At 45.6% G+C, this 57,671-nt stretch carries 43 protein-coding genes, 1 tRNA gene and 1 pseudogene (1 of these 45 running past the window's edge); 21 read left to right on the top strand and 24 right to left on the bottom strand.

All coding sequences use genetic code 11. The features are described from left to right. Positions 1-400, top strand: the final stretch of a protein-coding gene (locus QT994_RS15290) for an acetolactate synthase large subunit (protein ID WP_333175879.1). Its footprint begins 1,238 nt before the window's first position; the window shows 400 of its 1,638 coding nt (coding positions 1,239-1,638); its start codon lies off the left edge, out of view; its stop codon occupies positions 398-400. A 787-nt stretch (positions 401-1,187) separates the two neighbouring features. On the opposite strand, the gene QT994_RS15285 is transcribed toward QT994_RS15290, so the two are convergent. The 4 genes from QT994_RS15285 to murA form a co-directional block, all read right to left on the bottom strand. Continuing rightward, positions 1,188-2,063 (bottom strand): DMT family transporter, encoded by an 876-nt coding sequence (locus QT994_RS15285; RefSeq protein WP_333175876.1) that lies wholly within the window; start codon positions 2,061-2,063, stop codon positions 1,188-1,190. 163 nt (positions 2,064-2,226) lie between these two features. Next, a tRNA-Leu gene (locus QT994_RS15280) sits at positions 2,227-2,308 on the bottom strand. After that, complete coding sequence (locus QT994_RS15275; protein WP_333044488.1) at positions 2,287-3,156, bottom strand: M48 family metallopeptidase; 870 nt, start codon at positions 3,154-3,156, stop codon at positions 2,287-2,289. The genes QT994_RS15280 and QT994_RS15275 overlap by 22 nt, the downstream gene beginning before the upstream one ends. Positions 3,157-3,292: 136 nt before the next feature. Then, positions 3,293-4,711, bottom strand: a complete 1,419-nt coding sequence (gene murA / locus QT994_RS15270) for a UDP-N-acetylglucosamine 1-carboxyvinyltransferase (protein WP_333175874.1) — start codon at positions 4,709-4,711, stop codon at positions 3,293-3,295. Positions 4,712-5,076: 365 nt separating this feature from the next. On the opposite strand from murA, the gene smc reads away from it, so the two are divergent. The 5 genes from smc (at position 5,077) to QT994_RS15245 (ending at position 15,477) form a co-directional block, all read left to right on the top strand. Continuing rightward, entirely contained in the window at positions 5,077-8,961 is a 3,885-nt protein-coding gene (gene smc / locus QT994_RS15265) for a chromosome segregation protein SMC (RefSeq protein WP_333175872.1), read from the top strand. A gap of 68 nt (positions 8,962-9,029) precedes the next feature. Then, positions 9,030-10,049 carry a PRC-barrel domain-containing protein gene (locus tag QT994_RS15260; RefSeq protein WP_333175870.1) on the top strand — a complete coding sequence of 340 codons (1,020 nt, stop codon included), beginning with the start codon at positions 9,030-9,032 and terminating at the stop codon, positions 10,047-10,049. A gap of 380 nt (positions 10,050-10,429) precedes the next feature. Continuing rightward, on the top strand, positions 10,430-11,395 hold the full coding sequence (locus tag QT994_RS15255) for an SGNH/GDSL hydrolase family protein (protein WP_333175868.1): 966 nt from the start codon (positions 10,430-10,432) through the stop codon (positions 11,393-11,395). 143 nt (positions 11,396-11,538) lie between these two features. After that, complete coding sequence (locus tag QT994_RS15250) at positions 11,539-13,632, top strand: hypothetical protein (protein ID WP_333175866.1); 2,094 nt, start codon at positions 11,539-11,541, stop codon at positions 13,630-13,632. 12 nt (positions 13,633-13,644) lie between these two features. Then, the gene (locus QT994_RS15245; protein ID WP_333175864.1) at positions 13,645-15,477 is read left to right on the top strand and encodes a DUF6798 domain-containing protein; all 1,833 of its coding nucleotides are present in this window, start codon (positions 13,645-13,647) and stop codon (positions 15,475-15,477) included. Positions 15,478-15,603: 126 nt separating this feature from the next. On the opposite strand, the gene QT994_RS15240 is transcribed toward QT994_RS15245, so the two are convergent. The 4 genes from QT994_RS15240 to rfbC all read right to left on the bottom strand — a co-directional run bounded on the left by QT994_RS15240 (position 15,604) and on the right by rfbC (position 20,018). Then, positions 15,604-16,578, bottom strand: coding sequence for a glycosyltransferase family 2 protein (locus QT994_RS15240; RefSeq protein WP_333044501.1), 975 nt, complete (start codon positions 16,576-16,578; stop codon positions 15,604-15,606). An 83-nt stretch (positions 16,579-16,661) separates the two neighbouring features. Continuing rightward, positions 16,662-18,440 carry a hypothetical protein gene (locus QT994_RS15235; RefSeq protein WP_333175863.1) on the bottom strand — a complete coding sequence of 593 codons (1,779 nt, stop codon included), beginning with the start codon at positions 18,438-18,440 and terminating at the stop codon, positions 16,662-16,664. Between the two features lie 157 nt (positions 18,441-18,597). Beyond that, complete coding sequence (rfbD, locus tag QT994_RS15230) at positions 18,598-19,470, bottom strand: dTDP-4-dehydrorhamnose reductase (protein ID WP_333175861.1); 873 nt, start codon at positions 19,468-19,470, stop codon at positions 18,598-18,600. 2 nt (positions 19,471-19,472) lie between these two features. Then, positions 19,473-20,018 (bottom strand): dTDP-4-dehydrorhamnose 3,5-epimerase, encoded by a 546-nt coding sequence (rfbC, locus tag QT994_RS15225; RefSeq protein WP_333175858.1) that lies wholly within the window; start codon positions 20,016-20,018, stop codon positions 19,473-19,475. A 50-nt stretch (positions 20,019-20,068) separates the two neighbouring features. On the opposite strand from rfbC, the gene QT994_RS15220 reads away from it, so the two are divergent. Continuing rightward, positions 20,069-20,758 carry a methyltransferase domain-containing protein gene (locus QT994_RS15220; RefSeq protein WP_333175857.1) on the top strand — a complete coding sequence of 230 codons (690 nt, stop codon included), beginning with the start codon at positions 20,069-20,071 and terminating at the stop codon, positions 20,756-20,758. Positions 20,759-20,842: 84 nt separating this feature from the next. Here the strand turns inward: QT994_RS15220 and QT994_RS15215 are convergent, their stop codons facing one another. The 7 genes from QT994_RS15215 to QT994_RS15185 form a co-directional block, all read right to left on the bottom strand. Further along, positions 20,843-21,907 carry an NAD-dependent epimerase/dehydratase family protein gene (locus QT994_RS15215; protein ID WP_333175855.1) on the bottom strand — a complete coding sequence of 355 codons (1,065 nt, stop codon included), beginning with the start codon at positions 21,905-21,907 and terminating at the stop codon, positions 20,843-20,845. Next, entirely contained in the window at positions 21,900-22,661 is a 762-nt protein-coding gene (locus QT994_RS15210; RefSeq protein WP_242724549.1) for a glycosyltransferase family 2 protein, read from the bottom strand. Before QT994_RS15210 ends, QT994_RS15215 begins: the two co-directional genes overlap by 8 nt. 3 nt (positions 22,662-22,664) lie before the next feature. Beyond that, positions 22,665-24,560 carry a hypothetical protein gene (locus QT994_RS15205; RefSeq protein ID WP_333175853.1) on the bottom strand — a complete coding sequence of 632 codons (1,896 nt, stop codon included), beginning with the start codon at positions 24,558-24,560 and terminating at the stop codon, positions 22,665-22,667. Positions 24,561-24,786: 226 nt separating this feature from the next. Continuing rightward, on the bottom strand, positions 24,787-26,793 hold the full coding sequence (locus tag QT994_RS15200) for a chromosome partitioning protein ParA (RefSeq protein WP_333175851.1): 2,007 nt from the start codon (positions 26,791-26,793) through the stop codon (positions 24,787-24,789). A gap of 52 nt (positions 26,794-26,845) precedes the next feature. Beyond that, positions 26,846-29,854 carry a peptidase domain-containing ABC transporter gene (locus QT994_RS15195; RefSeq protein ID WP_333175849.1) on the bottom strand — a complete coding sequence of 1,003 codons (3,009 nt, stop codon included), beginning with the start codon at positions 29,852-29,854 and terminating at the stop codon, positions 26,846-26,848. Further along, a complete protein-coding gene (locus QT994_RS15190; protein WP_333044518.1) occupies positions 29,851-30,600 on the bottom strand; it encodes a peptidylprolyl isomerase in 750 nt (249 codons plus the stop codon). Before QT994_RS15190 ends, QT994_RS15195 begins: the two co-directional genes overlap by 4 nt. Positions 30,601-30,895: 295 nt before the next feature. Continuing rightward, positions 30,896-34,747, bottom strand: coding sequence for a glycosyltransferase (locus QT994_RS15185; protein ID WP_333175847.1), 3,852 nt, complete (start codon positions 34,745-34,747; stop codon positions 30,896-30,898). Positions 34,748-35,204: 457 nt separating this feature from the next. On the opposite strand from QT994_RS15185, the gene QT994_RS15180 reads away from it, so the two are divergent. Next, positions 35,205-36,878, top strand: coding sequence for a methyltransferase domain-containing protein (locus QT994_RS15180; RefSeq protein WP_333175845.1), 1,674 nt, complete (start codon positions 35,205-35,207; stop codon positions 36,876-36,878). A gap of 74 nt (positions 36,879-36,952) precedes the next feature. Further along, positions 36,953-37,822, top strand: a complete 870-nt coding sequence (locus tag QT994_RS15175) for a calcium-binding protein (RefSeq protein WP_333044522.1) — start codon at positions 36,953-36,955, stop codon at positions 37,820-37,822. Positions 37,823-37,935: 113 nt separating this feature from the next. Here QT994_RS15175 and QT994_RS15170 read toward each other — a convergent pair whose 3' ends face one another. The 3 genes from QT994_RS15170 to QT994_RS15160 form a co-directional block, all read right to left on the bottom strand. Continuing rightward, positions 37,936-38,739, bottom strand: a complete 804-nt coding sequence (locus tag QT994_RS15170; RefSeq protein WP_333175844.1) for an MOSC domain-containing protein — start codon at positions 38,737-38,739, stop codon at positions 37,936-37,938. A 133-nt stretch (positions 38,740-38,872) separates the two neighbouring features. Then, positions 38,873-39,172: a putative quinol monooxygenase gene (locus QT994_RS15165; protein WP_333175841.1), complete on the bottom strand. Its 300-nt coding sequence runs from the start codon at positions 39,170-39,172 to the stop codon at positions 38,873-38,875. Between the two features lie 237 nt (positions 39,173-39,409). Beyond that, positions 39,410-40,087, bottom strand: coding sequence for a hypothetical protein (locus tag QT994_RS15160; protein WP_333044527.1), 678 nt, complete (start codon positions 40,085-40,087; stop codon positions 39,410-39,412). Positions 40,088-40,375: 288 nt separating this feature from the next. Here QT994_RS15160 and QT994_RS15155 point away from each other — a divergent pair, with 288 nt between their 5' ends. Further along, positions 40,376-40,855 (top strand): hypothetical protein, encoded by a 480-nt coding sequence (locus tag QT994_RS15155; RefSeq protein WP_333175839.1) that lies wholly within the window; start codon positions 40,376-40,378, stop codon positions 40,853-40,855. A gap of 118 nt (positions 40,856-40,973) precedes the next feature. Here the strand turns inward: QT994_RS15155 and QT994_RS15150 are convergent, their stop codons facing one another. After that, on the bottom strand, positions 40,974-41,477 hold the full coding sequence (locus QT994_RS15150; protein WP_333044531.1) for a hypothetical protein: 504 nt from the start codon (positions 41,475-41,477) through the stop codon (positions 40,974-40,976). Positions 41,478-41,922: 445 nt separating this feature from the next. Here QT994_RS15150 and aroA point away from each other — a divergent pair, with 445 nt between their 5' ends. Beyond that, on the top strand, positions 41,923-43,278 hold the full coding sequence (aroA, locus tag QT994_RS15145; RefSeq protein WP_333044532.1) for a 3-phosphoshikimate 1-carboxyvinyltransferase: 1,356 nt from the start codon (positions 41,923-41,925) through the stop codon (positions 43,276-43,278). A gap of 275 nt (positions 43,279-43,553) precedes the next feature. Here aroA and QT994_RS15140 read toward each other — a convergent pair whose 3' ends face one another. From QT994_RS15140 to QT994_RS15120, 5 genes are all read right to left on the bottom strand, one after another. Next, positions 43,554-43,991 carry a CAAD domain-containing protein gene (locus QT994_RS15140; RefSeq protein ID WP_333044535.1) on the bottom strand — a complete coding sequence of 146 codons (438 nt, stop codon included), beginning with the start codon at positions 43,989-43,991 and terminating at the stop codon, positions 43,554-43,556. 196 nt (positions 43,992-44,187) lie between these two features. After that, a complete protein-coding gene (locus QT994_RS15135; protein ID WP_333175837.1) occupies positions 44,188-45,195 on the bottom strand; it encodes a 2-hydroxyacid dehydrogenase in 1,008 nt (335 codons plus the stop codon). Positions 45,196-45,591: 396 nt separating this feature from the next. Next, positions 45,592-46,326 (bottom strand): ABC transporter ATP-binding protein, encoded by a 735-nt coding sequence (locus QT994_RS15130; protein WP_333175835.1) that lies wholly within the window; start codon positions 46,324-46,326, stop codon positions 45,592-45,594. A gap of 163 nt (positions 46,327-46,489) precedes the next feature. Then, complete coding sequence (locus QT994_RS15125) at positions 46,490-47,164, bottom strand: energy-coupling factor transporter transmembrane protein EcfT (RefSeq protein WP_333044539.1); 675 nt, start codon at positions 47,162-47,164, stop codon at positions 46,490-46,492. Further along, positions 47,157-48,086 (bottom strand): energy-coupling factor ABC transporter permease, encoded by a 930-nt coding sequence (locus tag QT994_RS15120; protein ID WP_333175833.1) that lies wholly within the window; start codon positions 48,084-48,086, stop codon positions 47,157-47,159. Before QT994_RS15120 ends, QT994_RS15125 begins: the two co-directional genes overlap by 8 nt. A 631-nt stretch (positions 48,087-48,717) precedes the next feature. Between QT994_RS15120 and QT994_RS15115 the strand changes: the two genes are divergently transcribed. The 10 genes and pseudogenes from QT994_RS15115 to QT994_RS15070 form a co-directional block, all read left to right on the top strand. Beyond that, entirely contained in the window at positions 48,718-49,350 is a 633-nt protein-coding gene (locus QT994_RS15115) for a hypothetical protein (protein WP_333175831.1), read from the top strand. A 139-nt stretch (positions 49,351-49,489) separates the two neighbouring features. Further along, positions 49,490-49,963 (top strand): hypothetical protein, encoded by a 474-nt coding sequence (locus tag QT994_RS15110; protein WP_333175829.1) that lies wholly within the window; start codon positions 49,490-49,492, stop codon positions 49,961-49,963. Positions 49,964-49,978: 15 nt separating this feature from the next. After that, positions 49,979-50,713 carry a hypothetical protein gene (locus QT994_RS15105; RefSeq protein WP_333175827.1) on the top strand — a complete coding sequence of 245 codons (735 nt, stop codon included), beginning with the start codon at positions 49,979-49,981 and terminating at the stop codon, positions 50,711-50,713. Between the two features lie 116 nt (positions 50,714-50,829). Then, positions 50,830-51,264, top strand: coding sequence for a ferritin-like domain-containing protein (locus QT994_RS15100; RefSeq protein ID WP_333175825.1), 435 nt, complete (start codon positions 50,830-50,832; stop codon positions 51,262-51,264). 96 nt (positions 51,265-51,360) lie between these two features. Next, positions 51,361-52,323 carry an FTR1 family protein gene (locus QT994_RS15095; protein ID WP_333175823.1) on the top strand — a complete coding sequence of 321 codons (963 nt, stop codon included), beginning with the start codon at positions 51,361-51,363 and terminating at the stop codon, positions 52,321-52,323. Positions 52,324-52,608: 285 nt separating this feature from the next. Continuing rightward, on the top strand, positions 52,609-53,346 hold the full coding sequence (locus QT994_RS15090) for a response regulator transcription factor (RefSeq protein ID WP_333044642.1): 738 nt from the start codon (positions 52,609-52,611) through the stop codon (positions 53,344-53,346). A 423-nt stretch (positions 53,347-53,769) separates the two neighbouring features. Beyond that, positions 53,770-54,075, top strand: a complete 306-nt coding sequence (locus QT994_RS15085) for a hypothetical protein (RefSeq protein WP_333044549.1) — start codon at positions 53,770-53,772, stop codon at positions 54,073-54,075. Positions 54,076-54,482: 407 nt separating this feature from the next. Next, on the top strand, positions 54,483-55,118 hold the full coding sequence (locus QT994_RS15080; RefSeq protein WP_333044551.1) for a TetR/AcrR family transcriptional regulator: 636 nt from the start codon (positions 54,483-54,485) through the stop codon (positions 55,116-55,118). Between the two features lie 111 nt (positions 55,119-55,229). After that, entirely contained in the window at positions 55,230-56,942 is a 1,713-nt protein-coding gene (locus QT994_RS15075) for a DHA2 family efflux MFS transporter permease subunit (RefSeq protein WP_333175820.1), read from the top strand. Positions 56,943-57,530: 588 nt separating this feature from the next. Next, positions 57,531-57,671 (top strand): annotated as a pseudogene (locus tag QT994_RS15070) (IS630 family transposase); the annotation flags it as partial.

The following is a 57,671-nucleotide window of genomic DNA, read 5'->3' as shown; positions in this document are numbered from 1 at the left end:
TGCGGTAGCTGCAAAACTCGTTTATCCCGATCGCAAAGTAGTAGCAGCAACCGGCGACGGCGGTTTTATGATGAATTGTCAAGAGTTAGAAACTGCTTTGCGAGTCGGTACTAATTTTGTGACGCTGATCTTTAATGACGGCGGTTACGGGTTAATTGAATGGAAGCAGCAAGATTATTTTGGTCATTCAGATTTCGTCAAATTTGGCAATCCCGATTTTGTGAAATTTGCGGAAAGTATGGGTTTAAAAGGCTATCGAGTGGAAGCTGCAACTGATTTAATTCCGATTCTGAAAGAAGCCCTTGCTCAAGATGTCCCTTGCGTGATTGACTGTCCGGTAGACTATCGGGAAAATGCGCGTTTCAGTCAATTATCTGGGGATATGAGTTGCAATTTGTAAGAGTAGCCCGCAATCAGGAAACGGCACTGCCGTTTCCTCTATCGCCGTGTTGTTGATGGTTATATCCGATCGCACGATCGTGCTTTTTGACAAGTTGGGACGTAAGGGCGATCTCACTTTTTCAGCTTCAAGTATTCGGATTAGCTGTTACCTGCGTGATGTACTGGAGAATTACGTCAAAATCCTTACGGATTTCTGTCAATTGTTTGACCCAAGTATGAGAAGCATAAATCACTTCTTCTTACTTCTGGCGATCGGTTGCAATTTGCTTCTCTATTTCTTCGGAGGTTTTTATTTTAACTTGTCGGAGTTGTTATTCTATCTGAGTTTCGAGGTCTTTGGCAATAGCAATAAACTGGCTCATTCTCTCGCCACGAGCTTCATCTAGTTTCTGATCTAATTTCTCGTTCCTTTTTGACTGCATGGATATCCATTGCAACTGCCACAACTCCTGTAATTTGCCCTACAGCCATCGCCACGTTAGTTATATTTTTGGCACTGTTGACTACCTGCCAGCGTCTGCTGTACTTAGTGTGCTAATTTTAATCAAAAAATGCCCCAAATCCTTGCGGGGCAATATTTTTTAGCAATACTTAACTTAAATTGATGCGTTCTTTCAGTCTATTCAGACGTAGTTTAGTTTTTTGCTAGTTAAACTAATATTTGAGCATACTAAGTATGGAAGACCCGTTTTGGGCTAGTTAAACTAATATTTAAGGGCACTAACTAAGAAAGAGCCTATGTTTTGACTTTTTAGCAACACGCAACAATTCTGTCTCAAATCTAATCACTTCAAACCCAATAATAAGGCGATCCCGCCGATCGCACCAACTACCCCCAAAACAGCCCGAATGCTCACTTTTTCGCCCGCCAACACCGCTAAAGGCAGTATAAATAGGGGACTGATAGAACTGAGTGTTTGAGCGATTGCTGCGGGTGCATATTTCAGGGAAGTCTGTTGCAGGAAAATACCGAGATAGGTTCCTAAAAAAGCTGCTAGTATTATTGCACCTAATAGTTTTGGTGCTTTTAATTGTTGGAAAGTGTCAAGGTTTGTTGGCTTCAAAAAGCATAGCATAACTGCCATACCACCGCTCAAACGCAAGGCGGCTGTCCACAGGGGATCAATATCTATTTGAGTGAAGGCGGCGCGGGATAAAATTGCTCCAGCGGCGTGGGTTGTTTGTCCTAATAAACTAATACCTAATCCTTGCCAAAGATGTTTTGATGATAAGGTTGTTTCGGCTGTTCGTTCTGCAATTACCCAAGCTACGCCGCAGATTGTTAAAAGAATGCCAGTACAAGCAATGGGCGATAACTTTTCTTGCAAAAATATTAAGCCCAATAAAGCTGTTAAAGGGGGAGATAGGGTTTCTAAAAGCAGCGTTCGCCTCGCGCCTAAATATTTTAATACGATAAAGAAAGCGGTGTCTCCGATGCCAATTCCTAGGCCGCCGCTGATGAGCAGCATTGCTAAAATATTAGGGTTGATTGCGGGTAAGGGTTTGCCTAATATTAGTACAGTTGCAAGGAGCATGAAAAGGGCGATCGCGCCTTTGAGCAAGTTTAGCACCACTGCGGGGATTTGCTGTCCTACTCGCTGCCAGATTGTGGAAGATAGAGCCCAGACAAATGCAGCGCCTAAAGCGGCTAATTCACCCATAAAATGTGTTGGCTGTTGACTGTTGACTGTTGACTGTTGTCATTAGTTACCAATTCGCAATTCGCGATGCCCGATGCCCGATGCCCGATGCCCGATGCCCCATATAAATTAGGGTTCCAGACTTATCATCTGGAACCCTAGATTTATTAAGATTTTCTAGCAGTGGGCGGGGAGAGAATCGAACTCTCATACCTTTCGGTGTCAGATTTTGAGTCTGATGCGTCTACCAATTTCGCCACCCGCCCTTTTTCGTTTCACCATCATAACACAGCGATCGATTTTTTGCAAGCAAAGATTCATAATCTTTTGAACTTGCCCAGCGATCGATCTCTCTGGCGCGCAATACTGGTACAGGATGGGACAACTGAGCCGTCTGAGCTTGTTTGAGCATATCTCCGAGTTGAGTGCTGCTGAGGTCGTCGTAGGCCCGGGCCTGCGCCAAAAACGCATCGACATTCAGTTTCGGAGCTAAAGTCGGCGAACCTCCGGCCAGCTTCATCAACACCGATGCTACCACTCTTGGGTCTTGGGTGGCGAGCAACGCGGCGCGATCGCACGTAAATTCCGCACACCGCAACCATTCCAACATTTGCGCCTGCAAACCCTGCGCGAGCACGGTTCCCACAGGCGAAATTTGACCTGCGGCCAACACAATTAAATTAGCCAGAGTCAGGTAAACTCCGTGCTCGCACTTCAAATGCCCCAACTCGTGAGCGATTACTGCCTTGACTTCCTCGTCTGTGAGCAAATCAATCAGAGAAGTGTGCATCACCACAAAAGGCTGTTTTCCCCGCATCGCAAAGGTGTAAGCATTTGGCATCGGATGCTGGCGGACATAAAGCTGCGGCGGTTCCAAATCCAGAGTTTTGCAGGCATCCAACAGCAATTGATGCAGGTGGGGCAATTGATTTTCGCCGACTTGGACGCTGGAAGCCAGATTTTCGAGCATGAAAAACTGTTCGCCAAGTTGTCCCAGCAACTGCCGCACAATCAAATCCAGGCCTGGCAGTTGTTTGAGACTGTTGGTGGCTTCCAAGTCTAGCGGGTGGCGAAACTGGTCTGCTTTTAAACCGATGAGCGGTATGTTCGACATTTTAGTCAGTTGGGAATGGGGAATGGGGAATTGGGAATTGGGCATGGGGCATGGGGAATTGGGCATGGGGAATTCTTTTGCTTCTTCCTTTTTTCCTCTTCCTTCTTCCTTCTTCCTTCTTCCTTCTTCCTTCTGACTACTTTAAACCCGATCGCACGGGATTGACAGGAGCCTCAGCAGTCGCCGGGTCTGTACCCTCTTTGACCCGTCGCAACTTAGCTCCCAATTTTTGCAGTTTCACCTCTAACTGCTCGTAGCCGCGGTCTAAGTGCTGCAAGCTGCTGATGGTGGTGACACCCTCGGCTGCAAGTCCCGCTAACACTAACGCCGCCGAAGCCCGCAAATCTGTTGCCACTACTGGCGCACCAGACAGCCGCGACACTCCGCGCACAATCGCTACATTGCCTTTAAGGCGAATGTCCGCGCCCATGCGGTTGAGCTCTGCTACGTGGCGCAAGCGATTCTCAAACACGGTTTCTTTGATCAAGCTGTCGCCTTCGCTCAGCGTCAGCAAAGCCATAAACTGAGCTTGCATATCTGTGGGGAAACCGGGATAAGGCAGAGTTTCGATGTCTGTGGCCGAGTGAGTTTGGCCGGGAACTATCCGCAAAATGTCGGGGGATTCTGCAATAATTTTCGCCCCAATAGTCTTCAATTTGGCAATGACTGCGGTCAGGTGGTCGGGAATTACCGGCGACAAACTGATTTCGGAGTGAGTGATGGCTCCGGCTACTAAAAATGTCCCGGCTTCAATGCGATCGGGAATAATTGAATAGTCTACCGCGTGCAGCTTGGGAACTCCCGAAATGACGATCGTATTCGTGCCGGCGCCTTGAATTTTTGCTCCCATGGCGCGGCAGAAATTCGCCAAATCTGCGACTTCCGGCTCTTGAGCGGCATTTTCAATTATGGTTTCTCCTTCCGCCAGAGTCGCCGCCATCATCAAAGTTTCAGTTGCGCCGACGCTGGGGTAGTCCAAATAAATTTTGGCTCCTTTCAGGCGGCGGTTCGGCCCTTTGACGTAAGCGTGAACCGTGCCGTGGTCGATGTGGACTTCGGCACCGAGGGCTTGCAGACCGCGAACGTGGAGTTCAACGGGTCGGGCACCGATGGCGCACCCACCGGGCAAGGGCACTTTGGCAAATCCCAAACGCGCTAGCAGTGGGCCGATGATGAAGAAGCTCGCCCGCAGTTGGCTGACTAATTCGTAGGGGGCTTGAGCGTCTATGAGGTTGCTGGCGTTGATGTCTAAAACGTCCCCGTTCTGCTGTAATTTGACTCCTACAGCCGAGAGAATTTGCCCCATGCGGGCGACATCGACTAGACCGGGAACGTTGCGGAGACGGCAATCCTCTGGGCATAGCAGGGCTCCTGCCATGACTACTAAGGCCGAGTTTTTGGCGCCGCTGATTTTGACGTGTCCTTTAAGGGGTTCGCGACCCCAAATTTGTAATACTTGTTGTTCGTCGCTTTCAGGGGAAGCTGGCAGGTTAGATGAGTTCTGAGCTGGTGTAATGGGTTTGCCCTCCATAATGCGCTTCGTTACTTTATACATTATTAATTTTGGTTCGATTTTACCGGAAAGTTTTTATATGTCTAGGGGTAACATTAGGAATTTCCGGAATTATATTTGCTGGCAGTCAATCTGGGCAAGGCTTTCAGGTTTACTCGCACCAATATTGTCCATCTAGTCTCATGAAGTTATCTGTATCAAACTTTACGTTCATTTGTAGCGTTCGCTCCGCTCACAGATGTTGTACCTTTGTCAACGAACTTTTTAAGTAAAACCCGGCTGGGTTGTTGACAAAGGTGTAATATATCTGTTCGATCGACAATGCCAGAAAGTTAACACATTGTCGATCGCCCCATTGCCTGTGCTACCCTGTGACAACAACCTAGAGCCAAAGCTACTCCTAGCATATGGTTCACATTAAACGGATCGAACTGACTAACTTTAAATCTTTTGGCGGCACGACGGCCATTCCCGTGCTGCCCGGTTTTACTGTGGTTTCCGGACCCAACGGTTCTGGGAAGTCCAACATCCTCGACGCTTTGCTGTTTTGTCTCGGACTTTCGAGTTCTAAGGGAATGCGGGCTGAACGTTTGCCGGATTTGGTCAACAGCGCCCAAAACAAACGCGGTACGATCGAAGCTAGCGTGACTGCGACTTTTGCGCTGGAAGATGTGGGAGAGGAATGGTTCGCCCGGGATGAAGATGAGGAGGAAAATGCAGCAGATGAGTTATCTGTTGAAGCTGAGGAAGTCGAAGCGATAGAAATTGCCGAAACTCAAGACAATAACGGCCAATCATCTGCTAATCGAGAATCGCCTCTATCTGTTGAAGAAGCCGAAGGGATAGAAACTACCGAAACTCAAGACAACAACGGCCAATCATCTGCCAATCGAAAATCCAAAATCCCAAATCCAAAATCGGACGAGTTATCTGTTGAAGACGTAGAAGAGATAGAAATCGCAGCAACTCAAGACAACAACGGACAACTACTCGCTACTAATAAAAAATCCAAAATCCAAAATCCAAAATCGGATGAGTGGAGTGTGACGCGCAAACTTCGGGTAACTCGCCAAGGTACTTACACTTCAACTTATTACATTAACAGTCAACCTTGCACGCTGACTCAACTTCACGAACAACTCAACCGTTTGCGAATTTATCCCGAAGGCTATAACGTCGTCCTGCAAGGAGACGTTACGAGCATTATTTCGATGAATTCTAAGGAACGCAGAGAAATCATTGACGAATTGGCTGGAGTGGCTCAGTTCGATCGCAAAATCTCCTTAGCTAGGCAGAAGTTGGATGAAGTTAAGGAGGTGGAAGAACGCAGCAGTATTGTAGAAAAAGAGCTGATTTCTCAGCGCGATAGACTTGCTTCCGATCGCACAAAAGCGGAAAAATATCAAAAATTGCGGGCGGAATTTCAAGAAAAGTCGCAGTGGGAAATTGTGCTGAAATTCCGTCAATTGCAGCAGCAAGAATGGAAACTGCGAGAACAAATCGAAACGGGCGATCGCACTTCTGCATCTCTCACCGAACAACTGCAAACAATTAGCACCCAAATTCAAGAAGCAACCGCCGAACTTGACGCGCTGAATGCCCGCGTTAAAGCTTTGGGAGAGTCGGAATTGTTGGCTTTGCAAGCGACGATTGCCACTCAGGAAGCGGAAAGGCGGCAACTGCAAAACCGCAAACAGGATTTGGAAAAAACTGCTGGGCAAATGGCGGCTAATATAGCACAAACCGAGGAAGAAGTTCGGCAATTCCGGCAAAGTTTGGAGCAAATTGAGATTGAAATATCTTATGTTAAGTCTCAAATAGGAAGTTTGCAGGAACAGCGGGATGCAGCCCAGGAAAGTTTAGATGAAAGTCGGGAAGTTGCAAATGCGATCGCCTCGACGGCCGAAGTTTGGGTGCAGCAGCAAACGGAACTGCACCGCCAAATCGAAACAATTCAACAAACTTTGGAACCGCAGCGTACAGAACAAGCTACCATTGGCGAAAGAGCCGATCGCCTGCAAAGTCAAATTCAAGAACAAAACCAATCGCTGCAAGTATTGGAACAGGAAATTACAGCGAAAAAAGAGCAGCAATCTCGCCTTCTCGAAACTAAAGGCGTTGCCTCTTTGCAAGTAGAATCGCTGACTCAGATTTTAGTCGAAGCCGAACAAGAATTGCAACTGCAACAGGAAACTCAAACTCGTTTGTTGGAAGAACAGCGGGAAAGACAGCGCAAATTAGACAAACTAGAAGTGCAGTTTCAAGCACTGCAAGAAGCGACCGGAACGTTTACTGCAAAAATTGTCGCGCAAAGCGGAATTGGCGGAGTTTGCGGCTTGGTGGCTCAACTCGGCAGGGTAGAACCGCGCTATCAGTTGGCGCTGGAAATTGCGGCGGGCGGGCGCATGGGAAATATGGTGGTGGAAGATGACAGCGTTGCTGCTGCTGCGATCGAATTGTTGAAACAAAAACGGGCGGGAAGGATGACGTTTTTGCCTTTGAATAAGATTAGGGGCGGCAGGTATTCGGTGAATGAAAATTTGCGGCGCGCGGCTGGGTTTGTGGATGCGGCTGTTAATTTGATTGATTGCGATTCGCGGTATCAGGAAATTTTTGCTTACGTTTTTGGCAGTACGGTTGTGTTTAGCAACCTCAGCGACGCCCGCCGCTATTTGGGACAGTACCGAATTGTCACTTTGGACGGGGAAATTTTGGAAACTAGCGGGGCGATGACTGGGGGAAGTTCTACTAACAGATCTACCTTGCATTTTGGCACGGTTGAGGCTAGCGAGGCTGCTAGTGAAGCCAGGACGATTGCGTCTTTGCAAGAAAGGTTGGAGGAAATTGAGCGGATTTTGGAACGGTGCAAAATTGCGATCGAGCGCGCGTCTATTGCAGTGAAAACTCGCAGCCAAGAATTGATGGAAGCAAAACAGAATTTGCGCGAAAATCAGTTGCGATTGGAACAGTTGGATTCAGAAATTAAGAATTTGCAAGCGCAACAGGAACAAGTGCGATCGCAAATTGCGAAAAATACACAGGAATTAACTAATTCGCGATCGAGATTGCAGTTGCTGGAACGAGAATTGCCCGCACAAGAAACTCAATTGCAGCAGTACCGGCAAACTTTGGCGCAGTTGGAGGAGTCGAACAGTCACAGCGAATGGCAGCAAATGCAATCGAGTTTGCGCGCTCTGGAAGCGCAACTGCAAGAGCGAGAATTGGCTCTGAGAAACGTCCAGCAGCGCCTTGTAGACTTGGAAAATCAATTCGGGCGTTTGGAAGACAAAATTAAGGAAGGCAGCGAGAAATTGCAGGAATGGCAAGTGCAGCAAAACGCGGGGGCGGATGCACTCGATCGCATTGTTTCGCAGCAATTAGAACTCGATCGGCAAATTGCGGAAGCTAAGGCGGCTTTGGGGGAAATTGAGGAAAAATTGGGCGTGCAGAAGGGAGATCGCGATCGGGCAGAATCTCAACTGCGAGAGAAGCATTTAGCCAAACAACAGTTACAATGGCAGTTGCAAAAACTCCACGAAACCCAGCAAGAACGCCGGGAACAATTGAGCGCAGTCCGCACTCTATTGGAAGCGCAGCGGGCGGAAATGCCCGACCCCGTGCCGTCGATTCCTGAAAATGTCGAGAAAGCCAATTTGACGGAATTGCAGCAGGAAGTAAAGGCGATCGCCAAACGCATTCAAGCTTTAGAACCAGTCAATATGCTAGCCTTGGAAGAGTACAACCGCACTCAAGAACGCCTTCAAGAATTGAGTCAAAAATTGACGACATTGGAAGGAGAACGCACTGAACTGCTGTTGAGAATCGAAAATTTTACCACACTCAGGCGGCGCGCTTTTAAAGAAGCTTTCGACGCGGTTAACGAGAACTTCCAGACTATCTTTGCGGAACTTTCCGAAGGCGACGGCTATCTCCAGCTAGATGACCAGGAAGACCCCTTCAGCAGCGGCTTGAATTTGGTTGCTCACCCGAAAGGCAAACCCGTACAGCGGCTGGCTTCCATGTCTGGAGGCGAAAAGTCGCTGACGGCGCTGAGTTTTATTTTTGCCCTGCAACGCTACCGCCCGTCTACGTTTTACGCTTTTGATGAAGTGGATATGTTTCTGGATGGGGCAAATGTGGAGCGATTAGCTAGAATGATAAAACGACAGTCTGAACAAGCCCAGTTTATTGTTGTGAGTTTGCGGCGACCTATGATTCAATCGGCTGAGCGTACAATTGGCGTTACTCAAGCGCGGGGAGCTTATACTCAAGTCATAGGACTGAAGTTGTAGTCCCGGAGTTTATGTTAACGCTCGTGTTGAGTGATATATGTACTTAATAAATCAGGATTAAAGTTAGAATGACATCCGAACAAATCTGCCAACGCTCCGACATTCTAGGCACTCAGGTCATCACCCGCGACAGAGGTAAACGCTTGGGGGTGGTTAGTCAATTGTGGGTGGACATTGACCGGCGGGAAGTTGTGGCGATCGGTCTGCGTGATAATATATTCGCGGTCGCTGGAATGCCGAGGTTTATGTTCCTCAACAATGTCAGCGAAATCGGCGACGTGCTGTTGGTGGAAGATGAGAGCGCGATCGAAGATGATGTTGATGTTGAAGTCTACAGCATTTTGATTAACAGCGAAGTTATTACCGAAACCGGCGAACTTTTGGGTAGAGTGCGGGGCTTTAGGTTCGACCCCGAAGACGGTAAGTTAGTTTCTATAATTATCGCTTCCCTGGGAATCCCCCAAATCCCCGACCAAGTTCTCAGCACTTACGAGTTGGGGATTGAGGAAATTGTCAGCAGCGGCCCAAATCGCTTGATTGTGTTTGAAGGTTCCGAGGAAAGGCTCAGGCAGCTTAGTGTGGGTTTGCTGGAGCGCGTTGGTTTGGGCCAAGCACCTTGGGAACGGGAAGAGGACGAGCAAGGTTATTATCCGAAACCCGTGGCTACGGGAAATCAATTGGGCCCGGGCGTGCGGATACCTGCACCGGAAATGCGTAGCAGGGTAGCCGCGCCTGCGGTTGAGGAAGTTCCTTGGGATGAGGATTCGCAATGGAACCGGCCTCCGGTGCGGCAGCCGCAGCAGATGCGCGCGGTGCAGCCTGAGCCGATCGACGATTACGAGGATTACGAAGAGGATAATTGGGGCGGCGAGGAGGACGATTACGAGGAGGAGTACGAGGCGAAGCCGCAGTACACTCGCTCTGAGAGTTTTCGCCCGAAGGAGCCGGTGGTAGAGTACGAGTACGAGGATGATGTGGAGGCGGATGCTTGGGCTGACGATGAGGCACCGAAGCCTTACCAGGCTCCTCGGGTGAATATCCCTGAGAAGACAAAGACTCCTGAGTACGAGGAGGAAGCGAATTATTAGGAATTAATCCATCGGTTGGGCGGGTTTACGAGATTGTGTGTTTTAGACATAGATAGTTGGTGAAATCCGCCCCTACAATTGTCTGTAGGGGCGGGTTTTACAAACAATATTTGAGGTTCACAAACAATTTAGATAAACCCGCCCCCACACAGCCGATAATCTAGATTAACCTGATGTCCGAGAGCATCCAAAAAATGTAGATTCAGATTATTCGTTGGGCGGGGCGGGTTGATTATATTGTTGGTCTTACGCCGATATGGTTGGTGAAACCCGCCCCTACGATAAATTATGAAAAAAATTTTATTAAAAGCTCTATTTTCAGATTAATAACTTATATAATTTTCCCAATATTTCTATCCACCACCACGGCTGAAATTGTCTTGCGAGTTGCGGGATACAAACCCTGGCAAATAGAAAATGTTGATGTTGCCGTCGAACCAAAAGGTAATTTTTTCACCAAACACTCTGAACTCGGCTACAAACATTTGCCGGGAAAATTCAAAGTTACACTTAACGGCAATTACTCCTTTAATGCCACTCACCTCAATAATAGTTTAAGAATCACACATCCACTCAATACTTACCATCAATCCTCAAAAAAACCTGAAATTTGGATATTTGGCTGTTCTTTTACCTACGGTTGGTCATTGAATGACAGCGAAACTTATGCTTGGCTGCTGCAAGAGAAATTACCCCAATATGAAATAGTAAATTTTGGCGTTAACGGCTACGGCACGCTGCACTCGTTTATTCAATTCAAAGAAGCACTCAAACAAGGAAAGAAACCCAAAATTGCGGTGATTGCTTATGCGGGATTTCACGACCGTCGCAATACTTTGTTGAGGGCGAGAAGCAAGCAAATGTCAGCTTGGAATAAACTCGGTATTCTGTGGCAGCCGGATGCTAGGCTGAATGGAGAAAAGAATTTTACCTACAAGATGGCAAAACTTGAATATCACGAGTTCCCCCTGATGCGAGTTTCCGCATTAAGCCATTTTTTGGAGGTTAATTACAATCAAGTTGAAGAGGGATTGTATAGAAGCCATGAGGTTTCTAAGGAAATTATTGAAGAATTTAACCGTGTGGCTGAGGCTAATGGTGTTAAATTAGTTGTTGCGGGAATTAATGCCGGTTCTGCTAAGATGCTGGAGGAGTTAAGTCAGGAGGGAATTGCTACGGGAGATATTTCGGTTGATTTGAAAATACCTGCCAACAATAATTTACCTCATGATATTCATCCAAGTGCGATCGCCAATCGGCAATATGCAGAAAAGTTGGCCGGTGTTTTACAAGGTAACTTAACGAACCGCGAAGGCGCGTTAGGCGAAGCCGCGCGTAAGCGCTAGGGCGCGAAGGAAGAGAGAAAAAGGAAGTTTAGGAGTTATTTAGGGTTGCTAGAGTGATGGTATTATTTGATTTTAATTCCTTAAAATTTCCTCGAAAGTTTCTAATTGATGGGTTTTTCCTATTTTTACTTGTTCTCGTCACAGTGGCAGTAACATCAATCTATGTATCCAGCGAACATACTTTTTATTGGTGGGATTACGCGGGCTACAACACCGCTACAGTCAACACGGCAAATTTATTTCGAGACTCGCCAGATAAAGCATGGCGCGGAGTTATAGAATCACTATCTAAGGAAAAAAACCTATTAATCTCTTTGCCGTTAGTGCCGTTTATTCTCTTATTTGGCGATTCTCGGCTGAGTTACATTCTCAGCGTATCCCTAATTTATGTGCTGCCGTTTCGCCTGTTGCTGGGGGCAATTTCTGCAAAGCTAATTCCAGTTTATTCCCGCCGGGTGTTTTGGTCAACTGTGCTGCTAAGTTTATTAATTCCTATGAGTTGGATACCGACTCTGCGGGGATATCTGGATACGGGCGGCTGTGTGTTTGTAGCCTTGGCAATTTGGGTTTATTTGCAGGATGTTAAGCTGAAATATTGGTGGAAAATCCCGTTAATTGGGTTTTTGCTGGCGGCGGCTATTCTGTTGCGACGCCATTTTGCTTATAGTGCGATCGCATTTTTGGGTGCAGCGACTTTACAGGCTTTCATCGAGTTTATTGTACTAATATACGGTAGGAAAACGGCGTTGTCGTCTTCAAAAGACAAGGACGCGGCAGTGCCGTTTCCCTACAGATGCTTGTTTGAATCCGGTGTTAAATTGGGTTTAATAGCTGCAACTAGCTTGACTATTTTAATGTTGGTAGCGGGAGATTTTACTCGCAGTGCTCTGACGGTTGACTACCGCAATTTGTATGTCGCTTGGAGTTTGCCTGTAAAGGATATTTTAACTCGTTATGCGTCTTTTTACGGTTTGGGAACTTGGCTGCTGGTACTGATTGGTTTTTCGGCGGGAATTCTCACCCGAATCCTGGTTCCGGCGGCGGCTATTTTTGTTTCGTTGTTTGGGGTTTTCTCGCTGATTGAATGGCTGTTAGTTTTGCGTTACGGCTACTTGCACTATACAATTCATATTACACCGATCGCACTTTTAGGATTGTCCACATTTTTCTGGACAACTTGGCTAACACTCAAGGGAAAAGTCCGGTATTTCATGCTGGGCGCGGCGGGTTTGTATCTGGTTTTGAATGCCGCAGTCGGGTTAATTCCTCTCAAAATTGATTTGTCAAGACTGTTTGTGGGGAATTTTCCGCCGTTAGTGCGATCGGACTACGACGAAGTTGTAAAATTAGTAGAGTTTCTGCGAAAATTAGCACCCAACGAAGAACCGATTTATATTGCCGGTGCTTCTAACAGTTTTAATGCTAACATCCTCAGACAAGCCAACCGAAAATTAAACCCGCCGGAGGGCTGGTGGAAATTAAATACAATCGGGAGGCCGCAAATTGACTCGCGCGATACTTACCCGCTACCGGAGTTGTTGCAGTCACAATATGCGGTGGTTGCTGTACCTTTTCAGCAGGTGTTACCTACTGACGAACAAGTTTTGCGATCGCACGAACAAGATGTTGTTAAAGTTGTGTACGATGCCTTTACTCAAAACTGGGAAATTGCCCGCGATTTCCAATTGCTACCGGAACAGTTTAAGCTAGAAAACGGCGTGACAGTCAGCGTTTACCGGAGGATGCGGCAGACTGATACAGCAACGGCAGTTAGGACTCTGGATGCGATGCAGCGGCAAATAGGCGATCGACCTGGCACGCAGTTAGATTGGATTAGTTTGCATCAATCAATCTACACAAGTGCCAATTATTCAGTCAGTCAAGAATCGGATAACCTATATAATATTGTAACTCATCCAATTAAAAACAGCCAGAAACTCGATACATCTTTCCTGTATTTAGGTTCCATCTCAGACAAAGCAAAAGTTACCGGCAAACTCAATTTACCTAACAAACAATGTCCGGGAATTGCCCTGCGCTTGACTTTGTGGGACAAGCAAGGTAAATTAGTAGACTCAGCAGAGATGGCTTATAGTCAAAAAAGTGCGATCGGCTTAAATCTATTAGTTGAGGGCAAAAATCCCACTTATCTGCTACTTGAGGTATTGAGTAGCAGCAAACAGGATTTAACAAAGCAATGCCAACTGGAGATTAACAATTTGGCTGTCCGTCGGTAAGTGGAACCATCAATGCAGAAACATCAAAAATCCAACTGGTATTTTAATCTATCTCTCTATACTTTTGTTATCATCGGTTCCCTGATGGCTACAGGGTATATTTTCCCCATTGGAGGCAATTTCCCCGAAGTGCCACCCATTCAATTTATGTTAAATCCTGAACTATACAAAAATGACTATTACGTTCAGGAAATGGTTAAATTTAATCCCAGATATTACTATTATTATATTATTTATTTGCTCGCCAACTTAGGCACAAGCATTCCCCAAGCGCATTTTATTTATCAATTCCTAGCCTTCGGTTCATTTATCCTAGCTTGCTACGCAATTATCAATATCTATACTAATTCCAAACTGCCTGCCGCAGCGATGGCTTTTTTATGTATAGCCGCTTCATTTACAGATGTTGGTAACACCCTAATATTTTCCACCAAATCAGTACCCAGTACCTTCGCTATGGCCTTCGCAGTCTGGGGAATTTACTTTAGTTTGCGCCAAAAATGGCTGATCGGATATTTCTGTTTTGGACTGGGTTGTTTGCTGCAATTTTTAGTTGGTTTGTTGCCCGGATTGATGATGCTTCCTGTTTTATTTATTGAATCTGTAAGACAGCGGAAGTTTAAAACATTGATTTTGGCGATCGCACTTTTAGCAGCAATGGCAAGTATCGTTTACGTACCGATGTTATTAACAGGTACTACCAGCACTCACACTATCGATAATGCCCAGTTTGTCTACATTCACGCTAAAGTCCGCAACCCCCACCACATCCTCCCGTCAAATTGGGGTTTGGGGAATTGGTTCAACTTTATATGTTTCATAATTGGTGGCTTGCTGTGCATCAAAAAATCCGATTTATTGCCACAAGAAGACAAGATTATTTTTTATACAATTGTTAGTACATCGATTTTGGCTCTGTTTCTGAATTACATATTTGTAGAAGTTTATCCTTTGGCTTTTATGGCCAAACTACAGTTAGCTAGGACTGTACCTTTTGCTCAATTAATTATATTTATTGCTGTTGCTTTGATGGTCGATAGACTTTACAGAGACCAACAAATAGCTATTAGCTTGTTGCTGTTAGCTATTCTAACATTGCCTTTTAGAGGTATCATTTTCCTAGGATTATCAGTTTGGTCAACAAAAAAATACGCATTTCCCAAACAATATAATATATTGTGGTGGATTTTAGCAGTAGGAACGGTAATTTTCAGCGTGATATATCCGCTGACTGATTCATGGGAAATAATGGGCGATCGAATAATTAGCATCCCAATTTTTTTCTCAATCCTCGCCTTCCCCTTCATTTTAGAAGAAACATCCGTTGCTACATCTATAAAACAGACTCTAACTCACACATTAGCCTTAATAACTACCGCCACCTTAGTTTTGGGAGTAGCAGGAATTCTGCCCAAACCTATATTAAATGTATTTCAAACAAGAGTTAATATCAATGCCGTTCCCAGGGACGACTTAAGCAAATTAGCTGTGCGCTTTTCGCAAATTAGCAGCCGCGATTCACTCGTATTAATTCCACCTTCAGTTACCAACTTCCAGTTTTTCTCCGAAAGAGCGATTGTCGTGAATTTCAAGAACTTTCCCTTTACCGAAAAAGGCATCAAAGAATGGCAAACTCGGATGGAAACCGTTTTAGGAGTTCCCTTAAACCCGCAAATGATTTGGGGAGGAAATGACTTTTTTATCCGTCGCAGCAGTGCAGATTTAGTCAAGGTAGCCAGAAACTATCATGCCGATTATATCCTGACTCGTACTGACTGGCATCCCAATATTCAAGGGGAAATCGCCGACAAACAAGGCAAATGGATACTTTATAAAATTAGGTAATAGGTATTTAGTAAAACTTGTTAAATCTCAATTAGACTTTTATCTTAGTCTGCGGAGACAGACTTTGCTTGTCTATAAGCAACTTCAAGATCCGATTTATCTGCGTTAATCAGCCTTAATCTGCGGTTAAATATCAAAACCCGAATCATCAATAATTTCGCTAATTTGCTTGTCCACATAATCCGCATCCACATTCCGCGCCATCAACTCAGCTAAAATCCCCAAAGAAATCAACTGCACCGACAGAATTGTACACAAAATCCCAAAAAATAACAAAGGTCGATTTCCGATCGGCCCAAAATTCATCCCCGCCAAATTCAGAAACCAAATAACTATTAAATAACTCAGCGAAACAGTGCCAACCAAGCCAAAACACAATCCCAAACCCCCAAACAAATGACCCGGTTTGTGTAAATACTGCGTCGTGGCTAACACCGTCAACAAATCAATAAATCCCCGCGCATAACGTTCCCAGCCGTAATTCGATTTTCCGTGCTTGCGCGGATGATGTTCCACAACTACTTCGCCAATTTTAAACCCTAAATTGTTTGCTAAAGCCGGAATGTAGCGGTGCAATTCCCCGTACAATTTAATCGACTGCAAAACTTCCCTGCGATAAGCTTTAAAACCACAATTCATATCGTGCATTTGCACCCCAGTTAGCAAACACGCAACGGCATTAAACAGCTTGGAAGGTAAAGTTTTAGAAAGCGGGTCGTTCCGCTGTTTTCGCCAACCGGAAACTAAATCAAATCCAGATTCTAAATGATGTAAAAATTTGGGGATTTCAGCGGGGTCATCCTGAAGGTCAGCATCGAGAGTAAAGATAATTGTCCCTGCTGCATTACGAAAGCCTGCTGAAAGTGCGGCGGATTTGCCAAAATTGCGGCGCATTTTAATCGCTTTAATTAGTTGGGGATGCTGGCTGGCTAAATCGGCGATTTCTTGCCATGAATAATCGCGGCTACCGTCATCTATGAAAATGACTTCGTAATTGTCAATTTCGGTTTGGGACATAACAATTTGGATTTTATCAAACAGCAATTTGATGGTGGCTTCTTCGTTGTGAACGGGAATTACGAAGCTGAGGTGTTTTGACATAGGGCTATTTTATTTCATTTATGTTGTAAAGGAGATTTTTTTATTAGCTGCAAAGGGCGCAGAGAAGGAGAAAGAGAGGTGTTTTAATTTTTATCCATAACTTGGGAGTTCCGCAAAGCTACCCAACCTTCGCGGTTTTTAAAGGAGGCATAAGCTGTCAATAATTTATCTGTTGGTGATGTTTGAATGTATCCTCTCCAAGCTGCGAATTCGTAGGAAGGGCCAAACAAGTTAACTAAATCTGGGCGCGGAAATCCTGACATGGCAAAACCTCGAACGACATTTTCTTGGTTTAAAATTGCAATACATTTTACATTGTTTTCGGGATCTCCTACCCAGCCAATTACTCTGGAAGATGCGGGTGCAAGTTTAGTTAATGTATCAAAATATCCGGGTACTCCGTCTTTGGGTGCTGACAATAAGTTAGGATCAATTTTTCTGTCTAATGCTGCACAGAAATTGTGCTTTTTGATGTCTCGATTAAATGGCACTAAATTGTTAGTTTTTAAGGCGTCGATTAACCCGATAAAAGCGGCCGGTCTATTGCCTACGCGCTCTTTAATTAGCGTTACGTCGGTGATGCCTAATTGCAGTGATAATGCTACTAACGGTTGATAGGTTGCTCTGCGGGCGATCGCCATTGCAGTTTCGCCTCCCACACCGTACATTAAAATAATCGCAACTGTCGCGACTGCAAACAGCGGTGTCAGCCAACGCCCTTGAATTCTTGGTGTGGGCTGCAACTCGCGCACCCACAATACTGTCAGCACAACTGTGCTCATCCAAAACAAGGCTGGAAGTGTGGCGTAGCGGGAAGCGGTGGCCTGTTCGACGCCAAATCCCGATCGACTAACCGCGGCCATTAACGCCGTTTGCAGCGTGTAAAGTTGAATTGATAGCCAAGGCAGCCAATCGGCGCGATTGACCTTTTTTACAAATAGCCAATAACCCACAAAACCCGTCGCTGCAATCAAACCAATTATACCAATAATTGAAGCAACAATAATATTTTCGCTAAAAATTCCGCCGAGATACGTGGGAATATATTCGAGAGCTTTCAGCGGGTTGATTTTAGTTAAAGAAGGGTGATAAGATGGAGTTTTATAAGTTAAAAAATAAATGCCAATTACCGCAATCGAAGCAATGAAATACAAATAAGTTAATCGCCGAGGAAAGCGCAGCACAACAGCAGCAGCACACAATATCGGCCACAAAGCTAAAGGAGTGCTGTAACTAATACAGCCTAAAACGCCAAAAACAATGCTGCCAATTACCCACTTATTTTGTTTCCATTCTTCGTTACCCGGCTCTGCCTGGGAATGAAGATCCAGAGGCTCCCCCTCCCTCTTATTTAACAAAAGCGTCACATAGGATTGCAAACAAAATATCGAACAAATCACAAATAAATTAGCAATTATCCAGTGAACGCCGCTGAATCCCCGCATCCAATTGTGAGCCGCCGCCGGAGTAAAGTTAAAAATAGAAATGCAAAGGAGTAGCGAGATAAATTGCAGAGGAAAACGCCTCAAATTTAACGGAAGCAGAGCAATTAATACGTGGCACTGCATCCAAGCCAAGAACCAGGCAACTAAACATAAACCAATATTTGAACCTTGGGTGACAACTATATTCAAGCCATAAATAATTGCCGGAATCAAGACAAAATGCTCGTTCGCCCGAAATATCCAATTAAAAGGATTGGTAGAAAAACCGTCTACTGAATAAAAATTCCACGTCATCCACCAATAATCAAAATTAGACAAGTCTCCCGCTTGGGATATCAGGTACAAAATATATGACGCTGGTATTAGAATGCCCAAAACTGATGCGGCAATTAAAATATATGGTTGCTTGACTTTCATGGATTCGGACAGGGGGAGATTTTTAATCGATTTGGGCTAAGTTGTACGCGCTGGGATTAAAGAAACCGGGTTTTTTACTTGATTGAGGGTTTGAACCAAGTATTTTGGTGAAAAAACCCGGTTTCTGGCTAATTTACAGACAGATTTACTCAATTTTTCATTTGACTTCTTTTGCCAGCATTTGTCTGAGCCCTTGCCGCCAGTGGGGAGGATGCGTGCCTAGAAGTGCGGATATTTTTACCGTAGAGAGGACAGAAAAAGCTGGACGTTTTGCAGGTGTCGGATATTCGGCGGTGGTGATGGGAATTACGCGCTGAACTTTTAGGGGAAGGCCGAGTTGTGCTGCTTCTTCAAAAATGGCGATCGCAAAATCGTACCAACTACAAACACCGCTGTTAGTGTACTGGTAAGTCCCAAAAGTTTCTGGGCCAAGCAGAGGAATAATTCGCGAAATTGCCTCCCCTAAATCCCCCGTGCAAGTAGGACTTCCGATCTGATCTGCTACTACTCGAATTTCTTCCCTTTCCTTTCCCAACCTCAGCATGGTTTTGACAAAATTACCTTTGCCACCGTTGCCGTAAACCCAGGCGGTTCTAATAATAATATGTCGGTTTCCCGCTTTCGGAATTGCTTCCTCGCCTGCTAATTTAGACTTTCCGTAAGTTCCCAGTGGATTCGTAGAATCTGTTTCCAGATAAGCAGAACCCTGGCTGCCGTCAAATACATAATCAGTAGAAAAGTGAATCAAACTTGCTCCCAGTTTTTCGCATTCTTCTGCAAAAATTCCCGGGGCAATGCCGTTGACTGCGTGTGCTAATTCGGGTTCGCTTTCTGCTTTGTCTACCGCAGTATATGCACCCGCATTGACGACTAAATCCGGTTGAATTTCAGCCATTGCTTGACGGATGCTTTCGGGTTGGGATAAGTCGAGGCGAGTGCGATCGACCGCAATTACCTCTCCCAAAGATAATAAAATCGGCTGCAATTCTTGAGCTAGCTGTCCGCTGCCACCTGCGAGTAAAATTTTCATTGTTAAAAAAGTTCAGCTTTTTGGAAGGTTTGTCCCGCTTGGTCTTTAGCTGATAAGATTGGTTGGACACCATCTAGCGGCCAGTCGATCGCCAAATCGGGGTCATTCCACAGGATACACCGCTCGTGTGCCGGTGCGTAATAATCTGTAGTTTTGTACAAAACTTCAGCCGTTTGGGAAACCACTAAAAAACCGTGAGCAAATCCCGCCGGAACCCAAAATTGCCGCTTATTTTCAGCACTCAGCAAACACCCCACCCACTGCCCAAAAGTCGGCGAACTTTTTCTAATATCCACCGCTACATCAAATATTTCGCCAGCAACTACCCGCAGCAATTTGCCTTGAGGCTGCTGCATTTGGTAGTGCAAACCGCGCAACACATTTTTAGAGGATTTGGAATGATTGTCTTGAACAAATTCGGCCGTCACACCTGTTTTTTCGACAAAAGCTTTGTGATTGAAACTCTCAAAAAAGAAACCGCGATCGTCTCCGAAAATTTTCGGCTCAATGATCAGAACTTCCGGTATTTCCGTAGATATAACATTCATAGTTGGCTGTATCGCGTGATAAACTCATACTCAGTCTCTGCTATTTTACTATGAAAGCCGACGTATATCTCAAAAAATTGTACGCCAATCGATTTGATTCCAGACAACTGCAAGCCAAGGTGGCACTATGGAAAGTTTTAATTGACGACTTCTTACAATATTATGTTCCTCCCGAATCAGCGGTCTTAGATATTGGCGGCGGTTACTGCGAGTTTATAAATCAAATAGGGGCTAAAAAAAAATATTTAATTGATCTCAATCCCGATTCCAAGTTGTTTGCCAATCCTGATGTAAAAGTGCTGAACATTGATGTTTTAACTTTTGACGATAAACCAGATTTTAGCGAACAATTTGACCGGATATTTATCTCTAACTTTTTTGAACATCTCCGCAATAAAGAAGAACTCATCCAAATTATCTCATTTTGCTTTGAGGCGCTTAAGCCAGGGGGTTCTATCTTAGTTGTCCAACCAAATTTTAAATATTCTTTCAAAGAGTATTACGATTTTATCGATCATCAATTACCAATTACCCACTTATCGCTGCAAGAACTGTTACAAACCGTCGGCTTTGAAATCGACCTAATTATACCCAGATTTTTGCCATTTTCGACAAAAGGGAGACCTACCTCGCCCTGGCTTTTAAAAGTTTACTTAAAATTGCCTGTTTTGTGGAGGTTTTTGGGAGGTCAAATGTTTGTTAAAGCATCGAAACAAAACAATAGAAGCAGAGCCTCATGACAGGCATTCCCAGTCAGATGCAGGCAGAGAGATTCATCTGCATTTAGCCGCGTTTATCCCCCTGTACCTGCGGTTAAAAAATGCCTACAAAATCGAACTTAAAACCACCTCATTAGCAGCAATCCAATTATAAATATCCTGCAAAGCTGCTTCCGGCCCAATAACAGGCCGCCATCCTGTTTTCTCCATCACCCTAGAAGAATCAGTAATAAAAATCGGAATATCCCCCGCGCGTTCCTCCAAAACAGGATTAATTGAAATCGATTTCCCGGTAATCTTTTGGCACAAATCAGTTGTCTCAACCAAAGAAAGACTGTTGCTCAAACCGCCGCCTACATTAAAAACTTCGCCGTCAAATTCAGCAAAATGTTCTAACTGATAATTAACTAACCTCAACAAATCTTCAACGTGCAGCAAATCCCTAACTTGCTTCCCGCTGCCGCCAAAACCAATATAACTTAGCGACTTTTGAAAATAGTGAGCCGCCACCCACAAACCGCAAACTCCCTGATCGACTTTACCCATTTGCCAAGCACCCGTAATTAACCCACAGCGGTTAATAATTGCCGACACATTGTATGCTTCCCTGTACTCCTCAATCAGCAATTCCGAAGCTAATTTAGTTGCTCCGTAAAGCGAACGGTGTCCTTTTAATGGGAATTCTTCTGATATGCCCAACTCGGATATACCGGGTAAAGTTTGCTCAGGGGCGATCGCAAATCTATTCGGCAACTCTAACAACTTGATAGACTTGACAGTGGCGATCGGATAAACCCGACTCGTAGACAAAAACAACAAACTCGCACCTGTCTGTCTCGCCAACTCCAAAACATTCACAGTGCCCAGTAAATTCGTCTGCAAAACGTACTGAGGCGAACTAAAACCAGCCAGCACAGAAGGTTCCGCCGCACAATCTATAATGCAGTCAGCATTTAGTGCAACTGGATCTAAATCTGCCGCTGTACGAATATCCCCGTAAACAAACTGAATACCGCAACTTTTAAGCCGAGGCAGATTCAATTCCGAGCCCCGGCGACGCAGGTTATCTAAACAAATTATTTGCCATTCCGGGTGCAGTTTTTTCAGGCCAATTGCCAAACAACTGCCGATAAAACCCGCACCACCAACAATTAAAATTCTCTCAGGCATTGACTTTTAACTTTGCTATCTTTCTAGTCCGGTGGTAGTCGCCGCGAGAGAGATGTTTTTCCAGCCAGACATACAAGACAATAAACAAATACCGACTGCCCATCTCTTTTATTTTCAGCTTAGAAATACCAGCAGTCCGATTGTACCACCTCAGAGGAATCACCGTATAGGAAAAACCCCGGACAATAGCTTTTAAAGGCAGTTCCACTGTCAAATTAAAATGATGGCTCAAAATCGGTTGCACGCCTTCAATAACTTCTCTGCGGTAAATTTTAAAAGCATTGGTGACATCGCTGTACCGCAAGCCGAAAATACTTTTCACAAACCAGTTTGCTAAGCGGTTAATTGCTAACTTGTGAATTGGATAATCAACTATAAAGCCACCTTTGATAAAGCGGGAACCGAAAACGCAATCATATCCTTCTTGCAATTTGCGGTATCCTGCTACCAAATCCATCGGATCGTCGGAAGCATCCGCCATCACAATTGCCGCAGCATCTCCGTCAAATTCCGCCAATCCCCGGCGCACAGCAAATCCGAAACCGTTGGGAGGTTGATTGTTGATGTATCTAACTGTGGGAAAAGTCTCTGACAACTCCTGGCAAATATCAATAGTTCGATCGACACTATTGTCATTCACAATCAAAATTTCGTGCGGAATGCCTTCTAAATCGAGCGTCTGGGCGATCGCCCGCACAGTACCGTACAAACAGCCCTCCTCATTGTGAGCTGGTATAATCACAGAAATTTTCACTCCTCATCCTCCGCGCAACTGGACAAACTGGTTGTCAACAGGATTATACACCCAAGCTTTAATTTCAGTTTGGGCGATCGGCAAATTATTAGCCGACAAATCAACAGCCCACCTTGCATTATTGTATAACTCCGATTTTAAACTCTTAGCTATGTCCGGACTGTCCAAATTCACATAAGCGCTAGCAAAAAAAGATTTTTTCTCGCCGACAGATAGCAGTACAATATTTGGCTGTTGCAAATTTTCTGGCAAAACCGCCCAACCGACAGCTTTGACAGCATCATTTTGCTTAACCGTCAAGGATTTATCGCTAGTTTGAGGTTTGTCTAAATAACCGTAAACTTTCTCGGTATTAGAAATAAACTCTACCTTTTTCGCGAACTTTCTCCAACCTATTTTGTCGATAATTGCAGCGCCTTCTCTCACCAGCCAAGTTTTTTTGCTCAGCACCCTCAAACAGCTTTCCGGCGAATTCTCAAAAAAATCCGAGGGTTCCAGATAATTAATTAACTGCAAACAATCTTGAGCGCCTTGTTTGTAAAGAAGTGCTGAGCGAGATTGGGCGATCGCCTGTTGAGAGTTAACAATAATTATCCCAGTTAACAGCCCTGCTAACACCCGATAAACCAATTTATAGTTGCGATTTATGGTAGCAATCTTACCTCGGATAAACAATTGCCCTAGCTGAACTAAAGCAATTAAGAGCAAAATTGAATTAGTCGTATACCTCGACGATTCAAGCGCGTGAATTGCCCCAAATTCTGCCCTCCCAGCCGTAATAAACAGAGCCGATAAAACCGAAAACAAACCTATTGACAGCCAAGGTAAAGCCTCACCCTGCTCGGTAATCTTTCTCCAAAAGTGGAATCCCAAAAATAAGAAAGTTGCGAATATTAGCAATCCAACCAATGCTGAAATTCCCGGCGATCGCACAATTGGCGAACCCAACAGACTCAAAAAGTAATCAATTATCACCAGGGGCTTATTCAACAATGAAATAATACTTGTTTTTCGACTGGGATGATAATCAATTGAGTAAATAGCACAAGTTGCAGCAAACAGCAATATCCATAGAATCAATCTTTTTCTTTTTTCTACCGCATTTCCTTCTAAAGCCGCCACAGCCGGAATTGCAGCCAACCAAGACAGCAAGCCTTGCGCGAGGGAAAAACTAGCAATAAAGCAGAATAAAGCAGCAATCGATATTTGAATATTGTAGGGACACGACAGTTCCGTGTTCGTACTATGTTCGCTCGGAGGTGTTGCATCATTCTCAAGAACGGGCAAGATACCCGTTCCACAAAAATTCAATGTTCTTGTGGAACGGGCATCTTGCCCGTTCCTAAATAGCTTATCGAGATGGGTGCAACATCTCTGTTTCATCTGATTAAATACGGCTATATTAGTAGGCAAAAATTTGGGATGGGAACTCAGCGCATAAACCGCAGCTACAAAACACAAATTGACTAAAAACCACGCTAATTGAAATCCCCAAAGCCAGTTTTCGTGTTGAACTAGAGAGAAAAGCAAAACACAAGTTAAAATATTAGCTAAATGCCACAAATCGTCCGCGACATTCTTAACTTGCATCGAGGATAACTTGTACAGAGCGATAAAAGTTATCGCAGCCAAACCTATGCTGAGACAAAACTGATAATTAATATTCCATCGGGAAGCAAAAGCCACAACCGCAATAATTATTTTAGGGAAAAGTATGCGGTGGTTGCTGTGCAAAGCCCAAAAATCGTTAAAAGTTACATTTCCCCCAGCTATTTTTTCAAAAAGGCTAGCTAACCTCCACTCGTCATCAACGGGAACGTTAACGCTAAAATTCGCTACAAATCCGATTAACAAGATAACAGGAATTAGATAGAGAGTAAATAAAATATTTTTTTTCATGAATGTGCGATCGCACTGATTGCCATCACCATTTTATATCAAACCCGGTTAAATAATTTTTATCAAGTTTGTAGTGAAGACTTCACTCCTCATAGTTTGGGCCGATAGGGACTTGCATTCCTTACTACAAACAAGTTGAAAAACATCACACATAGAAACCCGGTTTCTTCAAGAAACCGGGTTTCCGAACAGCCTAAAAGTCTCGCGTTCAATTCGGTTAACCGAATTACTTAATAGTCTTGAACGTATCCATTTTCCCAGTAAATCGGTTGATAAACATCTGCAAAACACTCCGCTTGCCGATATTGATATTAGAACTCACGGACATTCCAGACTGCAAGTTAACCTCAACTTGATTTGCCTTGCCCTTGTTCAAAAGAAACTTCTGATTCTTGAGCTTAATTTTGGTTTTGAAAGCGTAGTATTTCCGCAGTTCAGTAGGAGGCTCAGCATCGCTGCTAATCTCTTTCACTTCACCCTCAGCAGTACCAAACTCCAGAGCCGGGAAAGCTTCTACATTCACTTCCACAGGCACACATTGGTATTTCGTCAAACCCAGTTTCTCTCTGTTAATTTCCTTCTCTGGACAAACGCAACTTTTACCTTTTTCGCAGTCAATCTTTTCTCCGTCTAATTGTTTGCCGTGATACGGTTCCAATTTTTCCCGCTTCTGTCTCAAAGCATCCAATACCAGAGCCACATTGCTGTTTTCCAGGTAAACAACTGCTTCCAAACCGTTTTCGTCATCCAAAACCTTGAGTAGTTTTTCAGTTTGCTGCGCTTCGTAATAAGCTTCTTCACAGCGTTTTGGGCGCGGTTCACCCGGTTTGATCACTGAGTTAATAATGGATTGGCATATCGGATCTTTCGCTATATCCAACTTAGAATTTTCCTTCGTAGAAGGTTTCAAATCGAATATAACGCCGGATACCGGAGCCTTCAGAACTTGAGTATCGCGGTTTTGTTGAGCCTTTTCTAGCTGAGCGTTCACCTCGGACAACTTTTTCAGGTTTTCCACTTTGAAGCGGCTTAGCTGAGAATCGCTGCTGGCAATTTGTTTCTGGTTTTCAGCAATTTTGGTATAAAGTTCTTTCGCCCAGGAATCCTTGGTGTTTTTTAACTGTTCTTGGGCGCGGCTGATGGACTCCTGAATGCGTGCTTGCTCTCCTTGCTGACGCTGTATTTCAGCAGTAATTTTTTGGATATCACCTTGACGTGCGTTAATTTCGCCTCGGCGCGTATTGATTTCACCTAGGCGCGTGTTAATTTCGCCTTTGCGAGAGTTGATTTCACCTTCGCGCTGCTTGATTTGATCTTGCTGTTTGAGAACGTCGCTTTGGCCTCTGAAAACATCTTGTTCCTGTTTTTCTTTTTGCAGTTCAGCGATGGCTCCTTCCTGCACCAGGGGGGCGAGTCTGCCTAGAATGTTTTGATTCGACTTCAATACTTGTTGAGATTTCGCTAACTGTTCTTCGGCTAAATCTTTCTGGGCCTGGGCCGATTTTACTTGCTCTTTCGATGAAGTTAACTGCTGCTGGGCATAATTTAATTGGTTTTGGGCAAAACCAAATTGTTGCTGTGCTACGGTCATTTGCTCGCCTGCGGCTTTCTCAGCATCCTCAGCTTGCTTGAGTTGTTTTTCCAACTCCTGAACTTGGCCTTGAGCGGCAGCTACGCGAGACAGAAACTCCGATCGATAATTAACATAAAGTCCTTGCTGGGCTGCATCAAAATTTCCGCTAGCTCCCCGATTGAGGTACAGTTCGTCAATCAAAGCTTGCAGCACTTGATTTTGTGCCGTGAGGCTCTGTCTGTCCTTGATTGTTGATTCTAGGTTAGAAGGAACAGCGCCTTGAATTTTGCCGTTGACAACATCTTCGTAAAATTTATTTTCCTTTTCCAGAGCTTCTTTAGTTTTCTGTATCGATGTTAAATCGGCACTGGGTGCAAGGGGATTGAAAGTGAGCAGAGGCTGGTTTTTTTCCACACGATCGCCATTTTCAACGTGAAGTCTCACCACAGCGCCCGTAGCAGGTGCTTGGATGTCTCTAGCACCATCTTTGAGCTCCAATTGACCCACAGCGGGGACAGCTTGCTCTACGCTAGCAAAATAAGCCCAAACTACAGCAGAAGTGGTCATCAGCATGATCATCCACAAAAACAAGTGCGACCAAATCGCTGGTTTTTCGAGAATGACTGGTTGCTCAGAAAGTATTAACGATTTCATAGCCATTTGTTAGTTCTCAGTTGTTAAGCGTTAGTGAGCAGTTGTGAGTTGTTAGATATCAGGTATTCGATGACTCTTGTTGTTGGAAGAGGCAGTAGTAACGTCCTTTAAGAGCCATTAATTCTTTATGAGTTCCCCGCTCGACTACCGAACCTTGATCCATCATAATAATTACATCAGCGTTTTGGATGGTAGTCAGGCGGTGAGTAATGAAAAACACCGTGCGGCCGGCGAAAGCTTCTGCTAAGTTATTGCAAACTTGGCGTTCAGAATGGTAGTCTAGGGCGCTTGTAGCTTCGTCCAAAATCAGCAGTTTCGGGTTTTGCAAAATCGTGCGGGCGATCGCCAAACGCTGCCTTTGACCCCCAGAAAGCGACGAACCCCGCTCTCCAACTATCGTATTGTAGCCAGCAGGCAAACTCATAATAAAATCGTGAGCTACCGCTAATTTCGCAGCTCGCACAATCTCATCCGTACTCGCATCGGGATTGCTCAGAGCAATATTTTCCTGTACCGAGCAGTTAAAGAGCAAAGTATCTTGGAGAACTACCCCAAGTTGGCTGCGGAGCGAATATAATTCCACCTTGGCAATGTCGTACCCATCAATAAAAATCCGGCCCGACAGCGGCGGATAAAGACGCTGCAACAACTTCATCGCGGTACTTTTACCCGAACCGCTTCCCCCCACAATTCCCACAAAACTGCCAGCGGGAAATTCCAAATTCACATTAGCCAATTGCAGTGGACCGCTCTCCAAGAATCGGAAGGAAACCTCCTCATACGTAACCTGCCCTTGAATTGCCGGCAGCGGGATATTGCTCCGGTCTTCATCGCTGGTTTCGGTCGGCGTATCGACCACATCCTTGAGCATATCGATCGACATTGACACTTCTTGGAAACTCTGCCAGACGCTCACAAAACGCAGCAGCGAACCAGTCACGTTCCCGGAAATAATTCGGAAAGCAATCAACTGACCCAAAGTAATCTGATTTCCCAGTACCAAATAAGCTCCCACCCACAACTGAGCTAAGTTACCCACCTGGTTTAAAAAGCTGCTAACCGTACCGGCCGTAGTCCCGGTGATAATTGTTTTAAAACTGGCGGTAATGTATTTTGCGTAGCGGCTCGACCACTCCCAACGGGATTTCAATTCAATATTTTGAGCCTTAACAGTTTGAATCCCGCTGACTACTTCCACTAGATAAGATTGAGAGTCAGCAAAACGCATATTTCTCTGTTTGATTAGGCGCAGCACCAGCGGATTGATTAGAACAATCATCAGCCCCAGTATCGGTACCACTGCCAAAGATACAAACGTTAGCTGCACGCTGTAGGAGAGCATAACGGCGACGTAAACCACCGAAAATACTGCATCAAGAACCACTGTCAGAGCTGTACTCGTCATGAATTCCCGAATCTGGCCCATCATGCTGAATTTGTAAACCAGATCTCCCACGCGCCGATTATCAAAGTAATTTTGGGGCAGCCGCAGCAAGTGATCGATTACCTCCGCACTCAATCTGACATCGATGCGGTTTGAGGTGTCTATAAACAAAAAGGTGCGTAAACCGTTGAGCAGTCCTTCAAACAGAGCAACACCTAACAGAAATGCCCCCAAAATATCCAAGGTGTCAATGCTGCGCTGACCTAATACTTTATCAATAATTATTTGGCTGATTAATGGGTTGGCAAGACCAAATAGCTGTACAAAAAACGAAGCGAGCAACACCTCAAAAAACACTGTCTTGTGTTCCATGAGAGCCGGCACAAACCACCAGAAGCTGAACTGCTCTTTTTGTTCGACTTGCGGAGCTTGCAGCAGCAGGACTTCTCCCTGTTCGCCCCAGATTTCTTTAAACTGAGGTATCCGCTTCCGCATCAATCCTTTTTCGGCTGTCGCCATCACCAATTCTTGCTCGGTAATGCTGTAAATAATGGCAAAGCTGTCTTCCCATTTAATCATTACCGGGGCTTTGATGCGGTTGATGGCATCGGCTGGCACTTGCGCCAATTGGGGCGTGAGGCCGATGCTTTGGGCGATCGCCCCGCAGGCTTGGATGCTGATGGAACCGGCGGTTTTTAACTGATTTTCTAGAACTTTGCGGATGATATCTCGACGAAATTTGAGGCCGAAATACTTGCTCAACATTTGGAAGCAAGCTAGCGGGGCGTCAATCTGCCCTTTGGCGCGGAAAACTGGGTATCTTGCCGCATCCTTTGGTTGGTTTGTTGGTGGTTCTGGGGGACGGTCTGGGCCCGGTAGAACCTCGATGAATTTTCCGCCGGGCGGATTCTGCCCAGGGCTTACTATCTCTGTCGTGCCATTTAATGAGTCTGTTTCGGGTTGGGGTTCTGGGGGTTCCCGGAAGCCGACCAAGCGAGCACCGAGGCGACCTTCTACTTTTAAGGATTTGGCTGCGTTTTCCACAGAGAAGCGGCTGCCGGTGGGAAAGTCGCCCAAGACGCCGCTGCTGACGAGCCAAACTCGATCGGCATCTAGCTCTTTGGCGATGTCTTGAGTTTTTTTGTTGCCGTTTGGCACGTTGACAACTGTAGCGTCTTGCCAAGCTTGCAGGGTGAGTTCCTTGAGATTGGAAGTGCCGTCGGCTTGGCGCTGCAACTCCAGGCTCAACAGTTCAAATACTTCGCTCAAGGAACAGTGTTCGCGAAAGGCTTCTCCAAAGGTCGGCTGTTTTTCCAGTACGCTCAGGAAATCTTCGGCGGGTAGGACGATCGCGATCACATCTGTAGAGGCGATCGCCGTTTCGCAGGGAACTCCCCTGAGCAAGCCAGCCCAGCCGAGAATTTCCTGCGACTGCACCAAGCGTAAACTTACGTGGCGCTGCGAGCGCTGGTCAAATCCCAGCAGCCGGGCCTGACCTTGATAGATAATTGCCACTTGAGTCGGCATTTTTTCCCGTTCAAACAGGGGTTGCCCCGTCCGGTAGCCGAGGAGTTGGCATTTAGCCACCAAGGCTGACAGAGCCGTCTCTGAGAGCCGATCAAAGGGAGGTGTTTGAGCTAGGAAATCCTGAATCTGAGAGAGGGAAACAGCGGAAGAAGTCATGATATTGAAGACACGGAAGAGAGGGGCTGTAGCGGGCCTATTTGCGAGATCTGTTCGGCGAGCCAGCTTTCAAAGAGTTCGTTAATCAAGTGCAGCCGCATCGATTCATCGAGCTGGGCCGGCATGAACTTTTCTAGTCGAATAATTACCATCCATTCTGCCAGAGGACGCGGCGTCCAGAGTTGATTTGGCTGGCTGACGGACAAAAGTTTGCTGATTGCCGGGTGGGGCTGGCTGAGGGGTACTGGGCCCAACAAGCCACCGGACTTGGACTCTGGCCCTTCGGAAAAGTCGCGGGCCACTTCGGCAAAGGTTTGTTCCCCTTCGAGGATGCGAAAGTAAAGTTCGTTTGCCAGTGCTGGATTTTTGGTGCGTACCAGGGAATAGACTACGTGGTCTAGGCTGGCTTTGCGGGTTAAAAAATAATTATCTACTTTAGGTCTCCAAGTGGCTTGCTTAAATTTTTCGATCAGCAAGGGCCTGACGGCCATCTCTTGAAGTTCTTCTTCCGTCATGTTTTGGCCACGCAGCCAAGCTTCTTTGGCTTCGGGGGCTGTCAGTTGGTGTTGTGCCAGAAAGTTCTCCACGGCGGATTGGCGTTCTTCGTCGCTGCAACTAAAGGATGCGATTGCTTGGTCTACTATTACACCGCGTAAGAATTGCGGCATTAACTGGTACCGCTTCAGGAGCGATGGCATATCCTGAGCTTGCAGTAATTTATCGCCTATTTGAAAAAGTCCTGTCATTTTTTTATCTCCAACTGACTTGCGCTTCCCCTTTTAATTTAGCTGTGGCAGGAAAAGAGCGACAACCACTAACCCCTCGATTCCCCGATGATAGCAGACCGTCAGTGGGCTAGCGCTATTGCTGTCTATTTCTTGACGCTCTGCCTAGCGAGGGGTTCCCCGCGGGTCTCAGAATGGTAGTGGGATGCGAGAGTGGGAGAGTGGGAAAATCTTTACTTCTGCCCTCTTCCTTCTTCCCTCAACATCCATCCGTTAAATCCCGTAAACAGCTTAGTTGCTGAACTTCCTTCTTCCTTCACCCTCGGAATAGTCTTTCAAAGAGTGTGCCGAGTTGGGTCGAGCAAGCGCGACTGTCGAGATATTTCGGGTTTGCCGCCATTTTGTGATCGATTTGATCGCGGTAGTGCCGGCGCAGTTCGGGGTTGGTTCCCAGTGCTATGCTGAGTTCTAAATAAGAGTTCTTGCTGTCTGCTACCAGTTCCGGAATTAGCAGTTCTTCGAGCACGGCGGCTGATTGTCGCGATCGCCCTGTTTGCCCTTTTCTTACCACTACAGGCAACCCCACCCACAGCGCTTCTGCCGCATAGCAGGCACTGCTGTATGGATAGGAGTCTAAATATATATCAGCCAATTCCAGACATTTTATGTAATCTGCGCGAGATGGCAGCGCTTTAATCACAACTAAGCGCTTTTTGTCAACACCAAATTCGGCAAAGAGCGATCGAATTTGGTTGTAAAAAGGCACTGTCGGATATTTTTCATTGCCGGAACTAAAGGGATACAAAACTAAAAGAGAATTCGGTACGGCAGCAATAATTTTTGCCCAAGTTTCTCTCAATTCTGGGATAATTGTAAAAGCTGGAGCGCCGGACATGAACACTACAGATTCCTCAGTGGCTCCCCAACTGCTACGAGTCGGTTCAACTATGGCAGGTGCTGAGCCTACACTATAGCTAAAACAAACTCCTGAGCCTTTTAAAGTAATTAATTTTTCGCGATACTCTGCTGCTGCACCTGCGGGCAATGTCAAATCTCCGGCAATGAAATAATCAATATTTGGGGCGCCCGTGGTGGCGGGGGTTGATGCACCGGTAGCTATTTGCACCCGCGCTAGTCGGTGCAGGCACAGCAGGGCGCTTGGTTGAGAAGTGTCGGTAGTATTGGTGCAGATTAGCAGAATATCTAAATCGTGCGATCGAATTTCTCGAACTTGATTGGGCAAATCTTCTGACAGTTGCACCAGTGTGTCGGCGAAATTTTCGCAATATTTCCCCAGTCGCTCGTCTTGTACCTGGAAATAGTACACGATTATTTCAAATTTGCTTCTGTCTAAATATTCAAAATTCGTAATTGCAGCACGAGTCTCGGCTTCCTCACTAATTTTATCAAGCAAAAAGCCAACTCTAATTTTAGTTATTCCAGGTTTTATCTCAGGAAAATTACATTCTAGTTGACAGCCGATATTTTTCAAATAAAATTCCATAATATCAGCTCGATGACTCAATATATTGAGCAGATTTATCTCGCTCAAATACAAAGCTTGGAAACTAACTCTTTTCGCAATAAAAGCCGCCAAATAACGCCACACTTCTGAATCAGGAAAACTGGCTATATTAGCAGCGACATACTTGATTAACTGCTGGAAATATTCAGAGTACCTTTCTATTTCCCAGTTTTGTTTAAAATAACCGGGAGACTGAAAGATAAATTTCAAAAAGTCGTCGAAAAACCACTGGGGAATTGCTGCATTTTTATACTCAAGTGGCAACTGATAAGCGTCGCGGTACAGCATCGCTGCGAGGAGATATTGCATCTTCTCGGCAATTTCCCCTTCTTCAGCAAGTTTCGAGGATAACTGCTGGACAAAACTTTGTTCTTCCTCAGTTAAAGTTTCATTTTTGAGGGCGCTATCTAGGAGCAATTTATGAGCTTTTCCGGCGTCTTGTGAGTAAGCCGTTTCTAATTTTTTCGCTGGCAAATTCAGCCAATATTCCGCTAGCTGTTGGCGGTAGTGGCGCAGCGCGAGAAGAGGCTGTTTTGAGGGTAATTTATTATTGTATTGCTCCAGCATTGCTGACAATTCCGATAAACTCGGCTGGGTTCTCAATGCCAGCTTTTGGCGGATTGTCTGTTTGATTTGTTGATCCAGGAAACTGTAATCAGGACTATTTAGTAGTTTTTTGTAAAATCTTACTACATCCTTATGATTTTCCCCAGCCGCGAAGTTTTTCCAAGTTTGTTGTTCGGGATGAATCCGCAGTGAAGACAGTTTTTCATCTACAAATCCGATGTGATAGTTCCCCATGATTCGCCACCACATATCTAAGTCTACATACTGAGATAATCCCGAATCAAATAATCCTATTTCTTCAAAGACTCGCGCAGCAATTAAGACGGTACTCGGTTCGCCGATTTTGTTGATGGGGTTGCTCAAGCAGTTAGTATCTGCTAGTAAGTCTTTTCCGGGCTGAATAGATTTTAAATTCGACCAGCTTTTATGCAAATCTTTAATTGATTGGGAAGCTCTCCGCAAAATCGGGTTAGATTCATCTTCAGCTATGGTGATGCCGCGCGGGGAGAAAACCATACCTATTTCTGGGTTTTGTTGGGCGACGGCGACCATTTTTTCAATACATTCTGGTGCGAGCAAGTCATCTTGAAACAGAAATTTAATGTATTGACCGTTTGCTTGAGAAATGCAAAAATTCCAGTTTTGTGATAAGCCGTAGTTGCGGTGCAGTACGATGCGGAAATCGAGTGAGGTTTGCGATTGGAATGATTGTGCGATCGCAATTGTTTCGTCTGTGGAACCGTCGTCGGATATAATCAGTTCTATGTTAGGGTAAGTTTGGGCCAAAGCACTTTTGATTGCTTCCCCAATAAATTTTTCTCCGTTGTATGTCGGAATGCAAATGCTAACCTTCGGCTGCTCGTTTTGTATTTCTCCTTTTGATTGACTTTTTTGCTGTGATGGGGGCAAGTATGCCCTAATTTTCGCAGACTTTGCTTTGGCTGTTCCTGACAGAGGTATGCTTTGAAAGTTATCGGTAATCTCGGCAATATATTCGAGACGTTTTCTAATTTTATTACCTGTAACTTGCGGGTTGAGTAAGTTCTGAATTTCCTCGGCCGCTATCGCTCCAATTTCTTGAGCTTCCCGGTAATTGTTAAAGACGTACCGCATTAAATCCGCCGTGTGTTCGACATCCGCTTGGGCCCAAACATTGCCTTTTTTGTAAGGCCCGCAATCTTTCTCAATTGGGATTAACTTATACTTGACTAAATAGCTGTTGCCGACATTCATAAATTCTGTATTTGATGAATAGCCGGTGGCAATTACGGGTTTGCCGTAAAACATGGCTTCAGCCATGGTTAAGCCAAATCCTTCGCAGCGGTGCAGCGATACATAACAGTCGCAATTATAGAGCAAGCCGTTAAGTTTATTTTTGGACAAATACCCGTCTAGATGTTTGATATTGGAATTATTTGCTATGGCTGAGTTTAAGGATGCTTGCGCCGCTGAAAACTTGTTAGAATTAGAAGATTTGATGACCAATAATACGCTGTTATTTTCCCCAAAAGCTTGTTTAAATGCTTGAATTGTCGCTAAAGTATTTTTGCGCTCTATGAGGCTGGAAAAGTCGAATACAAACAAGAAAATAAATTTATTTTTCGGTAAATTCAGTGCTTCTCTGTTCAGGGAAGGTGCGGGGAGAGCAATACTAGGCATGATTTTGATAACGGGAATTGGCGCTACTGCGGCAATTGCTTCGGCGCAATAGTTGCTGTAAGTCCATATTTCGTGAAAGTGATTAAATCCTGGCTGCCATTCTGGGGGAAATGCGGGAAGTTCCCAGGCCCAAAAGCCGATATTGTATTTGTTTTCAAAATAGGTGGAACCTGTATGTTTGATAAACGTTGTAACTTCGTCGGCGTTGACTTGAATTAAGTTTACGGGATGGGGATTGTCTTGGCTAAAATTTTGATAGGTGGTGTCTTTCTTGCGGTGGGGACTGCGGGTAAAATTGTTTAGGGCGAAGGGAATCCCGGCGGCTTCTGCAGCCCTGATATTGGCTCGGACACCTTCTCCTATGCCAAATTCGCCGTTGATGTAGCCGGCGATGTTCATTCCTAGATTAGGGTTCATAGTTTTAATGTATTTAGCAGCGTGTAGTGTGGATTTTTTGAGAAGAAACCGAATTAATTGATCGGCTTAATTGCGCTAAAAAAGGGTAGGCTAGAGAAAAAAATATAATTTTGCTGAATATTTGCTAACATATAGCAAGACTAAATCATTTGTGAATTTCTTACTTTCTCCCCGAACCCGCGGGGAGGGTTGGGGTGGGGTAAAAAATTTACGACTCCTGCAAGGATTGCTATATAGCAATCCAGGAGGATTGGTGAATAAGATTTAAAGGAAACACTCTTAAGGCAGAACAAGAGAAGAGAAAGAAAAAAAGTTCGCAACTGAGAATTTAATGCTTGACAAAGATAGCGATCGCCATTGTATACTGGCATCGCAATGCTAACCTTCGGCTGGTCGTCTGTTGGCATGGGTTGCTCTGTATTATTTTACGATAAACTAATCAGGAATTTTAGAGAAAGTGATCGATCGCGCCAACCACGACTTCTTGAAGCTGCTACCGCCGGATGCTAAAGTCATTGTTGAAATTGGCTGCGGTACGGGCTCGACGGGCGAACAGTACAAACTGATCAATCCCCATTGTCAGTATATTGGCATTGAATGCGATCGAGAAAAAGCCCAAATTGCAGTCGATCGCCTAAACTGGGTGACGGTAGCCGATATTGAAGAAATTGCCCTCGAAAGTCTCGACATCGCCCCAGGAACCGTCGATTGTTTGGTTTTTGGCGACTTGCTACCCTATCTCAAAAACCCTTGGGAAGTCCTCAAGCAGTACAGTGCTTTGCTGAATCCAGAGGGGCAAATTCTCGCTAGAATCCCTAATGTTCAATACTGGCGACGGATTGTCAATCTCTTGCGGGGACAGTGGGAGAATCCCGACAGTAAGATGCAGCACTGGTTTACCCTAGAAAGTATTAAATCACTATTTGCTCAAGCCGGATTGCAGGTTTACGAATTTCAAGGGAAGGGACACAAAACCGAAAATTTTGTCCACTTTCAGGAATTACTGCATCCAATGGTAAAGGCTTTAGAACTAACATCGAGCAGCTTTGCTACGGAAACAGGTGCTGAACATTATATCGTGCGATCGACCAAATCGACCGTACCTGCGCGCAGACTGCTGATTCAGACTATCATTATGGCTCCTACAGGGTGCGATCGTGTGCGAGTTTTGGAACCGGATAAATTTAGCGCTACAATTCCCGGTGTCCGCACCGTATCCGGCGTGAAAACAGCAGAATTAATTCCCCCCCTGCTGGGAGAAGAAAAAGTCTTCATCTGGCAGCGGACAATCATGCAATATCCCGCCTACATTCCCCAACTCAAAGAACTGTTGCAACAAGGCTATTTAATAGTAGCTGAAATTGACGACAATCCCATCCGCCGCCGCGAATATGCAGATAATAATTACCTCAGCTATCGCGGCTGTCACTGCGTTCAAACTTCTACAGAACCGCTAGCAAAAATTTTGCGGCACTACAATCCTAATGTTGCAGTATTTCCCAATCAATTAGCTTATTTACCTCCGCCGCGAATTTATCCGACAGAAGATACAGTCACAATTTTTTTTGGTGCACTCAACCGCGAAAAAGATTGGCAGCCGATTATGGCAGCGCTAAATCGAGTTTTAGTCGCACACAAACCCCGAATTCGAGTTAAAGTTATCCATGACCGCCGATTTTTTGAAGCGTTGCAAATACAGCAAAAAAAATTTGAACCATTTTGCAGCTACGAACGGTATCAAGAAATCATGTACAGTTGCGATATAGCTTTGCTGCCGCTTGTTTCCAACCCGGTTAACGAAACGAAATCCGACTTAAAATTTATTGAATGTGCAGCGCGGGGAGTAGCGGTGCTGGCCAGTCCCACTGTGTACGAACATTCAATTGTCGAAGGTGAAACCGGATTGATTTATCGATATGAAAAAGAGTTTGAAACCAAACTAAATTCGCTGATTTCTGACACTTCTCGGCGCCGGGGAATAGCCGCTAATGCTTACGAATGGGTGCGCGACAACCGCTTGCTGTGTGGGAACTACCGGCAGCGGCGAGATTGGTACTTACAGATGCGGGAAGAGTTGCCACGTTTAAATGCTGAGTTGCGCGATCGCCTGCCGGAGTTATTTACCGACTAAATGCGGTAAAATTTATAGGCTATTGTGCGATCGTTCTGTTTTATTGTTTAATTTCTAATTGTTAATCCACACCAATGCGAATTCTCTTCACTATTGCTCACTTTTACAATCCCAGCGGCGAGGGGAAACACGCTTCCCAGCGAAATGATCCGCAACCACGACTCAATGCTTTAACAGCTTGCGTGACAGCGCTGCAAGCTTTGTACGGCAAATCTCAGTCCATGATTGACATTAGCGAATGTGTAACTATCCCAGCCAATCAATCTCAACAGCACGAAATTGACATTGTTATTTGCACTACTCAAGGCTATCATCTCTTGCCTCAACTGCCAGTGCAGCCCAGATGTTTTATGCACCACGCTACCAAATGCGAACCGCTGCTATTGGGGTTTGAGTGTCAAGCAGTTTTGCGAGCGTGTCTAGACAAATACGATTATTTTTGTTATTTGGAAGATGATTTAATTCTGCATGATCCGTGGTTTTTTAGTAAATTAAAGTGGTTTACGCATCACGGGGGAAATGGGAATTTGCTGCAACCTAATCGCTATGAAATAGCGCCTAAAGGCGCAGTGTTTAAAGCATATGTTGATGGTGATTTAGCAGACTCAGCTACTTCTCAGTTTCAAAAAATAGAGGAGCAGCGGCAGTTAATGGGAAAAATCATGGAACAAACAGTCGCTTTTGAGCGGGCGTTGAATCCTCATTCCGGCTGCTATTTTTTGAATGCGGAACAGATGGCACACTGGGCTAAGCAGTCTCATTTTTTGGACAGGGATACTAGCTTTATCGGCCCGCTGGAAAGTGCCGCGACTTTAGGAATTATGCGGACTTTTAGAGTTTACAAGTCAACTCCTTCCTATGCTAATTTTTTGGAGATTCAACATTTTGGAACGAGTTTTCTGAATTTGATTGGTAATAAGGTGAGGGTGCCGGAAGCAGGATGAGTCGCTGCGTGGGGGCGGGTTTTGTGTTAATATTGTCTGCGGTTGGTTCGGATTGTGGACTCGGGCACGCCTCTAACGGCTTCGGATATATAACAACGCATCAACTGATTATTCTAGGGATGCAAAACATCGCCTATTTTAACTGTGCCACTGTCGATAATTTTGGCTAAAACTCCTGTTTGTGCGTGACCGAATTCCTGTTGCAGTAAACTAAGTAGGGAAATATCCCGATCGCCCGTTTCTGGATTCACTTCTATATTGACACAGCGACCGATTCGTGCTGTAACTTCTATGCGCGCCGTGCCTAATTGAAACTGTTTTCCGATCAACTCAAATTCTGACCAAGCTGCCATACCTTCTAGCACAATGTTCGGGCGAAATCGACCCACGTCAATGTTCTGAACAGCGATTTCTGTTAATTGGTCTAATGTGGCTTGACTGACTAAAGAAATGTGTACGGGTTCTCGATCGGGATAACGAGTTTCGCCGCTGGTGTCGCCCACTAAGTGCAAAGGTGCAAACTGCGGGTGTCTCGCTTCTTTTGTGGGTTCAATTGCGGCCAGATATTCTGTGAAAAAAGCGCCGATGCGATCGCGCCCCGCTGCTGTCTTCGTTTCTGCGGATAATACTTCAACTCCTTGACGCTTGACTGTTAAAACCGTCGTTTCCGGTTGATAATCACATTCCAAAGCTGCTAACACAGGCCAATCGTTTTGAACGGCAAAATGTTTTTTGCTCATCCAAGGCACATTATCTGCGGGCATCTTAGCAGCTTCAAGATTATCTGCAAACATTAAGGCAAAAGCTCGATCGCCCTTAATTCCGTGTCCTGCTGTTAAAGCAAACTCCGACATTGGTTGCGGTGTCAGCCCTTTAATTGGATAAATAAATAACTGTTTTATTGTTGCTACTGTCATATTTTTTTTAGCTTTGCTTCTATTTATAATGAACTTTGCTTCTATTTATAATGAACTACAGCCCCCTTAAAAAGCCGATATAGGGGGCATAAGCTATTTCACAAACATTAATAAAATTGCTATAAAAACCCGCTTAAGCTAGCAATTCATAGCGACGGATATCTGGAGGCCCAACCGCCAAACCGTCTAATTTCTGCACTGCGTCTTGAATGTGAGTTGAACCGAGATGTAGTTCGAGCAAATCTGCACTTTCCCACTCTTCAACAAACGTAAAATCTGTGGGATCGGCTTGATTTTGCAGGAGTTCGTATTTGAGGCAGCCTTTTTCTTTGCGAGTTGGCTCCATAATGCTCAGCAGCAGAGATTTAAGTTCTGCTACTTTGTCGGGAAAGGCGGCGAGGCGGGCGACTACTCGCAAGGTTGTTTTGGACATAGGAGAAAAAAGAAATAGATATGACGATCGAACTTACTGATTTTTATTTGGCAAACTCAGCAACACACGATTTTACTTAAAATAACCTAAAGAGGTCGATCGGTCAACGGCGGCCTAATCAGTCCTGGACGCGCTCAAGTCTCAGAAACCCGGTTGCTTCCCAAATTCTTCGCTACCAACCCCACAGCGTCGTATAGACCGGATTTCTTGATATATTTTGGCGAATATTGGAGAAACTCAATCTTTGGGATAAAATCGCTTGTTTTCTGTAGAATATTCCCAGGCGAGATCCTCCGGGTCTTTTTCGCGGCTCCACTGAGCAAACTCCGGCTTAAGTTTCCACTTGCCGATCGTAGTTGCGTGAACTTTGAACCTGCGGGAGAGTTCCGTCTGGGTAAAAGAGATTTTGGGCTTTTCAGGAGTCTTGGTTTGAGTAATGGGGAATAAATTGGGTTTTTTATCTTGTGCTTTTTCCCGATTTGTGGGAGGCTCTTGAACAGCTATTGCCGCATTAGGTGTTTCGCTGGGAGTAACAGTTGGAGCTATTTGAAAATAATACAAAATTCCGCCTTGTTCTGTCACTTCAAAATCTGCGGCAAATTCCGAAGCTCGTTCGTCAAGATACTCTTGAACCTTTTCTCCGGGGAGTTTCGCATTCATCGCCAAATCTAAAGCCGTAACTCGCCCTTGATTTTCCTTAATCAACTTGTAGAAAACCGAGTCTAAATGAGCGAGTTTATGTTTTTGCTGCTGCTGGTAGAGCTTGTAAGCCCAAGCAATGCCCGCTGTGGTGGCGATCGCCCAAAACATCGTTCCCGACTCGAAACTGGCAACCGCCGTCAAGGAAATAGGCAAAAGCAGGGTAAGATATCCCCAAATGCTTCCCTTCTTTAGGTTATTGCTGTTTTTGACCATAGTTCCTAAACAGGTACGTAGTTTAGCTTATACCAATTTAAGGTGAAGTGGCACATATCTCGATCCCCCTAAATCCCCCTTAAGAAGGGGGACTTTGAGAAGAATCTTGTCCCCCCCTTATTAAGGGGGGTTAGGGGGGATCAGATTCTATGCAGCCTCATAAAAAATTGGTATTAGTAGAGCGTGTCTGAATGCCGCGAAAGTTTTACGACAGTCGATATATCGGCTAATCGCTGACCCACTCTACGACAAAATCCCAGAATCTACTTTTTTTGCAACCGAGGGTTCATGTACTTTTTTCGCAAACAGATTGCCATCCTGCTGATAGTTGTTGCTTGCTGTACGCTGACGATTAGTTGCAGCGATAGCCGAGCTGTCCAGTGTACTAAATTTACTAAAATTGTCAACAAAGGCAACGCTCTCATTGATGTTAATAAAGACAGCAACGATGCTGCAACGACCGACAACTTAGCTAAAAATTTGAACGTGATAGCAAATGAACTGGAGGCTCTGAGAATAACAGATCCAACCCTCAAAGAAATTAAGGAGCCATCTGTTAAATCTTTCCAGGAAATTAGTCAAGCACTCGGCGACATAAGCAAAAGTCTTCAGGCTGGAAATCTGGCTTCTACAAGTATAGAAGGTCGAGAGCAAATCAAAACAGCTCAAGCAGATATTATTAGAGCCGGACAGCAGGCGAATCAAGCAGCCGCAAATCAAGACGCTTTGACTAGCAAACTGATTAATTATTGTAAGAGCGATCGCTAAAGGCTAAGAGTTTTGAGTTTTGAGATGGCCACGCGAACCCCAACAACGCACAGCGGGTGAATGAATTTGAGGAATGCGTCGCCTTCACCTACTATCTACCCCTTTCCAATTACCCACTTTAGTGATGAATTTCTAAATTCAAAATATACTGACCGAGTTGTACTTTTTCCGACCACAACTCATATTCTAACCGTAGGTGATCCGGTTCCGGCTTTCCTGTCAGAGTCAAGTTGCGAGTGAAGTTACGGAGTCGCAACTGTTCGGGAGTCGCCAGCGAGTCGCCCTGAAGCCAATAACGGCTCAGCCCGTACATTCCTCGTTCCCAGCAGTGGCGGTAACTGTATTTGCCGTTTCCTTGCATGGTCATAATGACTCGATAGGGCGAAACTTCTAGCCAGAGCAACCGGGGTTTTGTAGTTGGGGGCAAGACAGTAACTTGCTCGGTCGATTCGTCGGAGTCGTCGGCAAATTGGCGATCGATTATTGCGGGTTCATGCAACAACAAGTGAAAGCGATCGTTGTCTTTTTGATAAAGGGTAGCACCGGTTTCAACGAATGACCACAAAGGTAAATCTGTGGATACCAGCGATAAACTTACAGGCTTGCGGTGATGGGTCAGCATAAATAAAAGTTTAGGAGTTGTTGTGAATTGGGCGGTTTGAGATGTGAGATTTGAGGCTTTATATTTTAGATTCTAGATTAGATAGTTTCCAAATTCCGGAGCTTTTGCTTAAAAAAAGGAAAAATGTACAACTCGCCATCGAAAATCTAAAATTGTTTAGTCAAAATTCAATCATCTGGTTGATAACTGAGAGCAGGACATGAAATCTACGCAGATACACGGATAATATTTGTGAAATTAATGTGTAATTAATGTGAAATCCGTGCGGTTGCGTCCGTCCTCCCTTGTCGCCGATAACTGATAGCAGACTGTGGGGGCAAGTTTAATCAGTCTTTGAGTTAACCGGACACATTGGGAAAAAACCCGCAGGCCGTACAAAAGACGACTGACTGAGGACTGGGAAAAAGGTAGGATAGCTAACGCCATCCAATCCTAGTTTATCTCAATGCAAGCTGACATTATCACTACTACGCTTCTTGACAAAAGCCAAACTTTAAGCATTCAAAAACCGACCTCGGGCTTGTCGCTGGTGGGGAGGATTCGAGTTCCGGGCGATAAGTCGATTTCTCACCGAGCTTTGATGTTGGGTGCGATCGCCCAAGGTGAAACTACAATTGAGGGACTGCTGCTAGGAGAAGACCCCCGCAGCACCGCTAAATGTTTCTCGCTCTTGGGAGCCAAAGTTTCTGAACTCAACGCGGAACGGGTGACAGTCCGGGGCGTCGGAATTGGCGAGTTAGAGGAGCCTGTGGATGTCTTGGATGCTGGCAATTCCGGCACGACGATGCGGCTGATGTTGGGAATTTTAGCCTCTCATCCGGGGCGTTTTTATGCAGTAACGGGTGACAGTTCTTTGCGATCGCGCCCCATGTCGCGCGTCATTAAACCGCTGCAACAAATGGGAGCGCAAATTTGGGGCCGAAAAAGCAATTCTTTAGCTCCTTTAGCGATACTGGGACAGCAGTTAAAACCGATTCACTACCATTCTCCGATCGCCTCGGCTCAAGTTAAATCTTGCATTTTGCTCGCCGGTTTGATGGCAAGCGGAGAAACTACAGTCACAGAACCCGCTCTGTCGCGGGATCACAGCGAGCGGATGCTGCGAGCGTTTGGAGCCCAATTGAGCGTCGATCCAGAAACTTGCAGCGTGACAGTTACTGGGCCGACACAACTGCAAGGGCAGAATGTGATTGTACCGGGGGATATTAGTTCGGCGGCATTTTGGTTAGTTGCTGGGGCGATCGTCCCGGGTTCGGAGCTCGTAGTCGAAAATGTCGGCGTCAACCCAACTCGTACAGGCATTTTGGAAGCTTTGGAAATGATGGGCGCTGATATTGAACTGCAAAATCAGCGAGAGGCCGCCGGAGAACCTGTAGCGGATATTTTGGTTCGCAGTTCCGGTCAATTGCGGGGATGCACCATTGCTGGCGACTTAATTCCCCGACTGATTGACGAAATCCCTATTTTGGCAGTAGCGGCAATCTTTGCATCGGGTACTACAATAATTCGAGATGCGGCCGAGTTGCGAGTCAAAGAGAGCGATCGACTGGCCGTGACTGCTGCTGAACTCAACCGCATGGGAGCCCAAATTTCCGAGTTACCCGACGGTTTAGAAATTACCGGGGGAACTCCTTTGACCGGCGCGGATGTTGACAGCTACACCGACCACAGAATAGCGATGAGTTTGGCGATCGCAGCCCTCAACGCCACAGGTATTACTAACATTCACCGGGCCGAAGCTGCTGCCATTTCCTACCCCGACTTTACGGCTACTTTGCAACAAGTTTGCCATCCCAATTGAGAGCGGGACAGGGAGGAGAGGGAGAGGGACAGAGGCAAGAGTGGGAAAAATCCTCTTTCTGCCTTCTTTCCTATCTTTACCCTGCCCTTAGACTTCGCGATTCCTCAGCGAAGTCTAAGGGCAGGAACTGCGACTTCTGCTGAGCGTAGCGGAAGTAAGTCGAAGAATCTTCTTCCCTCTTTCTTCTTCCTTCTTCCTTCTTCCCTCTTCCTTCTTCCCTCTTCCTTCCATCCCTTACATCCACGCTTGCAAATCCGTTGCCGAACTTTCTTCGTTTAAGAATCTTTGCCTACAACTTGTTCTTTTAAAGAATCGATTTCCGTTAACAACTCTTGGCGATCAGAAGCCTTGAGTAGATAACGGTAAACAAACCAGCCCGTATATCCCATGCCAATCAACTCAAAAATTGGAGCTACCAAAGGGACATCATTAAGAGCATCTAAAACTCCCAGCATTACCTTAATACTAACACCGCCTGCCAGTATTAAACCAACAGTTACGAGGGGCTTTTGGTAGTCAGCAAAAAAATTGGAGACATAGGCTGGAAGTTCCGACAAAATTGTCAGAACTTGGTCTTTAATATCTTGGAATTGGCTCGTCGGTGTTTCTGTGGTTGTCACTGTAGTCATGACCCCCGGTTGGTCAGCCACCAGGTCTACTGTGACGATTTCAGTGACTGTTTGTGCGTCGTCAGAAAAGTTAGCTTGTGTCATTTGATACTTCCTCCGGTGTCAAGTAAAATTGCAGGCTGTGAGTTGCTGCCAGTATAATTCTCCGGCAATTAGCACAGCATTCGCACTGCAGGGACTAATTGATGAGACTAAGGCAGAGCTTCACAAATTGCAAGCAAAAATAAGGATAAGACTTGATTGTAAACAATTTCCCTCGTTGCCAAATCGCTCTTTTGACTCATTTTTTCACTTGATCGAGGTCGATTTGATTCGGGCAAGAGCGTCCTTGTTCAAAGTCGGTGATATTGGCGATCGTAGTTTCGGCGATATTTTTCAAAGCTTCCTCGGTGAAGAAAGCTTGATGTCCGGTAATCAGGACGTTGGGAAAAGTCAGCAAACGTTGAAAAACGTCGTCTTGGATGACGTGATTTGACAAATCTTCAAAAAACAGATCCGTCTCTTGTTCGTAAACATCTAAACCGAGGTAGCCAATTATACCAGACTTCAGTCCTTTGGTAACAGCTTTAGTGTCAATCAACTGACCGCGGCTGGTATTGATCAGCATCATCCCCGGTTTCATTTGCTCGATCGCCTCTGCACCGATCAAATGGTAAGTTTCTGGCATCAGCGGACAGTGAAGGCTGACAATATCAGAGGCGGCGAACAGTTCCGGGAGTGCGACGTATTCCATGCCTAGGGCGAGGCAATCTGCGTTTGGGAAAACATCATATCCCAGCAGGCGACACCCGAATCCGTGCAGAATTTGGGCAGTAATTGCGCCAATTCTGCCAGTCCCGACGATTCCCACCGTTTTTCCGTGGAGGTCAAAACCCAACAAGCCGTCTAGGGCGAAATTACCTTCGCGGACGCGGTTGTAGGCGCGGTGGATTTTGCGGTTGAGGGACAAAATCAGAGCGACTGCGTGTTCCGCGACGGAGTAGGGAGAATAAGCAGGAACTCGGAGGAGAGTTAGATCTAAATCCTTCGCTGCTGCTAAATCGACGTGATTGAATCCGGCGGATCTCAGGGCCAGCAAGCGGACGCCTTTTTCGGCGATCGCCCGCAGCGTTTTCGCGTCCAAGCAGTCGTTCACGAACGCGCAAACGGCCGGAAATCCAGCAGCCAAAACGCTGGTTTCTAGGGTCAGATGCGGTTCAAAAAAAACCAACTCGTGTTGACCGCCGACATTGGCTGCTGTCAGAAAAGTGCGATCGTAGGATTTGGTATTAAATACGGCTACCTTCATGCTTTTTGCCTGCAAACCTAGTAATAGTTGGAAATTCTTTTCACACAGTCCTGGACGCATCGGGGCGCTGAAACCGGGTTTTTTACCGAATTGCGGTCTACAACCCGTCTTTTCCTAAAAAAATCCGGTTTCTCAACAACCGTGCGTAAGTCCTATCAGATTAACTCTAAATTTTAGTAGAATGCCGTTGACCGAAACAACCCAGTTTCCACGCTCAATATACCTCTTGCAAAAATCGCCAACAATCTTGAAATTATCTGCGTTGCATCTGCGGTTTACCGACACCTCAAAATTTTATTAGTAATAAGTCTATTACCTGTCGTCTCCTATCCTGTAAAATCATCGTTATCCGGTTTGTATAGAGGAATAAAATCCTCACTACAAACCAATAAATTATTACCAATCCGGGGGTAAATTGTAATGTTCTAGAGTTGATGTATCTGCCAGCAAATCTTTAGTTTTTCTGTCAATTTTAATCTCACCATCCGCCAAAACTAACGCCCTTTGAGTCGTTTTCCCGATCCAATTCAAATTGTGAGAAGCGATCAAAATTACCTCGATCGGCAATTGGGACAAAACTGACGCCAAGTGACGCCGCCACGACGGATCGAGTCCGTTAGTCGGCTCGTCTAAGATTAAAATTGTCGGCTCTAATGCTAAAATTGCTGCCAAGGCTGCTAATCTTCTTTGACCTCCCGAAAGTTCGTGGGCCGAACGGTTGGCAAATTCTACTAAACCGAATTCGTCTAATAGGGCTAAAGCTCGATCGCGCGCAACTCCCGGTGGCACTCCGTAATTGCGCGGCCCGAACATGACATCCTCCAAAATAGTCGGCATAAATAGCTGGTCGTTAGCGTCTTGAAAGCAAAATCCAATTTGCCTGCGCGCTTGCGATAAAGTCTTCGGTTCCAACTTTTTTCCCTGCACTCTAATTTCACCGGATTGAGGCATTTTTAATCCGATCAAGTTTTCGAGCAAAGTGCTTTTACCAGCACCTGTCAGGCCGAGTAAAGCAACTCTTTCTCCCGGTTGCAAAGTAAAAGAAATTCCCCGCAATACTGGCTTTTGCTCGGGATAGCCAAATACTAAGTCTTGCACTTCGATTGTTGGTGGGGATTTGAGATTAGTCATCCGATTTTAGATTTTAGATTTTAGATTGAATAATTTCTACTCATTCCCAGGCTCTGCCTGCTAACGCAGATGGGGAGGCTCTGCCTCCAATGTTCCTCCGCAAGAAGCGAGGCAGAGCCTCTGGACATCGGTTCCCAGGCAGATCATAAGAACCAGTTAATTATCAATTCCCAATTACCCATTCCCAATTACCGTAAGAAGCTGTTGTTAATCCGGCTACTATTAAAATTGTTATTGTTAGCCATAGTCGCTCTTTTGGTGTTGATTTTGAGTCGGCGGGCACACTTCCTTGATAGCCGCGAATTAGCATGGCTGCGTGTACTCTTTCTGCCCGATCGAGACTTCGCAAATAAAGGGCCCCGATCATGGAAGCACTGGCGTAGCGCAGCCATCCTCCCGTACCGGACAAGCCTCGGAGTTGGGCGGATCTTTTCATGCGGTTGACTTCTGCCAGCAAGATTTCTAAGTATTGTCCTGCTAAAAGTACAATCTCTTGCAAGCCGGCTGGTAGGGGCAATCCTTTGAGGGCGATTCCGAAACTGTGGGGCGGCAAAGTTAGCAGAAAACTATTCATAATTAGCAGACAAATTAGGGAACGCAGCAACAGAAAACTAGCGCGTTCCCAACCTTGTGGCAGTGCTAATAAGGAGAGGAAAATTAATTCTGCTCCTAATAGTTGTACTAGGGTTCGCAGCGGTGCTCTCAGCCAAAACGACCAAAAAAGTGCGATCGCCCCATAAATACCCAGCCACAGCCAAGCGCCAGTCTTCATAAAACCAATGCCGATGACAATTGTCAAAGACAGGCGCAATCGAAAAGGTATGGACAGTTTAGACATCTTTAGGTTTTACCACCAACTGAGCAATACCAAAGGCCGCGCCGAAGCTGAAGGCAGACCCTAAAAGTCCAGCAATGCTAGTACCAATAGGCTGTTCTTCTAATCCTTTAACACCGTAACCCGCTAAAGGAGTAGGATTTTCGATCACCGGAGCTTCTTTATCTTTAAAGCCGTGTTTTTCGGCTACCGCTTCTAACCCGTCAGGCCAACTTGAAGCGAACAGCGAAAGCACGCCCGAAATTAATAACACTCCGATTACTGGCACTACCCATTTCTGCAATTGCGGCTGTTCTCCCGGCAGTAAATCCGGCCGCACTTTGACGAGATAAGTTAAAACGCCGCCTGTAATTACCCCTTCGCCAATCCCAATTAAAATATGTACGCCTACCATTCCTGGCAATGCGATATTGAGCGCTACTGTACCAGAAATTGCGAGTTCGATCGCGCAGCAAATAGAAGCAGCAACTACGCTGAGGGCGGCTGCAATCCCCGCAGCTAGCGGCAAACGATTTCGGGAACCTCCCAAGAGTTGCTGCAACGGCTGCAACAGCCACCAGCCCGCCCAAATGCCAACTAGCCCCATGTTAAAAATATTGGCTCCCAAGGCGGTGATGCCCCCATCGGCAAACAAGACGCTCTGAATTATAAAAACTGTGCTCATCGCTAAAGTTGCCGCCCAAGGGCTCCCCAAAACGACGGATGCCAGCGCCCCTCCCAATAAGTGCCCGCTGGTACCGCCGGCTACGGGAAAGTTGATCATCTGGGCGGCAAACACGAAAGCTGTGGTTAAACCCATGATTGGGGCTTGTCGCAGCCCAAGACTGGCGCGGGTTCGATTCAGGGCAACTGCAATTACTGCTGCACTTGCTATGCCGGTGGCAACGGCTACTGGCGGTGAAAGGAAACCATCAGGTATGTGCATCGATCTATCCCAAACGAGAGAAGTTCCAACTCTTTAGTCAACTATTTTTTACAAAAATTTAAAACCCCCTCTGGGGGCATTAATGCGATCGAGCGATCGGGGGATTGGTGGCGGGCGATCGCTTATTCGATATAGATTAGCGCCTCTGGGGCAGGATTTTGAGCCTGAGAAATTTTACATTAAATAATCCTGAAGAATTATTCGGATATTTTACAGACCACCTGCAAATTGAAGCTTTTTGATAAGAATTATCAATATTTGTTTACAGATTTACAAGCAAAATGTATTCAGCGTCAAGCTCAAACAAGAATATTAAAAAAATATAAAGAAAAAACTGAAAATCCCTAATTGGTTTTATTCTCAACTCTTGAGAATAAATTGCATTAATTTTTTGACCACAGCAGCAGCGAAATTGGGCTAAAGCTAGTCAAGTCGTAATTATTGGGTGTTCTAGAAACGAAAAAGCCTCAATTATTGCGAGTTGATATAGTTAGCAGTAGGTTTGCAGTTGTCACTAGCGCCAATGTGCGATCGGCTTTTCCCGCACGAGCTGCATTATCAAGAAACTCACAATACTAATGCGCTTATTCTCAAGTAATTTTCCGACCAACCTACAGGAGGCCCGCCAGCGGTGCAGCACTCAACCCCAGACTCAACTACCGATTTAGTTACATCTGAATTTCCCAGACAGTTAGATATCGCTCAAGTTTCTATCTACGGACTGAGTTTTTTATCGGCTGGTATGTTTCTGTTTTTACCTTTAGTCAACCTACTGCATCCCAGCCATTGGCAACGATTGATGGGAACCATTCACGGCTTAGGCGCAATGTTTGCAATGGTAGTGATGGTTTACACGGGACATTTAGCTTTCCCCTTGCTGCGGGGTGCCGGTAAAATCTTGCCGCAAATGCGTACATTAGCCTTTTGGTCATCTATTTTGAGCTTTTTAGCCATAGCTACCGGCAATTGGGCTTATATGCGTTATCGGGCAGGCATGGACTTTGGCGGAGCTCGGGCTTGGCTGAAAGAAAACTCGCCTTTAGGGCAGTATGTTTTGATGGAATATCACGAGTTTAGCGTCCTGTTTACCCTGCCATTAGCAATAGCTTGCACCTGGATTCTGTGGACTTACGGCGATGCAATTTTAGAAAAGCAGAATCGCCAGGTTTTAACCGCAACCTGTGTAGCTTTGATGGCGCTAATGTTTTTTTCAATGGGTGGCATGGTAAGTGGAATTGGCGTGGCTAAAATTCATGCTTTGTAGTCACCCTTTGCCAATTATCAACTATCAATCGACTCTCAACTCTCAACTCTCAATCGATTGACTCTCAGGGCGGACAAGGTGGCACTGCCCCTACCCACTTTCAACTATCGACTATCAACTATCATAGGAGATTTGTGAAATGACCAGACAATTATCCCGCCCAAGTCATGCGGGTGATGAAACTTTTTACGGAAAATTTTGGAGCAAATTAAAACACTTTCCCAACGGTTTAGCTGAGGGTTCGGCAACTGCGCCTCGCGTTTCGGGCCCGGCAGCAGCAGCAATAGTTAGCGCTGCAATTGGTTGTTTTACAATGATGGTGAGTCACCATTTAGGGGACACATCCAAAGAGATAAACGAAATGCTTTGGAACCTCGGTAGTTGGATTCCGGGAAGCAAGACTAATGATGAATTGTGGGGAAACATCGGTAGCTACACGGGCAAAGAAACTATGTTGCTTGTCGGTTGGCTTGTCAGTTGGCCAATTCTGCATCTGCTGTGGAAAAATCAGCAGATTAAAAGTCGCACCATATTTTTCTGGATGTTTGCTTTGTTAGTTGCTGCGACAGCTATGTCCTGGCATCCTCTCTTCCCCTATTTGCCCTTAACTTAAATAATGCGAGGTTTGATGATGGAAACAAAAAATAAGCCGCTCCCAGCCAGGGAGATGCACAAAATAGTTTGGATTAGTATGGGAGTTTTGACTCTTTTCTTTGTGACTTTTCCTATCTCAATGTGGCGCGTCAGCCAAAAAGAAAAGTTTCTCGGTTCCCACGTCAAGTCTTTCACAATCGAGGGGAAAAAACCCGATAATGCTGTTGCTAAGGCGCTGGCGGAACCAGCTATTGCGAGTAGCAGTGCGCTTGCGACTACAAATAATTCCAGTTTAGTTGTTGACAGCCAAAAAAAGCTGCCTGAGAAGTCTCCACAGGTTGTACCTTTCACTAATACGTCTACTGAAACGGCTATTGCGAGTAGCCCTACAGATAAGACTGTCGAAGCTGTACCTGTATCAGCAGGCCAGCAGCAAGTTCAGGCGGTGGATGGAACAAATCAGACAGCAGAAATTACGGATAGCGTAAAACTAGATGAGTTAGCTCTGAAAGTCTACGATCGCATAAATGAGAGTTGGCAAACTAGCCCTACGTTCAATCAAAATCTAGTCTATCGAGTCACTACAAGTCAAGATGGGGCGATCGGCAATTTCGAGCCGCTCAATCAACCAGCCAAGGATTACACCCAAGAAACTCCTTTGCCAAATCTGCTGAAATCTTCCGAAACTAGCAGCACTAACAGTGCAGCACCAGTCGCTAAGTTTACTGTAGTGTTTGCTCCTACGGGAACCTTAGAAGTTAACCCGTAACTCACATACAACATCTCTCCGGTAAGGTGCTGATGGCGCACCTTACTTTTCATTTTTAACTTAAATGTGCTATTATAAACAGCGCCCTCTAGGGCATTCTACATCTAAAACAACCAATGAAAGAACTTGACGACAAAAAAACTCAGGAACTGCTATGCACCATCATGGAATGGGAACTAGCAGGTGTCGTACGCTACACACACTATGCACTAATGGTTACTGGGCCAAACCGGATTCCCATCGTGCAGTTTTTTAAAGCACAAGCAACGGAATCCCTACTCCACGCCCAACAAGCAGGAGAAATTCTCACCGGTTTAGAGGGGCACCCTAGTCAGAAAATTGCTCCCATCGAAGAAACCTACAAACACTCGGTGAAAGACTTATTGGAAGAAAGTTTAAATCACGAGAAAAAAGCGCTCAAAAAGTATAAATCTTTACTTGAAGTGGTTACAGGATCGAGCGTTTATTTGGAAGAATATGCCCGCAATCTAATTGGACAAGAAGAATTGCACCAAGTAGAATTGAAAAAAATGCTGCGGGATTATAGTTGATTTAATCATGAGTTAGTTGTTATTGGTTATTGGTTAATTGTTATTTCCAATGGCCAATGACCGATGCCCCATGCCCATGTCCCATGATTATAAAAAATGAATTTTAGTGAAGCCGTACCGACTTTTGTAATTACCCTGCGCGAAGGCGTAGAAGCCGCCTTAGTCGTCGGAATTGTACTAGCTTGCCTCAAAAAAGCTGAGCAAAGTCACCTCAATTCTTGGGTTTATGCAGGTATCGCAGCCGGCATTGCTGCTAGCGGTTTTGTGGGTGTTCTATTCAATGGATTGCTCGCAGCACTATCAACATCCGAGCAGCCTTACGCACCAGTCATTAAACAGCTATTAGAGGGCGTGTTGGGCATTGTGGCGATCGCAATGCTAAGCTGGATGCTAATTTGGATGACTCAGCAAGCGCGCTTTCTCAAAGCAGAAGTTGAAGGAGCAGTTACAGCAGCTTTGACAGAAAATAGCAATGCTGGCTGGGGCGTATTTGGCTTAATTTTTATTGCGGTACTGCGCGAAGGTTTTGAAACAGTTATATTTGTCACCGCTCAATTTCAACAAGGTTTGAGTCCCGCTTTGGGAGCTTTGGGCGGTTTGACTGGGGCGGCAATCATTGGCGCGCTACTGTTCAAGTGGGGTGTCAAAATTGATATCCGTCTGTTTTTCAAGTTTATGGGGATTTTGTTGCTGTTAATTGTGGCAGGTTTGGCAGTATCTGCACTCAAACATTTTGACCAAGCCGCTGGGATTTTATCGCAGATGAATAGCAACGATGGCGCGATTTGTTTTTATTACGATCGCTCTGCACGCATCCACTCTTGTATTTTAGGGCCGATGGTGTGGAATGCAGTGGAAATTTTGCCCGATCGGCAATTTCCAGGAGTGATTCTGAAAGCACTGTTTGGATACAGAGATCGACTTTATCTCGTCCAAGCGATCGGTTACATAACATTTTTAGCAACAATCGGCAATCTTTATTTCCAAAAACTAGGCGCTAAGGCAACCGTTTCGGGCAAAAATACTCAGCATACTCAAGAGACAACTATTGCTCCGTAGCTGTTAACCCTTTGCCTGCGCCCCCACCCTGAATCTTCTCTAAAATCTGAAATTCCAGGTAGGGACACGGCAATGCCGTGTCCCTACGGGGATAATCAATGTACCTCGTAGACCTGCAATCTGCTGTAGAATTAGTACAACAATTTTTACCTAGCTCAAAAAGTTCTTAATCAACCTTATAATTCTTAAATGAAGCTTAAAATTAAAAAATTGGTTGTTAAAGTTACCTGGAACGCCCAGAAGGCTGTAAGGTCTGCCATTCGGTTAGCGGTGAGATAAATAATGATGCCCCGGATACTTGTTATTGATGATGACGCGGCGATCGCCGAACTCGTAGCCGTCAACCTAGAAATGGCTGGGTACGAAGTCACCCAGGCAGAAGACGGCATCAAAGGTCAGGCACTGGCCATACAACTGCTGCCCGACCTAATCATGCTAGATCTGATGTTGCCTAGAGTAGACGGATTCACCGTATGTCAGCGGTTGCGGCGTGACGATCGCACCTCAGATATTCCCGTCTTGATGTTGACAGCCTTAAGTCAAACTCAAGACAAAGTAGAAGGCTTCAACTCCGGCGCCGACGACTACCTGACCAAACCCTTTGAACTAGAAGAGATGCTAGCCCGAGTGCGAGCCCTACTGAGGCGCACAGATCGCATCCCCCAAGCTGCCAAACACTCCGAAATCCTGAATTACGGCCCGTTGACCCTGGTACCCGAAAGGTTTGAAGCTGTTTGGTACGTTCAGACAGTCAAACTGACCCACCTAGAGTTTGAGTTGCTGCACTGCTTGCTTCAGCGGCACGGTCAGACAGTTTCTCCCAGCGAAATTCTCAAAGAAGTGTGGGGTTACGACCCCGATGACGACATCGAAACTATTCGCGTACACATCAGACACCTGAGAACAAAAATGGAACCCGATCCCCGCCATCCTCGGTACATCAAAACCGTATACGGGGCCGGTTATTGCCTGGAGTTACCCAACAACGAGCAAGTAGCTGAAGAAACTAAATCCTCTGCTTGAGCTAGCGCGCCAGATGCAACAAGCAGTTAAAAATTCCGCTAGAAAAGCCTGAGAGCATTTGCTCTCAGGCTTCGTTGTAAGGAGAATTGGAGCGATGTTAGTTGTTGCCGACACCTGAAATCGAGGCGGTAGAAAGGCGGTGGAGGCGGCCCCGACTCCGCTCTTGAAAGTGTTAGCTCACAAGCTGCCCCCAGAGATGTAAAGTTGAGTCAAATCTAGATACAATAATAGTGAGGGTGCTTGGTTTAAAACAATCTCATTGCCTGCTGATTTATCTGTACAATCATGTTTTATGAACCGCCGCAACTTTAGGGTAAAATCAGAAACATTAAGCGGAACACCAACAAATTTAATTCGACAATTTGGACTTGTTAGATATTCCTGAGAGAGTGCTTGGTTTATGATGGCGAAATTCCTTTGGCTGTGACACAAAAAGAAGCTATTGAGGCTGCCTTGCAACTGGCAAGACGTATCAAGAAAAAAGCAATGCTTGCGATTGAATTAAAAGCTGTAGGCGATGAACTCTATGTCAAATGGGTTGATTTAGAACTCGTTAACAGTTATAACGCATACTATGCCATTTTTCATAAAGGAGTGCAGCAGTTTGCTGTGAAACCTGCTTCATCTCAAGATGTTCAAGCAGTATTAGAACACCTAAAAACGCTTAAATTAAAACCTGCTCTGATAGATTGCGGATATGTAGATCCAGACTGGCAATCAGAACTCTAAAATTATTAACGCCATCGCACAGCTCCACACGCACAGAATTACTTAATAGGGCGAATAAGTGAATTTTGGCCCATCTTTTTTGAGCTGCGAGTTTCCCTCTTGGGCTACAGGTAAGGCTTTTGACGGAATTGTCGCCCCGTCCATCTGTGCGGTGAACAATCGCAAGCATGGTTTCGGAACAGAGGTGGTGGAGTGGCAACACTCCCTCAACTCTACCTCTCGGCTTTAGCCTAGAAACCGGGTTTCCTGCTGCGATCTTTTTTAGTTTCCTGGCGCGACGACTTTTCCTAGTTTCCCGGCATCTGAGCGTAAATCCCACCCGAGGTGTTTCAAAAATCCGTCTTTCTGCTGAAGCTACAGCCCTTTGGCGAGCTAGAATATGTAAGTTAGTGCTTACATTAATAGAGATGAGTAGAACGAATCGAAGTGCAGCAGAAACCCGCGATCGCCTGTTGAAAGCCGCGATTGAAGTTTTCTCTACAGAAGGCTACGTTGGAGCGACAACTCGTGAAATTGCTCGTGTTGCAGATGTGAGTGAAGTCACTTTGTTTCGCCGCTTTCACAGCAAAGAGCAAGTGTTGAGTGCGGTTGCCCACCACGTTACAGCCTTGCGGATGGAGGCGTTGGCGCATCAAGACGAATGGACTTATGACCTACGCCGCGATCTCCTGCATTATGCAAAACTCCACGACGACATGCTGGAGGAGTACGAAGCTCTATTTCGGATGTTTATTGGTGAAGCTCACCGACATCCGATAGAAGCACTGGAGGTGCTTCAGCAATCATTTTTACCGCTACGTGAAAAACTAATTTCCTATCTACAAACCTGTGTTGAACGTGGCAGTATTCGTCCGAATGTTGACCTGCCACTGGCAGTAGATCAATTGACGGGAATGCTGCTGTCTGGTATGATTCGCCGCCATGTTTCTCAAGTAAACCGGGGCTATAGCCGTAAACGATACATCGAAGGGTGTGTGGATTTATTTGTGCGGGGAGTTAGCACAGCAGCGTCTTCTGTAACTCGTACTTCGTCTCCAGAATGAAGGTTCCTGACAATTTTCTTATGAATTTGGCATTTCCAGATTAAAGCACCCTAACCCGTTGCGGTGGTGCGAAGCACCTGCCGGAGGCGATCGCAAAAGTAGAGACTAAAAATGAAACGCCCTCAAATACAGAGTCATGCAACTGAACCAGATTCTATTGATATTCAGGCTTTTACCGATTTGGAAGAGGCTGAGCCTCAAGACCAGCAAAACGCTCAACAAAAGCGAGCAAAACCATTAAAAAAATTGGAACAATCTGCCTATGATGCAGCCGGGTACGTGCAGGGACCGCTCAAGTGGGCGATCGCCCTGACGGCTTCTCTGGGAGCCATTCTAGAAGTCATTGATACCAGCATTGTGAACGTTGCTTTAACAGATATGCAGGCGACATTAGGCGCAACCGTGACCGAAATTGCTTGGGTCGTAACGGGTTACGCGATCGCCAACGTTGTGATGATTCCGCTCTCTGCTTGGTTGGGGGACTTCTTCGGCAAGAAAACCTACTTTGTCTTTTCCATGATCGGGTTCACAGCCGCCTCGATGTTATGCGGTCTATCCATCAACCTGCCGGTGCTGGTGGTAGCTCGAATTCTTCAAGGCTTTTGCGGAGGCGGACTGTTGGCAAAAGCGCAAGCGATTCTGTTTGAAACTTTTCCCCCTGCGGAACAGGGGTTAGCGCAGGCGGTGTTTGGAGTTGGGGTGATTGCAGGTCCGGCTATTGGTCCCACGCTAGGCGGCTATCTGACCGATACATTAGGCTGGCGCTGGATTTTCTTTATCAATTTGCCCGTCGGTATTGTGGCTGTCATTATGGCGATCGTGTTTCTCCGACCAGACTCGAAGCAACACGGACGGAGCCAGCAGAAAGTTGACTGGACAGGAATTGTACTGCTGTGTATTGCGGTAGGTAGTTTGCAAGCATTTTTGGAAGAAGGGGAAAAAGAAAACTGGTTTGAATCGGGTTTCATTACGCTCCTGGCGTTTGTGGCGGTTATGGGGCTGTTTCTGTTCATCTGGCGAGAACTCAGCACAAAAGCACCAGCAGTTGACTTGCGGGTTCTGCGGCATAAATCCCTGGCAGCCGGTAGCCTTTACTCTGGTATTTTGGGCATGGGGTTGTACGGAGCCTTGTTTGCTGTACCGCTGTTTGCTCAAGGCGTGCTGCGCTTTTCGGCAACGCAAACCGGATTTCTACTCGCTCCAGGAGCTTTAGCGTCCGCCATCATCATGGTTTTACTGGGCAAAATTTCGACTAAGGTGGATGCCCGCATTTTAATTGCGCTGGGAGCCGGTGGAACGGCAGCCGTCATGTTCGAGCTGGCAAAAATCACCCCCCAAACCGGAACTGATGATTTGTTTTGGCCCCTAATCTGGCGCGGTGCAACTACGGTTTTGATGTTCCTGCCCCTGAGTTTGGCAACATTGGGTTCCATCCCCAAAGAAGATGTATCGGCTGGCTCGGGCTTCTATAACTTGACTCGTCAGCTCGGCGGTAGTATTGGCATTGCCATTCTGACCTCATTACTGGCTCGACGAGAGGCTTTTCATCGAGCCATTTTGTTGGCAAAGTTAACGCCTTACGATCCAGAAACAACTGAGCGGCTCAGCGCACTCACTGGTTTGTTTCAGAGTCGCGGTTCTGATGCGGCAACTGCCCAACAACAAGCCCTCGCCGCGCTCTCCCAATTAGTCAATACGCAGGCAGCCGTTCTATCCTACGCAGACATTTTTCGCTTTGTCGGCATTGTCTTTCTCTGCTCGCTGCCATTGCTGCTGTTTCTCGGCAAGGGAGGCGCTGGAGCCAAAGCACCTCCTGTTCACTAATTGCTTGATTGTAATTCTGTAGCGATTACTCCACAGCCTCCGGTTGGATAGACTTTGAGATCGCTTGCCTCAAACAACCCATTTGTAAGGAGATTAATATCTCAACAAGTAGGCATTAACTCTGTTCTAGAGTTTAGACAAAGAAAAGCGGGCTCAGTTAGAAACTGAGGCATAAAAAATCCATTGGGCAGCCAAATATATGTGATTAAGAAGTCAAATTTCGATATTTTGGAACTGACCTCGACCCTTTTTTAATAGTGGATAGCGCATGCGCCCCGAGCGATATTGACCAGTCGGCCAACCAGGGGATTTTCCCCGTGGTTTTGGTGCTTGAGCTGGAGTGCCAATCTTGACCAAAAGTGGGAAAAGGGATTGAGCGACCCGTCCAGGAGTCAAATTAGTCAGAGGTTTTTGCCTGCAGCAAGTGATAGTCTCGAACTAAATCTTGAGCCAACCACAACTGCCACCTTAACAGAGGCATCAAATCGCTCCAACGGTCACATTGTTCGCTTGGTACTTAGATGGGGTAAGCTGTTGTGCCTTTAAATAGGGTATAATAAAAAATGAGTTTAGTCAATCTCTACAAAAATTCCAGCTAAAAACCATCTCAATCCCCAACAAATAGAGAAACTACAAAAAGCCTTGAGAGAGTAAGAAAAGGCAAATGTTAGAGAAAGAATTCTAATTTTATTATTGCTCAATGACGGCAAAACTCAATCTAAAATTGCT

Origin of the sequence: Microcoleus sp. S13_B4 (assembly GCF_036700885.1) — a bacterium.
Taxonomy (GTDB): domain Bacteria; phylum Cyanobacteriota; class Cyanobacteriia; order Cyanobacteriales; family Microcoleaceae; genus Microcoleus.
This window is presented reverse-complemented; position numbering and strand designations above follow the sequence as displayed.

Coding starts and splice junctions, on each gene's coding strand:
- QT994_RS15090 (WP_333044642.1), top strand. CDS start 52,609: ATGCCCCGGATACTTGTTATTGATGATGACGCGGCGATCGCCGAACTC.
- rfbD (WP_333175861.1), bottom strand. CDS start 19,470: ATGAAAATTTTACTCGCAGGTGGCAGCGGACAGCTAGCTCAAGAATTG.
- QT994_RS15235 (WP_333175863.1), bottom strand. CDS start 18,440: ATGAAAGTCAAGCAACCATATATTTTAATTGCCGCATCAGTTTTGGGC.
- QT994_RS15150 (WP_333044531.1), bottom strand. CDS start 41,477: ATGCTGACCCATCACCGCAAGCCTGTAAGTTTATCGCTGGTATCCACA.
- QT994_RS15200 (WP_333175851.1), bottom strand. CDS start 26,793: ATGGCTATGAAATCGTTAATACTTTCTGAGCAACCAGTCATTCTCGAA.
- QT994_RS15125 (WP_333044539.1), bottom strand. CDS start 47,164: ATGTCTAAACTGTCCATACCTTTTCGATTGCGCCTGTCTTTGACAATT.
- QT994_RS15205 (WP_333175853.1), bottom strand. CDS start 24,560: ATGAAAAAAAATATTTTATTTACTCTCTATCTAATTCCTGTTATCTTG.
- QT994_RS15220 (WP_333175857.1), top strand. CDS start 20,069: ATGAAAGCCGACGTATATCTCAAAAAATTGTACGCCAATCGATTTGAT.
- QT994_RS15120 (WP_333175833.1), bottom strand. CDS start 48,086: ATGCACATACCTGATGGTTTCCTTTCACCGCCAGTAGCCGTTGCCACC.
- aroA (WP_333044532.1), top strand. CDS start 41,923: ATGCAAGCTGACATTATCACTACTACGCTTCTTGACAAAAGCCAAACT.
- QT994_RS15160 (WP_333044527.1), bottom strand. CDS start 40,087: ATGGTCAAAAACAGCAATAACCTAAAGAAGGGAAGCATTTGGGGATAT.
- QT994_RS15110 (WP_333175829.1), top strand. CDS start 49,490: ATGACCAGACAATTATCCCGCCCAAGTCATGCGGGTGATGAAACTTTT.
- QT994_RS15080 (WP_333044551.1), top strand. CDS start 54,483: ATGAGTAGAACGAATCGAAGTGCAGCAGAAACCCGCGATCGCCTGTTG.
- QT994_RS15190 (WP_333044518.1), bottom strand. CDS start 30,600: ATGACAGGACTTTTTCAAATAGGCGATAAATTACTGCAAGCTCAGGAT.
- QT994_RS15105 (WP_333175827.1), top strand. CDS start 49,979: ATGATGGAAACAAAAAATAAGCCGCTCCCAGCCAGGGAGATGCACAAA.
- rfbC (WP_333175858.1), bottom strand. CDS start 20,018: ATGAATGTTATATCTACGGAAATACCGGAAGTTCTGATCATTGAGCCG.
- smc (WP_333175872.1), top strand. CDS start 5,077: ATGGTTCACATTAAACGGATCGAACTGACTAACTTTAAATCTTTTGGC.
- QT994_RS15140 (WP_333044535.1), bottom strand. CDS start 43,991: ATGACACAAGCTAACTTTTCTGACGACGCACAAACAGTCACTGAAATC.
- QT994_RS15135 (WP_333175837.1), bottom strand. CDS start 45,195: ATGAAGGTAGCCGTATTTAATACCAAATCCTACGATCGCACTTTTCTG.
- QT994_RS15245 (WP_333175864.1), top strand. CDS start 13,645: ATGCAGAAACATCAAAAATCCAACTGGTATTTTAATCTATCTCTCTAT.
- QT994_RS15130 (WP_333175835.1), bottom strand. CDS start 46,326: ATGACTAATCTCAAATCCCCACCAACAATCGAAGTGCAAGACTTAGTA.
- QT994_RS15240 (WP_333044501.1), bottom strand. CDS start 16,578: ATGTCAAAACACCTCAGCTTCGTAATTCCCGTTCACAACGAAGAAGCC.
- QT994_RS15155 (WP_333175839.1), top strand. CDS start 40,376: ATGTACTTTTTTCGCAAACAGATTGCCATCCTGCTGATAGTTGTTGCT.
- QT994_RS15195 (WP_333175849.1), bottom strand. CDS start 29,854: ATGACTTCTTCCGCTGTTTCCCTCTCTCAGATTCAGGATTTCCTAGCT.
- QT994_RS15185 (WP_333175847.1), bottom strand. CDS start 34,747: ATGAACCCTAATCTAGGAATGAACATCGCCGGCTACATCAACGGCGAA.
- QT994_RS15275 (WP_333044488.1), bottom strand. CDS start 3,156: ATGTCGAACATACCGCTCATCGGTTTAAAAGCAGACCAGTTTCGCCAC.
- QT994_RS15075 (WP_333175820.1), top strand. CDS start 55,230: ATGAAACGCCCTCAAATACAGAGTCATGCAACTGAACCAGATTCTATT.
- murA (WP_333175874.1), bottom strand. CDS start 4,711: ATGTATAAAGTAACGAAGCGCATTATGGAGGGCAAACCCATTACACCA.
- QT994_RS15175 (WP_333044522.1), top strand. CDS start 36,953: ATGCGAATTCTCTTCACTATTGCTCACTTTTACAATCCCAGCGGCGAG.
- QT994_RS15100 (WP_333175825.1), top strand. CDS start 50,830: ATGAAAGAACTTGACGACAAAAAAACTCAGGAACTGCTATGCACCATC.
- QT994_RS15165 (WP_333175841.1), bottom strand. CDS start 39,172: ATGTCCAAAACAACCTTGCGAGTAGTCGCCCGCCTCGCCGCCTTTCCC.
- QT994_RS15170 (WP_333175844.1), bottom strand. CDS start 38,739: ATGACAGTAGCAACAATAAAACAGTTATTTATTTATCCAATTAAAGGG.
- QT994_RS15215 (WP_333175855.1), bottom strand. CDS start 21,907: ATGCCTGAGAGAATTTTAATTGTTGGTGGTGCGGGTTTTATCGGCAGT.
- QT994_RS15260 (WP_333175870.1), top strand. CDS start 9,030: ATGACATCCGAACAAATCTGCCAACGCTCCGACATTCTAGGCACTCAG.
- QT994_RS15095 (WP_333175823.1), top strand. CDS start 51,361: ATGAATTTTAGTGAAGCCGTACCGACTTTTGTAATTACCCTGCGCGAA.
- QT994_RS15285 (WP_333175876.1), bottom strand. CDS start 2,063: ATGGGTGAATTAGCCGCTTTAGGCGCTGCATTTGTCTGGGCTCTATCT.